The sequence below is a fragment of the Mesorhizobium sp. M0410 genome, assembly GCF_040321435.1.
Taxonomy (GTDB): domain Bacteria; phylum Pseudomonadota; class Alphaproteobacteria; order Rhizobiales; family Rhizobiaceae; genus Mesorhizobium.
This window is the reverse complement of record NZ_JAMYRN010000011.1, coordinates 57672-115342: the sequence shown is the minus strand read 5'-3', so window position 1 is coordinate 115342 and position 57671 is coordinate 57672. Positions and strand designations below refer to the sequence as shown.

Below are 57671 nucleotides of genomic sequence, written 5' to 3'. Positions count from 1 at the left end.
GCGCCGCAGCAATCCTCCAGCATCACGCATTCGAAGCCGCGATCGTTGGCCTCGCGCATCGTCGTGTGGACGCAGACATCGGTGGTGATGCCGGTCAGCACGATGTTTTCGATGCCGCGCTGGTGCAGGATCAGTTCGAGGTCGGTGGCGCAGAACGAGCCCTTGCCCGGCTTGTCGATGATCGGTTCGCCCACCGCCGGATAGAGGTCGGGGATGATGTCCCAGCCGGGTTCGCCGCGCACCAGGATGCGCCCGCATGGTCCGGGGTCGCCGATGCCGGCATTGATGCGGCGCGAGCGCCAGCGCTTGTTGGCCGGCAGGTCGGCGAGATCGGGCCGGTGGCCCTCGCGCGTGTGGATGATGGTGTAGCCCTTGGCCCGCATGGCTGCGAGCACCGACTTGATCGGCTCGATCGGCGCCCGCACCAGCGAAAGATCGTAGCCCATATGATCGACATAGCCGCCCGGCCCGCAGAAATCGGTCTGCATGTCGATGATGATCAGCGCCGTATTGTCTGGCCGCAGCTCGCCATTATAGGGCCATGGATAGGGATCGGCATCGATGTAGCGCTGGGTGATCTCGGCTCTGGCGTTCATCGGAAAAACTCCAGTTATTTGGTGATCGACAATTCGCCCGGCGCGCCGGCAAGCGAGCGGCTCGGCGACGAGGTGGCGATCATGATGATGAGCGTGAGGATGTAAGGCGCGGCGTAGAAGAGATAGTAGCCCTGCGTCACCCCGACCGATTGCAGTGCCGGGCCCAGCGCGCCCGCACCGCCGAACAATAGTGCCGCGGCAAAGCAGCCGAGCGGATTCCAGCGCGCGAAGATGACCAGCGCCACCGCCATCAGCCCCTGCCCCGACGAGATGCGTTCGGTCCAGCTGCCGGGATAGTAGAGCGACAGATAGGCGCCGCCGATGCCGGCGAGCGCACCGCCGACACCTGTCGCAAGCAGGCGCACGGTGTTGGGATTGAGGCCCATGGCGCGCGCCGCATCGGAGCTGTCGCCGACGACGCGCACGATCAGGCCGGCACGCGTGTTGCGGAAGGCCCACCACAGGAACACGGCAAGTGCCGCACCGATCAGGAACAGGATGTTGACGTTGAGCGCCGCCTGCACCTGCGGAATATCCGACCAGCCACCGAAGGCGATGGCCGGCAGGTCTGGTGCCGAGGGCTGGATGAACGGCTTGCCGAAGAAGAAGGCGAGACCGGAGCCGAACAGCATCAGCGCGATACCGATGGCGATGTCGTTCACCCCGCGGAATTTGCAGATCCAGCCGTGGAACAAGCCGAAGCAAAGACCGGCACCTGCGGCGGCCAACAGGCCGAGCCATGGCGAGCCGGTCATCACCGCGACGGCGTAGGCGGTCATGGCACCGAAGACCAGCGTGCCTTCGAGGCCGAGATTGATGCGGCCGGAGCGCTCGGTGATGGCTTCGCCAAGCGAGACGAAGACGAAGGGCGTCGAAACGCGGATGGCGCCGCCGAGAATGGCGAGCGGCACGCCCCACAGGCCGATCTCGGTCGCGTCCATCAGGAGCCCCTCTTCCACAGATCGGGATTGAAGACCTTGAAGCGGCCGTAAAAAGTTTCACTGAACAGGATGACGACGAAGAGCATGCCTTGCAGCACCAGCACGGTGGCGTCGGGCAGGTCCATGCGGCGCTGGATCAGCCCGCCGGAAGCGCCGATGCCGCCGAGCAGGAAAGCGACCGGGATGATGGCGAGCGGATTGTGGCGGGCGAGGAAGGCGACGAGGATGCCGGTATAACCATAGCCGGCGGCGAGCGAGGCGTTGGCGCTGCCTTGCGCGGCGCCGACCTCCAGCATGCCGGCCAGCCCGGCAAAGCCGCCGGCGAGCCCGGTGAAGCCGACGATCAGCGGCCCGACGGCAAGCCCCTGCACCTGGGCCGCCCTGACATTGCCGCCGGCAATGCGGGCGGCAAATCCCCAGCGCGTCTTTTCGATCAGCAGCCAGGACAGGACGCAGGCGACGATACCGAGCATAAGGCCCCAGTGCACGTCCATGCCTGGAATGTTGCCGATGCGGTAGGCATCCGCCAGCGGCTCGGTCGAGGGTTTGTTGAGCGAGGCCGGATCGCGCAGCGGCCCTTCGACCAGATGGTTCATCACCGCGATGGCGATATAGGCCATCAGCAGGCTGGAGATGGTTTCGTTGACGGCGCGGTAGTGGCGGAGTGCGCCGACGGCACCGACCCAGATGCCGCCGGCGACCACGCCCGCCGCGCCCATCAGCAGGATGACCAGAAAAGCCGGCGCGCCATTCACTGCCACGCCGATGGCGGCGGCGGCAACACCGCCCAGCACGATCGCGCCTTCGCCGCCGATGACGACAAGGCCAAGTCGTGCCGGCAGCGCCACGCAGAGCGCTGCCAATAAAAGCGGTGCTGCCCGCGACAGCGAGTTCTGGATCGAGAACCACGAGCCGAAGCCGCCACGCCACATCGTCTCGTAGAGTTGCACCGGCGATTTGCCGACCAGCGCGATGAACACGCTGAACAGCGCCATGCCGACGATCAGCGCCGCGAGCGGTATGACGAAGGCTTCCGCCCGCCGCGCCGCCCATTCGAGCGCCGCCGGATAATTCCTGGCGCCAAACAGCGCCGGTGCGCCCGCAGTGCCGACCGTGTCTGCCATGGCCCCGTCTCCGATCCGGTTCAGGCGGTCGAACCGACGACGCCCTCGACCAGGTAGTCCATGCTTTCGAGTTCGAGCGCGGTCTCGACGAAGGCTTGGCCCTCGGTCGCGACGACGACGCCCTTGTTGCTCTTCAGCGGACCCTTGATGACGGAAAATCCGCCTTTCATCATTTCGGCCAGCGTGCCGTCGAACTGCTTGCGGGCGGCATCGCCGACGGCGGGGCCGAGCGGGCTCATCTTGACGAAGCCGTCGGCCAGGCCGCCGCGCGTGAAATTGGGCAGCGGGGTGCCGGCCACCAGATCGTCGACGAACATCTTGTAGACCTTGGCCCAGTTCCATTCCGCGCCGGTCAGGTATTTCTCCGGCGCCAGCGGGCTCTGGTTGGCATGATAGCCGCAGACGAAGGCGCCACGCCCGGCCGCCGTCTCGACCACCACCTTGGGGCTGTCGACGTGACAGGTGATGACGTCGGCACCCTGGTCAACCAGCGCATTGGTGGCCTCCGCCTCCTTGACCGCCAGCGACCACTCGCCGGTGAAGATCGCCTGGCAGGTGATGGTCGGGTCGACCGAGCGCGCGCCGAGCAGGAAGGAATTGATGTTGAGCAGCACCTGCGGGATCGGCTTTGCCGCGACGAAGCCGAGCTTCTTGGTCTTGCTGGTGTGACCGGCGACGACACCGTTCAGATACTGGCCCATGCCGATATAGCCAAAATAGGAACCGGCATTCATCGGATGCTTGTCCTTGTTCCACATGCCGCCGCAATGGCGGAACTGCACGTCGGGGAATTTCGCGCACATGGCCAGCATGTGCGGATCGAAATAGCCGAACGAGGTCGGGAAGATCAGCGACGCACCGTCGAGATTGATCATCGATTCCATCGTCTTCTGGACGTCGACGGTCTCAGGCACGTTCTCCTCTTCGACCACGGAAATGCCTTCAATCCCCTTCAGCGTGGCAGCGCCTTCGGCATGCGCCTGGTTGTAGCCGTAATCGTCCTTTGGCCCGACATAGATGAAGCCGACCGTGGCCGTCGCGGCGAAGGCCCTGCTGATCGGAAACGACGCGGACGCAAGACCTAGCGCCGCTCCGACGGCGGAGGTCTTGAGCAGCTCGCGACGGCTAAGCATGAATCTCTCGGACATTGAATGCTCCCTCTATGGGGCCTTTGGGGCCGGTTAACACCTCAATGAGAGAAGTGTATGCAATCAGCGTGCCAGTTTCAGAAATTGGATTTATTCAGCAATATCAATGAGTGCGTGGATGTGGACTGCACAAAGCCAGAGCAATTGCATACACTTTTTGCCTTCAAAATCGTCAATTTGACATGAAGGCTAAAACATAGGCATAAGCTGCAGAGGAAATTGAAGCCGGTGAGTGGCTTGCGGCTCTAGCGAAAAGACTGGACGGAGGAGACGTGTCGGGAAAGCGCAATTTGATCAGGTCGGGCACGACCGTCGATCAGATGGTGAGGGCGATCAGCGACCGGATCGTCACCGGTTTCCTGCGTCCCGGCGAAAAACTCGACGAAGCCTCGCTCGCCGCCCGCTTCGACGTCTCACGCACGCCGATCAGGGAAGCGCTAAGCCGGCTCAGTGCCATGGGACTGGTCGAAAGGCGGCCGAACCGCGGCGCCACCGTCGCCGTGGTGACGCAGGAGCACCTCGCCTCGATGTTCGAGAGCATGGCCGAGCTTGAAGCGATCTGCGCGCGCTTCTCGGCCGAGCGCATGACGGCGGGCGAGCGCCGCACGCTGGAGGCCGAGCACCAGGCCTCGGCGCGCTTGGTGCAGCTCGGTGCCGAAGAAGAGTATGAGCTTTTCAACACCGAATTCCACACCCGGCTCTATTGCGGCGCCCACAGCAAGCACATTTATGAACTGACCGTCATGACCCGCGGCCGCCTGGCGCCGTTCCGGCGCGCGCAGTTCATGCTGCCCGGCCGGCTGGCCCAGTCATGGCAGGAGCATGACGCCATCGTCACCGCAATCATGCGCGGCGACAGTACGGCCGCCGGAATAGCCGCCAAGGATCATGTCTCGATCGTCAGCGAGGCGAGCGCCGTCTTTGCCCTCGGCGATCGCCCCAAAGGCAAGGCCGAGCCGGTCCCGACATCGGCTTCCTAGAGCATTTGCAGCCAAGGGAATCACTTGGCGTCGCAGAAAATGCGGCTAAACAAACAGATAGAGCGGGATGGCCGTTGAACGCATCCCGCTCTAGCCCTCAATCGACCAGCACGGCGACCACGGCAGCGCAGTCGCCGGCCTTGACCAGCCCCGGAAAATGCCGCGCCGCCAACAGACCGGACATTTTGGCCCGGATCTCCTGCGGAGCGCCGCCGGTGCGGCCTATGGAATGGATACGTGCCAGCACCTGGTTCTCTGCCACTGGCTCGCCGAGATCGATCATCGTTTCGATCATCCCGTCGTCCTCGGCGAACGAGAAGCAATCGCCGGACGGCATGTCGAGCCAGCGGGTTGGCTGCATCTCGACCGCGCCGGCGACGATGCTGGCATGGCGCAAGACGTTGAGCACGCCGCGCCGCGCGATCCGCACCGTTTCGGCGCGCGAAGTCCCACCGCCGCCGAGCTCGGTGGTGATGAACAGCTTGCCCATCTCTTCGGCGGCAGTGTCGAACATGCCGACCGCATCGATCTCCAGCATCTTCATCGACCACGGTGCGGAGAACGCTTCGACCGCAGCGAATCCTTTCTCCTCCAATATTTTGTCCGGCCGAATGTGGGCGGCGCAGAACGGCACGAAGTCGAGCGTCTTGCCGCCGGAGTGGAAATCGAGCGCGATGTCCGTACGGGGCAGAAGCTCGCGCTGGAAATAATCGGCGATCTTCTCGGTCACCGTGCCGTCGGGCCGGCCGGGAAAGCTGCGGTTGAGATTGCCCTTGTCGATAGGCGAGGTGCGCGTGCCGGCGCGGAACGCCGGATAGTTCATCGCCGGCACGATGATGACCGTGCCGCTGACTTGCTTCGGGTCGAGCGTTCGGGCGAGATCGAAGAGCGCCAGCGGCCCCTCATACTCGTCGCCATGATTGCCGCCGGTGAGCAGTGCGCTCGGCCCGTTGCCGTTGCTGATGACGCAGATCGGGATCATCACCGATCCCCAGGCGGAATCGTCGCGGCTGTAAGGCAGGCGCAGGAAACCGTGCTGAACCCCGTCGCGCTCGAAATCGACGGTCGGCGTGATCGGCGACGGGCGAAGGCTGGACATCGGGCTCAATTCTTCACCACCAGCTTGCGCGGCACATTCGCCAGGCACTCGACGCCTGTCTCGGTGATCAGGATGGATTCGGTGATTTCCAAGCCCATCGTCTCCAGCCACAGGCCGGTCATGAAATGGAAGGTCATGCCGGGCTTCAACTCGGTGCGGTCGCCTGGGCGCAGGCTCATCGTGCGTTCGCCCCAGTCAGGCGGATAGCTAAGCCCGATCGGGTAGCCGGTGCGGTTGTCCTTGACGATGCCGTATCTCTTCAGCACCGCGAAGAAGGCGTTGGCGATGTCCTCGCATGTGTTGCCGGGCTTGGCGGCGGCAAGTCCCGCCTCCATGCCTTCCAGCGTCGCCTTTTCGGCGTCGAGGAACTCCTGCGTCGGCTTGCCGAGGAAAACGGTGCGCGACAGCGGGCAGTGATAGCGGTTGTAGCAGCCGGCGATCTCGAAGAAGGTACCCTCGCCCGATTTCATCGGCCGGTCGTCCCAGGTCAGGTGCGGCGCCGATGCGTCGGCGCCCGACGGCAGCAGCGGCACGATCGCCGGATAGTCGCCGCCGACGCCGTCGACGCCGCGCGTGCCGGCATCGTAGATCTCGGCGACCAGGTCGCATTTGCGCATGCCGACTTCGATCTTGTCGACGATGCGCTGGTGCATCGCTTCGACGATGCGGGCGGCTTTGCGCATGTAGTCGATTTCGGTCGGGCTCTTCACCGCGCGCTGCCAGTTGACCAGCGCCGTGGCATCGACGAAGCGGGCATTGGGCAAGTGCTTCTGCAGCGATGCGAAGGCAGCGGCGGAGAACCAGTAATTATCCATCTCGACACCGATGCTGAGCTTCCCCCAGCCGCGATCGGAGAGCACGCCGGACAGAAAATCCATCGGATGGCGCTCGGTCGACTGCACGTAGTTGTCGGCATAGCCGACGATGTTGTCGTGCGTGAGGTAGGCGGTGCGCTTGGCGCCGTTGGCGTCCTGGCCGCGCCCGTACCACACCGGCTCGCCCGACGGCGGCACGATCACGGCCTGGTGCACATAGAACGACCAGCCGTCATAGCCGGTCAGCCAGGCCATGTTGGACGGATCGCTGACAATCAGCAGATCGACGCCCTTGGCCTCCATCGCCTTCCGCGTCTTGGCGAGGCGCTCCGCATATTCGCCGCGCGAGAATTTCAAATTTGGCTGCATTGTTCTTGGTCCTCGTTTGTTGGGCCTTGCGGCCAGCATCAGCTTTCGAAAATCGTACCGGTCTTGGCCGCACGCGCACGGTCGCGGGCGAGCGTGGCGATTGCCGTGTCCTGCACGCCTGTGCCCGTCAGATCGGCAATGGTGATGTCGCTGTCCGAGCGCCGGCCATGCCTTTCGCCGGCGATGATATGGCCAAGCTCGGTGATCTCGGCATCGGCCGCCATCACGCCCGCCGCGATGGCATGGTGCAGTTCGCCCAGGCGCCGCGTCTGCTTGGCGCTGTCAGCAACGTAGAGATCGGCCATGCGCAGGATCGCCGGCGCGATCTCGTTCTTGTGCTCGGCATCCGAGCCCATCGCAGTGATATGCTGGCCGGCGGAGACGAAGCCGGGCTTGATCAGCGGCTCGGTCGACGGCGTCGTGGTGACGATGATGTCGGCATCGGCTGCAGCCTCTGCCGCGTCGCGCTCGGCGTGAACGGCGATGCCCAGTCTTTCGGACAATGCGTCTGCCGCGGCTTCGGCCTTGGCGGCATCCCTTGCCCAGATGCGGGCTTCCGTGATTGGCCGTACCAGCATCAGCGCCTCTAGCTGCAGTCCGGCCTGAACACCGGCGCCGAAGATCGCGGCGACGGAGGAGTCCGCCCGCGACAGATGTTTGGCGGCGACCGCACCGGCGGCAGCGGTGCGGATGTCGGTGAGATAGCCATTGTCGAGCAGCAGCGCCTCGACCAATCCGGTTTTGGACGACAGCAGCACCATCATGCCGTTGACGCTGGGCAGGCCGAGCTTCGGATTGTCGAAGAAACCTGGGCTGATCTTGATCGCAAAACCGTCGATGCCCGGCACGTAGGCGGTCTTGACGTCGACCTCGCCGCGATGCTCTGGAATGTCCAGCCGCAGGATTGGCGGCATCGCCACCGGCAAGGTAGCGAGCGCCCGAAACGCGTTCTCGACGCAGGCGACGGCATCGAGATCGAGCTTCACGATCTTGCGCAATTCGGCTTCGGTGAGGATCGTCATCCGGCTCATGCTGCGCTCTCCGCAATTGCTTCGCCGCAGATGATCTTGCGGTGCAGTGTCATATCGATGTTGCGGCCGGACAGCACGAGCACCGTCGGGCCGCTCGCCCTGACCTTGCCGGCAAGCACGGCTGCGATGCCGACCGCGCCGGCGCCTTCGACGATCTCGCGCTCCTGTTCATAGGCATGGCGGATGCCGGTGGCGATCTCGTCCTCGCTGAGCAGGATCACATCGTCGAGCAGGTCGCGGCACATGGAAAAGGTCAGCCGGTTGTCGAGGCCGATGCCGCCGCCGAGCGAGTCCGCCAGCGTCGGCAGTTCCTCGACCAGCACCGGGTGCCCGGCGTCGAGGCTCGCCTTCATCGCCGCACCGCGCGCCATCGAGACGCCGACGACCTTCGTTGCCGGGCTGACGCCCTTGACGGCAGCGGCAACGCCAGCCGCCAGCCCACCGCCAGACAGCGGCACCAGCACAAGGGCGGCATCAGGAACCTGTTCGATGATCTCCAGCCCGAGCGTGCCTTGCCCGGCGACAATGGCAGGATGGTCGAAGGGCGGCAGCATGATCAGCCCCTCTTCCGCGACCAGCCGTTCGACCTCCTGCTGCGCATCGTCCTGGCTGTTGCCGACGATGCGGATCTCGGCGCCGAGCCGACGGATCTCGTCCAGCTTGTTCTGCGGCACCAGCCGCGACATGCAGATCGTCGCGCGGATGCCTTGCAGTTGTGCGGCATAGGCAAGCGCCCGGCCGTGGTTGCCGGTCGAGGCGGCGACGACGCCGCGCGCCTTCTCCTCTTCTGTCAGCGAAGCGATAGCGTTCGAGGCACCGCGCAGCTTGAAGGCGCCGGTGGTCTGCCGATGTTCGAGCTTGAGATAAACAGGAGCGTCCAAGTGCTGGGAAAGACTCCGGGAAGGAACGGTCGGCGTACGCTCGATCTTGTCTGCGATACGCTCGCGCGCGGCGCGGATATCGGGGAGGCTTATCTGGGAAGCGGTCATGGCTCATCAATCAGTTCAACGGCAGCGTCATCAGACGGCCGAATTCAGGGCGCGGCTCGTCGTCGTCGCAAAGCCGCAGGCAATTCCAGGCCGTCGCCTGGTTGCTGGTGACGACGGGGCGGCCGATAGCCTCTTCCATGCCGACAACTGCCGCCGCCGACCGCAGCGCCGTGCAGGACACGAACAGCGCGTCGGCCTGCGAGGCCATCGCATCACGGGCCAGATCGACCAAGGATTTCGGCGCAATCCGCGCCATCTCGCGATCATCCTCGAAGCCGAGGCAAGTGAAGCTGGCGATTTCGAAACCATGCTCGGTGAAATAGGCCACCATCGGTCGGCTGGTCTCGACCGTATAGGGAGTGAGGATGCTGACCGTCCTGGCGCCCAGCGCCTTCAGGCCGCGCACCCCGGCCATCGGCGGCGTGACCACCGGCACGCCGGGCTTGGCGGCCTGCACCGCCGCCTCGATTTCGGCATCGCCGATCACGACGGAGGCCGAGGTGCAGGAATAGCAGATCGCATCGAGCGGCTCGTCGGGCAGGATGAGGGCCGCCCCCGCCGTCAGTGACGGCTGCATCTTGCGCAAATTGTCCGGCGTCGTCGGATTGGCGTAGGGGATGCGCGCGACATAGACGCCGATGCGGTCGCTTGCCACCATGCGGCGAAAATCCGGTTCGCTGGTATGGTCGGTGGCAAGGATGATCAGGCCGACCCGCTTTTCCAGCGGACGCGCATCGAGCGGCGGCCGGACCGAGCGCAGGCGGATATCGGGTGCAGCGCTCATCGTTCGATCCGCCCATAACGGTGTTCCAACCAGCGCAGCAGCACCACCGAGAACAGGCTGATGGCGAGGAAGAAGGCGCCGACCAAGGTGATCGGTTCGATATACCGATAATAGGTGTTGGCGACGCTCTTGGCCTGGTTCATCAGTTCCAGCACGGTGATCGCCGACAGCAGCGGCGTCTCTTTGAACATGGCGATGAAATAATTGGCAAGCGCCGGGATCATCGGCGGGATCGCCTGCGGAATGATGATGTGCGTCCAGGTCTGCGTGGCATTCAGATTGCAGGCCTTGGCCGCTTCCCATTGGCCGCGCGGCACATTGTCGATGCCGGCGCGGTAGACCTCGGCCGTGTAAGTGCCGTAATGCAGTCCGAGACCGATGACGCCCGCCACCAACGGCGGCAACAGGACGCCGAAATCCGGCAGCACGTAGAAGATGAAATAGAGCTGCACCAACAGCGGCGTGCCACGGATGAACTCGGCAACGAAACCGACGGTGCGCGACAGGGCCCGGTTCGGCGAACGGCGCGCCAACGCAATGCCCAGCCCGACGACGGCCGCCAGCACCGAGCCGAGCAGCGTCGCCAGGATGGTGATCTTCACCCCCTCGATCAGCGTCGGCAGGATCTGCCGGACAAAATCCCAATCCCATTCCATTAGCAGGCCCGATCGATCATACGCGCACCCCGTCGAGGCCACGAGCCATGCGGCGTTCCAGCGACCGCACGCCCCAGGAGATGAGCAGCGCCAGGACGAAATAGATGACGAGGATGGTGCTGAACGGCACCAGTGTATTGCCGGTCTGCGAGCGCACCACCTGCGCCTGGAAGGTCAGGTCTGCAAGCGAGATCAACGAAACGACGGCGGTGGCCTTGAGCAGCTCGATGGCGTTGTTGCCGAAGGTCGGCAGCATCACCAAAAGCGCTTGCGGCAGGATGATATGGCGCATGGCTTGCCAGCGGCCGAGATTGAGCGCGGTGCAGGCCTCATATTGTTCGCGGCCGATCGACTTGATGGCGCCGCGCACGACTTCCGCCGCATAAGCGCCGACATTGAGGCCTAGCGCCAGCACGCCGGCCTGCAGCGGCGTCAGCGAAATGCCGGCGAAAGGCAGCACGAAATAGGCCCAGAACAGCTGCACGAAGATCGAGGTGCCGCGGAAGAACTCGATATAGGCGGTGGCCAGCGCGCGCAGCACGAAAAACCGCGACAGCCGCCCCAGCCCGGCAAGAAAGGCCATGACCAAGGCCAGCACCGACCCCATCAGCGTCAACTCGATGGTGACGAGTGCTCCTTGCAATATCAGGCCGAAATAGCCGGACCATTGGGTCATTGGGTCGAGAGTTTCCGCGTTGAATGTCCAGCGAGACGTTGGCTTCAGCCTCCTTCTCCCCGTTCACGGGAAAAAGATGCCGGCAGGCAGATGAGGGGCAGAGCCAGCTTGGCAGAACTTTGTGCTGCCCCTCATCCGGCCCTTCGGGCCTCCTTCTCTCCGTGAACGGGGAGAAGGAAGACCCGCCTATTTCGCCGAGCAGAGCTTGTCGCGGCTCGTCGACATTGCCGCCGCCGCCGAGAAGCCGTAAGGCTCGATGATCTTGGCGAACTCGCCGGACTTCTTCAGTTTCGCCAGCTCGACATCATAGGCGTCGCGCAGCGCTTCGTCGCCCTTCTTGAAGGCTGCGCCGTCGCAATAGACCGGCGCACCGACCACCGGCGCGATGACTTCGAGGTTCGGATCATTGGCTTTCTTGACCAGGTCGTTGATCGACAGCACGGGCAGTGAATAAGCATCGATGCGGCCGTCCTGCAGCATCTTCAGGCCGCTCTGGCCGTCCGGCACGACGATGACGCGCTCGCGCGGCACACCTGCGGTTAGCGCCAGCTTTTCCTCGGTGCCGCCACCCGGTGCGCCGATCGTCGCGCTGGTGTCCTTGGCGACGTCCTCGTAGCTCTTGAAGCCTTTCGGGTTGCCCTTCTTCACCAGCATCGCCTCGGCGTCGCACAGCACCGGTTCCGAATAGGCGACCGCAGCGCAACGTTCCGGCTTCATGAACAGGCCGGCGGTGACGACGTCGAAACGGCCGGCCTGCAAGCCGGGGATCATGGCGCCATATTCCGAGATCGAGGCGACGATATCGTTGACGCCAAGACGTTTGAAGATTTCACGGGCAACGTCAGGCGCCGCACCCGAAACCTTGCCGTCGGCAGCGACCGCCGTATAGGGCGGCTCGTTGGCGATAGCGACGCGGGCAAAGCCTTGCGCCTTGAGCTCTTCGAGCTTGCTGTCATCGGCCGAGCCGGACGTCGAGGCGGCCAGCACCGCCGCCAGCGCAATACCGGCGACGCCGGCCAAAATGGCAAATTTCTTCATTGTTCCCAACTCCTTGTTTGTCTGTCTTCTTGGCTTGCTTGAGGCGTCGCCGCCTCGCATGGCAGTCAGACCCGATGTCCGGCCGCAATGATCTTCTTCAGGAAACCTTGCGTACGCTCCTGTTTGGGATGGCGGAAAATCTCGTCGGGCTTGCCTTCCTCGACTATTCTGCCGCGATCGAAGAACAGCACCCGGTCGGCGAAGTCATGGGCGAAACCCATCTCGTGGGTGACCAGCAGCATGGTCATGTCGGTCTCGGCGGCGAGCTTGCGCATGACGTTGAGGACCTCGTCGACGAGCTCCGGGTCGAGCGCCGAGGTGACCTCGTCGAACAGCATGATCTTCGGCGACAGCGCCAGCGCCCGGGCAATCGCGACGCGCTGCTTCTGTCCGCCGGAAAGCTGCGCCGGCATCGCTTTGGCCTTGTCGACCATGCCGACCATGTCGAGCAGTTCCATCGCCCGCTTTTCGGCGGCGGCCCGCGGCACGCCTTTGGTCAGCATCGGTGCCAGCGTCACATTGTCGATGACGCATTTGTGCGGAAACAGATTGAACAGTTGGAAGACCATGCCGATCTTCTGGCGCATCTTTGCCAAATGCCGTTCATCGGCCGTCAGCAGCCGGCCGTTACGCTCGATGTGGTACAGCTGTTCGCCATCGACCTGGATGTGGCCGCTGTCGATGCGCTCAAGCGTCATCAGGATACGCAGGATCGTCGTCTTGCCCGAACCCGATGGGCCGATCAGCGCCAGCTTCTCGCCGGGCATGACTTGCATCGAGAGGCCGTCCAGCACCTTGAAGGTGCCGAAGCTTTTCGAAATGCCGTCGATCTTGATGATGGGCGCCGACAATGAATTTCCCGTGCTGGAGAAGCTATGCCTTTAACGATGAGGATCGCAGCAAATCATGTCAATCAAGAAAATAATATCATGACAATATTTCGAATTCCGCACAATTCCCCGCCATTTGTTGCCTAGATGGCAAGCAGGAGATGCTCGGGATCGCCGAGCAGAAGCTTTGTGACAACGCCGAGACCGGCACGCAGTTCCCCCTCCGTGGTCGAGCCCAGCGAAATCCGGACAGCTGGATGCCAAGGCATTTGCGAAATGCGAAACGACGTGCCGGGCGCAATCGCCACGCCCTGCAGGCGCGCCTGGGACACAAAGCTTTCCTCGCCGCGATCCTCGGGCAGCCGCAGCCAGACGTGAAGCCCGTCGCGATGAGCGCGATAATCCACTCCGGCAAGCACCTCGGCGGCGATGTCCAGACGCCGCCGCAAAGCCAGGCGCTGCCATCGAACGAGTTCCATCGCGGTGCCGTCGGTCACCCATTTGCTGGCGATCTCGGCCACCATCGGAGTCGCCATCCAGTTCGAGACCAGGTGGCGGTTGGCAACCGCGGCGACATAACGATTGGGTGCCGCGAGATAGCCGATGCGCAGGCCGGGTACCACGATCTTGGTGAAGGAGGTGACATAGAGCGTGCGCTCGGGGGCAAACGCCGCGAGCGGCGGCGGCCGGTCCTCGACCAGCGGGCCGAGCACGTCGTTCTCGATGATGGCGATGTCGTGCCTGCGCGCCACCGCTGCGATCTGCTCGCGCCGGGCGGCATCCATCAGCGTTGCCGTCGGGTTGATCACCGAGGGCTGCACGAACACGGCGCGGATGTCGGACAGCCGGCAGGCCTCGTCGAGCGCTTCCGGGATCAGCCCATTGTCGTCGATTGGCAGACCCTCGAGATTGAAGCCGAGATAGCGCGCCAGCGGGATCAGCGTGTGATGGCCGATCGCTTCCGTGGCGACGGTCGAACCGGGCGGCGCCACGCTCATCAGCGCTACCGTCATCCCGGCCGTGGCGCCGTTGGTCAGGCTGATGTTCTGCGGCGACGCGTCGAGGCCGCAGAGCCGCAGCCACTCGACGCCCACCGCGCGGTGGCGCGGGAACACCATGTTCGGCCTGAACGACAGCGCCGAGCTCGACGGCAGGTTTTCGGCGAGCCAGCCCAGTGCCTGCCTCAGCCGCTCCAGATGCATCGGTTCGCAGACCGGCTTCAGGATGGAGAGGTCGATGACCTCGCCCAGCCGCTCCGGCAGATAGGGCGGCTCCGGCTCGCGGCGCTGCGTCTGCACGAAGCTGCCGCGGCCGACCTCGCCGGAAACCAGCCCGCGGCGGATCAATTCCTCGTAGGCGCGGCTGACCGTCTGCACGGAAAGTTTCAGATCGTCGGCCAGTTGCCGGTGCGTCGGCAGGCGCGCGCCAGTGGCCAGACGCCCGTCATGGATGGCCCGCGCGAACTGGTCGGCGAGCGATTGATACGCCGGCCGCCGGATAAGAGCGGGATCTGGTCGCCAAAATGTCATGACTTATTAGAGATCGAAATCAGTGCAATTGACAATCGAAATAATGCGCCGTCATGGTGTCGGGCACTGGAAGTGGGTGATCATGGCTGCAGCGAAACTCGATCCGATCGATCTCAAGATCCTTGACGCCATCCAGCGCGACGGGCGCATCACCAAGCTGGCGCTGGCCGAGAAAGTCGGCCTGTCGCCGACGCCGTGCTGGATGCGGCTGCGCAAGCTGGAAAAGGCCGGCATCGTCTCGGGCTACCACGCCAGGATCGCCATGCGCGCCATCTCGCCGGTCGCTACCGTGCTGATGGAGGTGACGCTGGCTAGCCACCGCCAGGCCGATTTCGACCGTTTCGAGCGCGTGATCCGCGACATCCCCGAGATCGTCGCCTGCTGGTCTGTCGGCGGCGGCGTCGATTACCTGCTGAAGGTGATGGCGCGCGACATCGACGCCTATCAGCGGCTGGTCGACGCTCTGCTCGAACGCGAGATCGGCATCGACCGCTATTTCACCTACATCGTCACCAAGACGGTGAAGGAGGAGAGTGTGCTGCCAGTGGCGGATCTGTTGCCGGCATCTTCCTGATGCCGGAGAGATCGTCTGGCGGGGCAGGGCAATAGAGACAATCTCTCTACGTGCAGGCACGCAAACAGCCTCTCTGTTTGCGCGGCAGAGATAGTCTTGCGGCATCACCCGAACCGGGAGCCCGATGATGTCCGCACATTTTGCCCGCTCGCACCGCCATGAAGCACTTGATCGCCTCGCCGACCGACGGCTGCTGCGCGAACTCGCCTATGTCGCTGGCCACTGGACGGCGAGCGAGACCGCGGAGAGTTTCGAGGTAACCGATCCGGCCACCGGATCCACCGTCGCTTTTGTTGCCGCGCTCGATGCCCGGCAGACGACATTGGCGATCGATGCGGCATCGCGCGCCTTTCCTGCTTGGCGCGCATCGCTGCCGCAGGAAAGGTCGAAAATCTTGCGAAAATGGTTCGATCTGATCGTCGCCGCCAAGAATGACCTGGCTCTGCTGATGACGCTCGAACAAGGCAAGCCGCTGAAGGAATCGCTCGGCGAGATCGACTATGCCGCCTCTTTTGTCGAATGGTATGCCGAGGAGGCCAAACGTCTCAACGCCGAAAGCGTCACCAGCCATCTGCCTGATACCGAGATGATGGTGCGGCGCGAGCCGCTTGGCGTCGTCGGCGTCGTCACGCCGTGGAATTTTCCAGCGGCCATGCTGACCCGCAAGGCGGCTGCCGCCCTTGCCGCCGGTTGCACCATCGTCGCGCATCCTTCCTCGGAAACGCCGCTGTCGGCACTGGCGCTGGCCGAGCTTGGCGAACGCGCCGGCCTGCCGGCTGGCGTTTTCAACGTCCTCACCGGCAGGGCTTCGACTATCGTTGGGCGGATGTGCGAAGACCCGCGCGTTCGCGCCATGAGCTTCACCGGCTCGACCGAGATCGGCAGGCTGATCGCCGCGCAGAGTGCGCCGACGATGAAGCGTCTGGTGATGGAACTCGGCGGTCATGCGCCGCTGATCGTCTTCGCCGACGCCGATCTCGACAAGGCTGTCGCCATCGCGGTCGACGCCAAATTCGCGACCTCCGGCCAGGACTGCCTCGCCGCCAACCGCATCTATGTCCAGCGTCCGCTCTACGATCGGTTCTGTGCTGCTTTCGCCAAACGCGTCGAGGCATTGCGGACCGGCAATGGCCTGGCTGACGACACCGAAATCGGACCCTTGATGCACGAACGCGCCGTCAAGAAGGTCGAGGAGCAGGTGGCCGATGCGCTCGCCAAAGGCGCGCGCTGCCTGACCGGCGGCAAGCGCCATTCCGCCGGGCCGCTGTTCTACCAGGCGACCCTGCTTGCCGACGTGGGAGACGACGCTTTGATCATGCGCGAGGAAACCTTCGGTCCGGTTGCCGCCGTGACGCCCTTCGACAGCGAAGAGGAAGTCGTCGCCCGCGCCAATGCCACCGAATACGGCCTCGTCGCCTATGTCGTCACCGAAAACGGCGGTAGGCAATTGCGCATGGGCCGCGCGCTCGACTATGGCATGGTCGCCATCAACCGCGTCAAGATCACCGGCGCGCCGATCCCTTTCGGCGGCGTCAAGCAGTCCGGCATCGGCCGCGAGGGCTCGCGTCACGGGCTCGAAGCCTTTACCGATCTCAAATATCTCTGCCTCGACGTGGCGTGAGCCGCGCCCGACACTTTCCCTCAGGAGTAGAAAAATGCTCGACCAGTCAAACGAACTCGCCGCCTGGGACCGCGATCACTTCTTCCATCCCTCGACCCATATGGGCACCCACGCGCGTGGCGAGAGCCCGACCCGTGTGATCGCCGGCGGCGAAGGCGTCACCATCTGGGACAACAACGGGCGCAAAAGCATCGATGCCTTCGCCGGGCTCTACTGCGTCAATGTCGGTTATGGCCGCCAGAAGATCGCCGACGCCATCGCCGCGCAGGCCAAGAATCTCGCTTATTACCATGCCTATGTCGGGCACGGCACCGAGGCGTCGATCACGCTGTCCAAGATGATCATCGATCGCGCGCCGCAAGGCATGTCGAGGGTCTATTTCGGGCTCTCTGGTTCAGACGCCAATGAAACCAACATCAAGCTGATCTGGTACTACAACAACGTGCTCGGCCGGTCCGAGAAGAAGAAGATCATCTCGCGCTGGCGCGGTTATCACGGCTCCGGCATCATGACCGGATCGCTGACCGGCCTCGACCTGTTCCACAACGCCTTCGACCTGCCGCGTGCGCCGGTCCTGCACACCGAGGCGCCCTACTATTTCCGCCGCGCCGACCGCTCGCTGAGTGAAGAGCAGTTTTCGCAATACTGCGCCGACAAGCTCGAGGAGATGATCCTCGCCGAAGGGCCGGAAACGGTCGCCGCCTTCATCGGCGAGCCGATCCTCGGCACCGGCGGCATCGTGCCGCCGCCAGCCGGCTATTGGGAAAAGATCCAGGCGGTGCTGAAGAAATACGACGTGCTTTTGATCGCCGATGAAGTAGTCACCGGCTTCGGCCGATTGGGTACCATGTTCGGCTCCGACCATTACGGCATCAAGCCCGACCTGATCACCATCGCCAAGGGCCTGACCTCGGCCTATGCGCCGCTCTCCGGCGTCATCGTCTCCGACAAGGTGTGGCAGGTGCTCGTCCAAGGCTCCGACAAGCTCGGCTCGCTCGGCCATGGCTGGACCTATTCGGCGCATCCGATCTGCGTGGCCGCCGGCGTCGCCAACCTGGAACTGATCGACGAGATGGACCTGGTGCGGAACGCCGGCGAGACCGGCGCCTATTTCCGCGCCGAGCTGACGAAAGCCGTCGGTGGCCACAAAAACGTCGGCGAGGTGCGCGGCGACGGCATGCTGGCGGCAATCGAGTTCGTCGCCGACCTGGACGACCGCGTGTTCTTCGACGCCTCGCAAAAGATCGGACCGCAGGTCGCGACCACCCTTGCGGCAAGCGGCGTCATCGGCCGCGCCATGCCGCAGGGCGACATTCTCGGTTTCGCGCCGCCGCTCTGCCTGACTCGGCAAGAGGCCGACATCGTCGTCTCCAAGACGGCCGACGCGGTGAAGAGCGTGTTTGCCAACATCTGAAGAACCGACATGAATGCCATGACCAAGACCCTCCCCGCCACCATGGCCGCCGTGCAGCTGATCGGGCACGGCGGACCGGAAAAGCTCGTCTACCGCACCGACGTCAAAGTGCCCTCGCCCGCTCCGGGCGAGGTGCTGATCAAGGTCACCGCTTGCGGCATGAACAACACCGATGTCTGGGTGCGCCAGGGCGCCTATGGCACTGAGGAGGATGCAGCCGCCGTCTCGACATGGCGGCGGCAAGGCAACACACTGACCTTCCCGCGCATCCAGGGCACCGACACGGTCGGCAACATCGTTGCCGTCGGCGACGGCGTGTCGCCGGCCCGCATCGGCGAGCGGGTGATGGTCGATTTCTCCATCTACAATCGCGACGACGATTCACTCGCCGACATCGACTATATGGGCCACGGCCGCGACGGCGGCTATGCCGAGTACCAGACAGTGCCGGCCGAGAACGCCCATGTCGTCAGCACCGATCTGAGCGACGTCGAACTTGCCACTTTCTGCTGCGCCTATCTCACCGGCGAGCAGATGCTGGAACGCGCCGCATTGAAAGCCGGCGAGCGCGTGCTGGTCACCGGCGCCTCGGGCGGCGTCGGCTCAGGCATCGTGCAGCTGGCGCGGGCACGCGGCGCCATTCCCTATGCGGTTGCCGGCAAGGGCAAGGAACAGGCCGTGCGTGACATCGGCGCCGAGGCGGTGATCACCCGCGGCGTTGCCGATCTGCCGGCCGCCGTCAACGAGGCGACCGGCGGCCGGCCGATCGACGTGGTGGCCGACCTCGTCGGCGGCGCGATCTTCAACGACCTGCTGCGCATCCTCAGGCCCGAAGGCCGCTACACGACGGCGGGCGCGATTGCCGGCCCGGTCGTGCAGCTCGATCTGCGCACCATGTATCTGAAACAGCTCCAACTGCATGGCTCGAGCCAGGGCACACGGGCGGATTTCCGCCGCATCGTGCGCTACATCGAGGAGAAGAAGATCCGGCCGCTGGTCGGCGGCGTCTACAAGCTCTCCGATTTCCATCGCGCCCAGGCCGATTTCATCGCCAAGGATTTCGTCGGCAAGCTGGTGGTCGTACCGGATGCCATCGGCCGCTGAATAGCCTGATCAGCTTTGTGGTCGCACCTGCTTGGCGGCGGCCTCGAGCGACCGTTCAAACGCGTCGATCACCTGGTCGACCTGCGGCTCGGTGATGATCAGCGGCGGGCAGAAAGCCAGCGCATCGCCCATATTGCGCGAGATGACGCCGTTCTGCTGCATGAAGCCGTTGACGAGCCCGCCCAGTTCACCGGTCTTCCCCCACGGCGCCTTGTTCGCCTTGTCGCCGACCAGTTCGACCGCCGCGATCAGGCCGATGCCACGCACCTCGCCGACAAGCGGGTGCGAAGCGAGCGTGCGCAGCCGCTTCTGCATATGCGCGCCGACCGCACGCGCATTGCCGACAAGGTCGCGCTCCTCGATCAGCTTCAGGTTCTCGAGCGCGACCGCTGCCGCAACAGGATGGCCGCCGCCGGTGAAGCCGTGGCCGAAGGTGCCGATACGATTGCTTTCGTCGGCAATCGGCTCGAACACCTTGTCGTTGATCAGCAGGGCTGAGATCGGCAGATAGGACGAAGAGATCTGCTTCGACAGCACCATGATGTCGGGCCTGATGCCGAAGGTCTGCGAGCCGAACATCTCACCTGTTCTGCCGAAGCCGCAGATCACCTCGTCGGCGACCAGCAGGATGTCGTATCTCGACAGCACCGCCTGTATCTTCTCCCAGTAGCCGGAAGGCGGAACGATGACGCCGCCGGCGCCCATGATCGGTTCGCCGAAAAAGGCGGCGATGGTTTCCGGTCCTTCGGCGAGGATCAGCGTTTCCAGCTCGTCGGCAAGCCGCGTCGAAAACAGCTCTTCGCTTTCACCCGGCAGCGCCTCGCGCCAATGGTGCGGCGTCGAGGTATGCAGCACATTGGCAATCGGCAGGTCAAAGGAGGTGTGGTTGTTGGGCAGTCCGGTCAGGCTTGCCGAGGCGATGGTGACGCCGTGATAGCCCTTCTTGCGGCTGATGATCTTCTTGCGCGCCGCCTGGCCGAGCGCATTCGACCGGTACCAGATCATCTTCATGGCCGTATCGTTGGCCTCGGAACCGGAATTGGTGAAATACGCCTTGCTCATCGGCACCGGCGCCATCTGCACCAGTCTCTCGGCGAGATCGATCAGCGGCGAATGCGATTTGGAGCCGAAATCGTGATAGTAAGGCAGCTTCGACATTTGCCGTACTGCCGCATCGACCAGCCGCTTCTCCGAAAAACCGACCGCGACGCTCCAGAGCCCCGCCATCGCCTCGATATAGCGGTTGCCGGCAAGGTCCTCGACATAGATGCCGTCGCCCTTCTCGATGACGAGCGGCCCCGACTCCTGATGCTTGCGCGCATTCGTATAGCCATGCATGTGAAAGCTTATGTCGCGGGCTTCGGGTGAATTCGGTCGTGCGTCCATGACGGCTCCTGTGCTGCACGCGGAACAGTCCTGCCCCCGGTCCGGCTCGGCAGGTCCCCGTGCGTTATGCCGTTTGATGCATCTTTCTCGAACGGTATAGTGTCAAGCGCTTTCGACAGGGCCAGCGGATGGGTGGACGCATGCAGAACTTCGGCTTGACCTAACCGTGGACCATGTCGACTGCATTGTCGCCGGCGCCGGTGTTGTAGGCCTGGCGATCGCGCGAGAGATGGCGCAGCGCGGCATCGATACGCTGGTCCTGGAAGCCGAGAACGCTATCGGCACCGGGACAAGTTCGCGCAACTCCGAGGTCATCCATGCCGGCCTCCACTATCCGGTTGGATCGCTGAAAGCCCTGTTCTGCGTGGCCGGCCGGGAAAGACTCTATCGCTATTGCGAGGAGCGGGCGATCCCGCACGCGCGCTGCGGCAAGCTCATCGTTGCCACAAATGCCGAACAGGAGCCGGTGCTCGCCTCAATCCGGGCCAATGCACGCGCTTGCGGCGCCGGCGACCTGGTGCCGTTGCGCGAAGCCGAGGCGCATGCGCTGGAGCCCAGCCTTAGGTGTACGGCAGCGTTGCTGTCGCCGGCCACCGGGATCATCGACAGCCATGCCCTGATGCTCGCCTTGCTGGCTGATGCCGAAGCGCACGGGGGGGCACTTAGTCTCAACACGCGCATCGCCTCCGGCCGCATCGAAGCGGGCCGCGTCGTGCTCGAGACGGTGGACGCTGCAGGCGGCGAGCGCTTCGAAATCACCACTCCGCGTTTCGTCAATGCCGCCGGGCTTGGCGCGGCAGCACTTGCAGGTTCGCTAGAAGGGCTCAATCAGCAATTCGTGCCAAAGCTCCATTATGCCAAGGGCAATTATTTTTCGGTGATCGGCCGGGCACCGTTCTCGCGATTGGTCTATCCGGTGCCCGAACCCGGCGGGCTCGGTGTTCATCTGACGGTCGATCTCGACGGCGTCACCCGCTTCGGGCCGGACGTCGAATGGATCGATCAACTCGACTATCGCGTCGACCCGGCTCGTGGCGAGCGCTTCTACAGCGAGATCCGCAAATACTGGCCGGACCTGGCCGATGACAGCCTGCAGCCCGCTTACAGCGGCATCCGGCCAAAACTGTCCGGTCCCGGTGAGGCCAATGCCGACTTCTTCATCCAGGACGTGGCGGTGCACGGCGTGGATAGCCTGGTCAACCTGTTCGGCATCGAAAGCCCCGGCCTGACCTCCTGCCTGGCGATTGCCGACCATGTCGCGCAGTGCCTCGCGCCGAACTTGTAGCGTGCGGCGCCCGCGCAACGATCTGCACTGTATCAAGGCGCATTGCGTGAACTTTCAGGCGCAAGTCGCCTATGAGGCACATCGCGCACTTGCAGCCCGCTCCGCGCTCTGATTCCCTGCATTCTGGGCTGTCCTGATTCGCACTGCCCGGTTCAAAGTTTTCGCAGTGCGCCCGGAACAAGCTTCCAGCGACCACTCGGCGTATCCAGGGAGAACGGCAATGAACACCGCGACGAGGCCGGTAATCTCGGAGATGAGGCCCAAGATCACCGTCGTCGGGGTCGGCGGCGGCGGCGGCAACGCCGTCAACAACATGATCGCCGAAGGCCTGCAGGGCGCGGAGTTCATCGTCGCCAACACCGATGCCCAGGCCCTTGCCATGTCGAAGGCAACGAGGCTGATCCAGTTGGGCGCTCATATCACCGAAGGTCTCGGCGCCGGGTCCCTGCCCGAGGTCGGCCGTGCCGCGGCCGTGGAATCCATCGACGAGATCATGGATCACCTTGCTGGAACGCATATGTGCTTCGTGACCGCCGGCATGGGAGGCGGAACCGGCACCGGTGCCGCGCCTGTCATAGCGCAGGCAGCACGGGCAGCCGGAATACTGACCGTCGCCGTCGTTACCAAGCCATTTGTCTTCGAAGGCAGGCGCCGCATGTACGCTGCCGACGAGGGCATCGAGCGCCTGCGCGAAAGCGCCGATACCGTCATCGTCATCCCCAACCAGAACCTGTTCAGGATCGCCGACGCCAGAACCACGTTCGCCGACGCCTTCGCCATGGCCGACCGGGTTCTTTATGCGGGTGTCGGCTGCATCACCGATCTGATCGTCAAGGAAGGCCTGATCAATCTCGACTTCGCCGATGTAAAGTCGGTGATGCGCGACATGGGCCGCGCCATGATGGGAACCGGAGAAGCCGCAGGAGAAGGCCGCGCCAAGAAGGCGGCGGAAGCGGCAATCGCCAACCCGCTGCTCGACGAAGCTTCGATGATGGGCGCCAAGGGCGTCCTTGTCTCGATATCGGGCGGCATGGACATGACGCTGTTCGAGGTCGACGAAGCCGCTACCCGCATCCGCGAGGAGGTCGACAACGATGCCGACATCATCGTCGGCGCCATCTTCGACAAGGCACTCGCCGGAAAATTCAGGGTATCGGTCGTAGCGACCGGCTTGCGGCGTGGCCTGGAGATTCCGCTGCTGGCCGAACCGGAAGTTCGCATGAACTGAACGCGTATCGCGTGCAACTCGCTCAGCCGACTGCCAGCCTCGCGTCACCAGGGCCGCGCGCCGTCGATGACTTCCTATCAGCCGACGGTTGCTCGCGAGCTGTATCCGATACTCAGGCCGCCCGAACGCTGCGCGCTCCACGCGCCCAGGCCGGCAGCCAATTGCCATGCGCAACCAGCAAATCATCGACCAGCGACCATATCTGGTCGAGGTCGAGCTCGGCCGCCGTGTGCGGGTCCATCATCGCCGCGTGATAGATGTGCTCGCGATTCTCGGTCATCAGCGCCTGGACCGTCAGCTCCTGGACGTTGATATTGGTGCGGATCAGCGCGGTGAGCTGCACCGGTAGGTCGCCGATGAGGGTGGGTTGAATGCCGGAGGCGTCGACGAGGCATGGCACCTCGGCCGCGCAATTATATGGCAATGACGTGATGCAGCCGTTGTTGCGGACGTTGCCGTAGATCACCGACGGCTCGCCGGTCCAGACCGAGTTCATGATCGAGGACGCATATTCCTTCGACTGCTCCACTTCGATCTTGTCAGCCGAGCGATAGGCTTCCGCTTGCCCCTTCCAGCGTTCGATCTGCTCGATGCAGCGCTTCGGGTATTCGTCGAGCGGGATACCGAATTTCTCGATCAGGTCGTCGCGCCCGTCCTTGATGAAATAGGGCGTGTATTCCGCGAAATGTTCGGAGCTCTCGGTGACGAAGTAACCGAGGCGCTTCAGCATCTCGTAGCGCACTCTGTTCGGGCAGCGCGGATTCCATCCCGGCTTCGGCGCCCGCCCTTCGCTGTAGGCGCGCAGCAGATCCGGGTAGAGGTTGCGATAGGAGCCATCCAGCTGGCGGTGCTCGAACTTCAGGTAGAAGGCCATGTGATTGATGCCGGCCGAGCGGTAGCGAATCTCCTCGTAGGGAATGTCGAGGTCATGCGCCAGTTCCATCGCCGTGCCTTGCACCGAATGGCAGAGGCCCACCTGCTTGATGTCAGGGTATTTCTCAGCGATCGCCCAGGTGTTGATCGCCATCGGGTTGACATATTGCAGCATGATCGCCTGCGGGCAGACTGCAAGCATGTCCTCGCAGATCTTCCAGAGATGCGGCACGGTTCTCAAGCCGCGCATGATGCCGCCGACACCGAGCGTATCGGCGATGGTCTGGCGCAGACCGTATTTCTTCGGAACTTCGAAGTCGGTGACGGTGCAGGGCTCGTAGCCGCCGATCTGGAAGGCGACGACGACGAAATCGGCGCCCGCCAGCGCCTTGCGCTGGTCCGAATAGGTTTCGGCTTTGGCCCTCACGCCGAGCGTCGAGATCAGCTTGCCGACCACGATTGCGCTTTCCTCGAGCCGTTGCGGATTGATGTCCATCAGTGCGATCGTCGCGCCGGATAAGGCCGGACGCTGCAATATGTCGCCGACGATGTTCCTCATGAACACCGTCGAGCCAGCTCCGATGAAAGCGACCTTGGGATTTCTTGCCACAACGACCTCCGGCTTAAGCAATCAGGCTACCTCGAAAGCGGCCTTGACCAGCCGTTCGGTGTAAGCGGTTTTGGGATGGGACAGGACTTCGTCGACCGGCCCCTCTTCGACGATCTTGCCGTGCTGCATGACGATGACGCGGTGGCACAGCGCCCGAACGACCTTGAGGTCGTGCGAGATGAAGATGTAGCTCAGGCCCCGTTCGCGCTGCAGCTTGCGCAGCAATTCGATGATCTGCGCCTGGACGGAGAGATCCAGTGCCGATGTCGGCTCGTCGAGTACGATGAATTCCGGTTCGAGCGCGACGGCGCGGGCAATCGCAATACGCTGGCGCTGGCCGCCGGAAAACTCGTGCGGGAAGCGCGACAGGATATCGCCGGGCATGCCGGCGCTGATCAGCGCCTCGCGCACCCGCTCTATCCGATCGTTCCTGGTGGCGCCGATTCGGTTGACGACCAGCCCTTCCTCGATGATCTGGCCGATCGTCATGCGTGGGTTGAGCGACGAGAACGGATCCTGGAAGACGACCTGCATGCGCGACCGCAACGGCCGCATCTGCGAACGTGAACAGCCATGGATCGGCTGGCCATCGAAATAGATCTCGCCGCTGTCCGTGGTGTTGAGCCTGAGCAACGCCTCGCCGAAGGTGGTCTTGCCCGATCCGGATTCGCCGACGAGACCCAGCGTCTCGTGCCGCCGAAGGGTCAGGCTGAGACTGTCGACGGCGACGAGTTCGCGCAGATCCGGCCTCATGAACGTGCCATGCCGCAGCATGAACGAGACGCGCACATCCTTGGCTTCAAGAATGACGTCGGCGCCTTCCGGCAACGGATTTGCCTGGCCGCGCGGCTCGGAGGCAAGCAGGTGACAGGTGTAGGGATGCTGCGGATCGGCAAACAGCCTCTCCGTCACATTGTGCTCGCGCATCTCCCCATGCTGCATGACGTAGACATAGTCGGAGAACTGCCGCACCACGGTCAGGTCGTGCGTGATCAGGATCACCGCCATGCGCAGTTTCTTCTGCAGGTTTCGGATGAGATTGAGGATCTGCGCCTGAACCGTGACGTCGAGCGCCGTCGTCGGCTCATCGGCGATCAGCACATCGGGATCGTTGGCCAGCGCCATCGCGATCATCACACGCTGGCGCTGGCCTCCGGAAAGCTGGTGCGGGTACTGCTTCAGCCGCGCCTGGGGCTCAGGAATCTGTACCTGCTGCAGCAGCTCGAGCGCTCTTGCTTCGGCCTGCCTGCGGCTCATCTTGCGATGCACCCGTATCGCCTCGACGATCTGGCTGCCGATCGTGTAGATCGGGTTGAGCGAACTCATCGGCTCCTGAAAGATCATCGAGATGCGGTCGCCGCGCAGTTTGCGCCGCGCACGCTCGGAAAATTTCAGGATGTTCGCCCCGTTGTATTCGACAGTCGATTTCGGCGACACGACCGCGCGTTTCGACAACAGTCCCATGACGGTGCGCGCCGTCACCGACTTGCCCGATCCTGATTCGCCGACTATGGCGATCGTCTCGCCGCGATAGAGCTGGAAGGAGATGTCCTTGACGGCTTCGACCATGCCGTGCTCGACCTTGAAATCGACGGCGATGTTGCGGGCATCGATGACCGGTTTTTCCGAACGGCCGTCATGGTCGAGCCGGACAGGAGGTGCGAAGGATTTGACGAGCGCGTGTTGCATCATGTCACGCTCAATACGGATCGACCGCATCGCGCAATCCATCGCCAAGCGCGTTGAACGCGAAGACGGTGATAAGCACGAAGCCGACCGGCGAGAGGATCCAGGGATAGGTGCCGATGACCGAATAGGTCGCGGTGTCCTGCAGCATCAGGCCCCAGGAGATCAGCGGCGGTTTCACCGCGAAGCCGAGAAAACCGAGGAAGGATTCGAGCAGGACGACGCTGGGGATCGCCAATGTGACGGCAACGATGACGTGGCTCATCACGTTTGGGAAAATGTGCTGCATGATGATGCGGCCGTCGGTGGCGCCGACCGCCATCGCCGCACGGACGTAGTCGATCCGCGCCAGCGCCAAGGTCTTGCCGCGCACCTCGCGCGACATCTGCGCCCAGCCGAGAGCCGACATGACGACGATCACGAAGGCCAGGAAGACATTCGTCGGCGCCGTCACCGGAACAAGCGACGTCAGCGCCAGATAAAGCGGCAATTGCGGAAATGCGAGCACCAGTTCGACGAAGCGCTGGACCCAGACATCGAATGTGCCGCCGAAATAGCCCGACACCATGCCGACTGTCGTACCGATCACGGTGACGATGAAGACCACCGTCAATGCGATCATCAACGAGATGCGCGAACCATAGATCGCACGAGCCAGCACATCGCGGCCGAATTTGTCGGTGCCAAGGAAATGCACCGGCTGGCCGTCGGTCGAGCCGAAAAAGTGCCGGTTTGCGGGAAGCAGGCCGAGCAGTCTGTACTCCGCTCCCTTGACGAAGAAGCCGAGCAGCCGCGGATGGTCGTAGTCCGGCCCGACGACGGGTTGGAAGGTAACCGGGTCGAGGTCTTCCGAATCCGCCAGGGCATAGACGCGTGGCTGGAAGACGAAGTTGCCATCCTTGTCATGGAAGCTCATCATCTGCGGCGGGGCAAAGCCGACATCGGTCACCTTGGGATCCATCGGTGCGAAGAAGTCGGCAAACACCGCCAGCAGCACCAGAAACGCGACCAGGATGAGCCCGGCCATGCCGGTCCAGGACCGTTTCAGGCGGCGCCAGACGAGCGCGATGTAGCTCTCATTGCCGCGCGGCTTGATCTTGGCCGGTTCCTCGGCAAGTGGCGGCAGCGAGGGCTCGAAGGCAAGCATCTCAGGACCCTGCATATTGGCGCACACGCGGGTCGAGCATAACGAGCAGCATGTCGGCGATGATGTTGCCAACGATCAGCGTCGCCGACAGCACCATCATGAAGGTCGCCGTGACATAGACGTCGCCGACCGCCATCGAGCCGACGATCGCCGGGCCAACGGTCGGCAGGGCAAAGATGATCGCCGTCTCGATCTCGCCGGTCAGCATATAGGGCAGCACCACGCCCTGATACATAACCAGCGGATGCAGCGCATTGGGCACCGCATGGCGCATGACGACCGCACCGCCGCTGAGGCCCTTGGCGCGAGCGGTCTCGACATATTGCGCGTTCAGCGTGTCGAGCAGATTGCCGCGCATCACCCGCATGTTGTAGGCGAGCCCGCCGAAGGTCGCGATGGCGACCACCGGCCAGACATGCCGGACGAGATCGACGAACTTCGCCCAGGACCACGGCGCCCCGCCAAATTGCGGCGAAAAGAAGCTGCCGATCTCGGAGACGTTAAACTGGAAGACCAGCAGATAGACGATGATCAGCGCCATCAGGAAGCGCGGTACCGTCATTCCGAGGAAGGAAATCGCTGACAGCGTACTGTCGATCCAGCTGTACTGCCTGGTCGCCGCCCAGATGCCGAAGCCGATGCCCAGCACCGATGCCAACAGGTGGCAGACAAGCGCAAGCAGCAGCGTGCGCGGCAGCCGCTCGCCAACCACGTCGGCGACGGGCTTGTTGTAATACAGGCTGTGGCCGAAATCGCCGCGGGTGATGATGCCGCCGATCCAGTTCAGGTATTGGAGCGGAACCGGCTTATCGAGGCCGTGCTCCACGCTGTAAGCCTTCGCCTGAGCATCGGCCTCGGCAAAGGAGGCTCCACCCTGGTTGATGAGCTGCAAGCGGATATAGTCGGCATAGTTACCCGGCGGTGCCTGGATGATCGCGAAGGTAACCACGCTCAAAATGGCGAGAACCGGTATTGCGCATGCTATGCGCATAAGCAGAAATCGCAGCATCGACCGTTTTGCTCCTCGCTCAGATTCTCAGTTATCCCTCACCGCTGGCTTTGTCCCGGCCGCGCCAGCAGCGCGGCCGGGAATTTTCAAGTCAGGGGAGGAAACTCAGTTCGTCGGACCCTTGTCCCCGGGCTTTCCGGGAAGCTGTTCGGGAAACAGCTCATATTTCTGCTGCTTGTCGGCGGCCACCCAGACCCGCTCGCGGACGATCGAGTCCTCGGCCCAGTTGAACATGAAGATTGGCGTTCCCTGCGGGATATTGGAGAAACGTTTGTTGATGATCAGCGCGCCGGGATATTCGGTGAGCCCGACGGTATAGACGTGTTCCGTCGAGATCTTCTGGAACTGCTTCATCAGGCTGGCCCTCTGGTCATTGTCCTGCGCCGAGACAAACTTGTTGACGATATCGACAAGGTCCTTCTCGAAGGGCATCAGATCTACCTGGCCGTTTTCCGGAGCGCGGTGGTTCCAGCTGGTGCGTGGGCCGACCGGCGCCAGTTGCTCGGTGTTCTGCACGACCGAGGTGAGTTCCGTTTCGTTGCGCCTTATCAGCCAGTCGAAGCGACCGGAGTAATTGGCCTGATCGCGCTGGGTACCGTTCAACCCGTTCAGGACAACGCGAATACCTAACTTCTCCATCTGACCGACGACGCCCTCCGCGAGGCTCTTGTCGGTGGTGTAATCGTTGTTGACGAGCATCACGATCTCGACATTCTTGCCGCCGGCGGTGCCGGCAGGAAAATTGACGAAGCCGTCGCCGTCCGTGTCCTTTAGGCCTGCCTTGGCGAGTTCCGCCTTGGCGCCTTCGAGATCGAAGGGGTAGTAGACCGTCGACTTCCGGTCGTAGAAGCTCGTGCCCGAGGAGAAGCCGCCGGGATAGATGGCAGTGAACGGACCCTTGACCAGCGAGTCGCCGAGCGCCTTGCGGTCGAGCGCCATGGTGACGCCCTTGCGGAAATCCTCGTTGCGGTTCAGCTCGCGTATCGCCTGTCCGCGCTCGTCGGGGTTACCCCAGCCATTGGCTGAGAAATTCATGCGCAGATTATAGCCGATCAGCCGCGGACCGAACGCAAGCCGTGCCGGCGCGTCCTTTTGTGCCGCGCGCTTCAGCGAGGCGACGAAGTTCTCCGGCTGCTCCAGATTGGAGAAGTCTCCCGCCCCCGATACCGCCTGAACGTCGCGGTCGGCCCAGGTCGACAATTTGTAGTGCAACTCGTTGAGATACGGCAGCTGGTTGCCCTTCTCGTCGACCTTCCAATAGTACGGATTGCGACGCATGACGATGATGTCGTCGGGGCGGTATGCCACCGGCACCCAGGCACCCATCACCGGCATGTTCATATATTCCGGCGGGAAGGCGTTCTTGAACTGCTCGTAGGTGTTCTTCGAATATTTCGGATGCTGCGGCTTGAGGATATGCGACGGGCCCGGACAGAAGGTGCCGTAAGCCATGGCGTAAAGGTATTGTTTCGGAAAGGCGTCCTTGAACGTCCACTCGACGGTGTAGTCGTCGATTTTCTTCAGCGTCGTGCCGGCGCCGAAGGTCTCCTGCGTGGCACCGTTCAGCGGCGACACATTAGGGTCGATCACCTCGTCGTCCCAGTAGAACATCACATCGTCGGCGTTGAACGGAACGCCGTCCGACCATTTCGCGCCCTCGACCAGATGCATCGTCAGCGTGTGGCCGTCCTTGGACCAGTCCCAGCTCCTGGCGAGGTTCGGCAGCGGCTCCGTGTCCTTGGCCTCGACCTGGAACAGCGGCGCGGTGCGCGTCAGGCATTCGGAAAGGCCGATGTCGATGCCGCCCCAGCCCTGCGTCTGGCCGGCACCATAGTTCCAGCCCTCCGGCCGGCCGCCGATGACATGACGCATCGTATCACCGTAGACACCGACGCCGTCCGGCATATTGCCGGTCTTGAAGACCAGCGGCTCCTTCGGTAACCGGTCCTTGACCGGCGGCAGCTTGCCTGCCTTGACGTATTTGTCGGTGACCCAATCGGGTTCGTGGTATTCCGGAAGTGCCTTGAACTCCAGGATGGAGTCGCGCGCGACGTACTTGATCTTTCCCTCGGCCGGAAATTGCGCGGGCACCGGCGGCACGGTCGGCTCGGATGCATACGCGTTCAGGGCCGAGGCCGAGACGCTAAGCGCCAGCCCGGCGAGAATGCCAATGTTTCGGAAATTCCTCATCGTCTCTCCTCTCTGTTGTTCAGGAGCGCGTTGACGCCGCTCCATTTCTCCTCGAACGAATGTACTTCCGGGTGCGGTGCCGAAAATTCCTCCCGAAAGCTTGCCGCGATCCGTCCTGGCGAAATTCAGACGGCCTGCTTGAGAGCTGTTTTTTCCGCACGTAGTTCCTCGATCGAACGGACGTCGCGCCGTGCCGCTCCGGCCCATTCACGGGTCTTGATCCTGGATTTGGAAAGCCGCTCCTTCGCGGCCGGCACCGCATCGGCATATTGAGGCAGCCAGCGGGCCTGGGCGACGACCATTTCGTCCACCATCTGCCAAACCTCTTCCGGCGTCGAAACCGCGCCGACCAGCGGATCGTGCAGGACGGCGAGCTTCAGCAGGTCGATATCGCCTGAGATCGCCGCATGAACCGACATGCGCTGGACGTTGATCGAGGAAGTGCAAGTGGCGGCGCAGGCCTCCGGCAGCGTGATGCCTGCAGCCATGTTGATGCCGAAGCGATCGACGAAGCCGGGCGACTCGATGATGGCGTCCTGCGGCAGGTTGGTGACGATGCCGTTGTTCTTGACGTTGAAATGGCCGCGATAAACGCGGTTCGTCTCCAGCGCCTCGAGAATGTGGCTGGCATGCTCGTTGGAGCGCTTGGCGGGGTCTATCGGCCTGGCGGCGGATTCCAGAAATTGCGGGAACTCCGTTTCGAACCAGTTGCGTGTTTCGGTCGAATAACGAAGGTAGCCGCCGGTCTCGCCGTGGATCCAGTCGGACATGTCTATCCAGCGGGTGATTTCGTCCGGCCGCTTGCGATACCAGGGCAGGTATTCGGAAAGATGGCCGTTGCTTTCGGTCGAATAGACGCCGAAGCGCTTCAGGACATCGATGCGCAGCTTTTCCTGCTGCGAATAGACCGGATGCGCCTCGAAGGCGGCAACCAGTTCGTCCTTACCGATCTTGCGGCCGTTGAGACGCAGGTCGATGAACCAGGTCTGATGATTGATGCCGGAGCAGATGTAGTCGAGCTCGGTGCGCGACTTGGCGCCGAGCACTTCGGCGATCTGGTCGGCGCCATGCTGGACGCCGTGGCAAAGGCCGACGGTATCGACCTTGCCATATTCGATCGCCGCCCAGGTGTTCATGGCCATCGGATTGGCGTAGTTTAGGAATTTCGCCCCAGGCTCGGCGACTTCGAGGATATCCTTGCAGAAATCGAGGATTACCGGAATGTTGCGCTGGCCATAGAGGATGCCGCCGGCGCAGATCGTGTCGCCGACGCACTGGTCGATGCCATACTTCAAGGGAATGCGGATGTCGTCCGCATAGGCTTCGAGACCGCCGACGCGAACGCAGCTGATAATGTAGCGGGCACCCTCGAGGGCGGCACGGCGGTCGGTCGTTGCCGTAACCTTGGTCGGCAGCCTGTTGAATTCGACGACCCTGTCGAGGATCGACCTGATCATCTGGAGGTTGCGTTCGCTGAGATCGGTCAGTGCGAATTCGACATCCCTGAATTCAGGAACGCACAAAATGTCGGTGAAGAGCTTCTTGGTGAACCCGACGCTTCCCGCACCGATAATAGCGATCTTGAAACTCATCAGCCTCACCTCGACCTGATCGAACGCTAGGGCAAAGGCGGCGAAAAGAGGCCTGGCCCGCCTGCCCCATTATGCAGGCTGGAATCCGGCACTTCCTCCCATCCGCTCGTTGACCGCGGTTTCTTTTGCTTTTCTCGAGGGATTATGCGCCTAATTCGGCACGCGACCAGAGAAGGATTATGCTTTTAGGGGTAATTTTGTGCTGCGGAACTTGATCGACATCGGGCCGGCGGGCAGGACGGTATCGCTGCCGCGCGGGCGCCAGCGCCTACACACCATGCCGACAAGCACCGGCTATGAAGTGCGCGAGAACGAGGTCTACGACTGGGATGGGCGCAAGCGCGGCCAGACGCGGTTTACCGTGCTCCAGCATACGATCAGCGGCACCGGCCGATTGCGCTACGAGAACCGGAACTACCGTCTGCAAAAGGGCGATACGTTGCTGGTTCTCGTGCCGCACAACCACCGTTACTGGCTGGCCAAGGGCGAACGCTGGGAGTTCTTCTGGATATCGATGAACGGCGAGGAGGCACTGCGCATCCACAAGTCGATCCTTGCCGCCGTCGGTCCGGTGCTGCGGCTGCAGCCCTCGACGATCGATCATCTCGCGGATTGCAGCGTACGCCTGATCACGGGCGCGGTCTCGCCGGGAGCCGCCTCGGCCGTCGCCTATGAAGCCGCCATGGCGCTCTACGACGATGTCTTCGGCTCGCATGCCGTCACCGACGACAAGAGCGCCATGCAGCCGGTCATCGACCACGTCAGGGCCAATCTCGACGGGCCGCTCCGCGTTGCCGATCTCGCCGAGATCAGCGGCCTGAGCCGCGCGCATTTCTCGCGCTGCTTCGCCGAGAGCGAGGGACTTCCGCCCGCCGAATTCGTGCTGCAGCAGCGACTGCAGCGCGCGGCGAAGTTGCTGACCAAGGCCGATTTCCTGCCGGTCAAGGAGGTCGCCATCATGTGCGGCTTCGAGGATGCCAATTATTTTTCCAAGGTCTTCCGCCGCCTCTACGGCATCAACCCGACGCAATTCCGCACCAACGGAATGTATGCCAGCCTGGGAACCGCCCGATAGATTGGCCCCGCTTGGCACCAGGTGAGGGAACGCTTTTGCTTCCCCTCGGTTTAGGACAAGAGAGCCCGCTCGCCGCGGCCGCACTCCGCTCTGGCGGAGATCAGGCCACAGATGTCAGGGGAGTGATCGATGAACAACCCCGATCCGAATAACCCGAATCCACTGCCGGACAATCCCAATCCGGAGCCGGCCCGGCCGCCTGCCCCGCCGGAGACTCCGCCGGGAGAACCTCCAGGCGTACCCCCGCCCTCGCCGGATCCAATTCCGACGCCGGACCAGGAGCCACTTGGAGTTCCTCCTGGCACGCCTTCCGAAATTCCTTCGGAGCCGACCTTTCCCGGGCCGACCGCCTGAAGGCGGTCGGAGTGGGGGATGGCAAGGGTGATTTGGCGGAGCGCTCGAAACGGGTCTTGCCATGGAACGTTTTGCGCTGGCGCTCATTCACCCTTCCATCACGCAATTCGGCGGCGGGCCCTGCAACCAACGGAGGTTAAAATGAAAGTTGGCAACTGCATGACAAAGGACGTCGAGATCGCCAGTCCGCAGCAAACCCTGCGCGATGCGGCAGAAATGATGGGTCGCCTCGACGCCGGCGCGATGCCGGTGGGCGAGAACGATCGGCTTGTCGGCATGGTAACCGATCGCGACATCGCAATCCGCGGCGTCGCCCAAGGCAAGACACCTGACGCCAAGGTACGGGAAGTGATGAGCACCGAGGTCAGGTATTGCTTCGAAGACGAAGACGCGGAGGATGTTCTGCGCAACATGGCTGACCTGAAAGTGCGCCGCTTGCCAGTGCTAAACCGTGACAAGCGCCTGGTCGGCATCGTTTCGCTGGGCGACCTCGCCACCAACAGCGAGACCGCGACAGCAGGTGAAGCGCTGAGCGGCATCTCGCAACCCGGCGGCGAGCATTCGCAAACGATACACTGACGGCGCGCCACCGGCCGGCCTTTGCCACGACCGAACCGCCGGCTTGATAGACGCCGGCCTGCCGGCGAAACAGTTCAGAGGCGAATTGGACTCAACCCGACGAGGAGCAAGCCATGATTACTATGAAGGCCGTCCGTATCCACGATTTTGGTGGACCGGAGGTTCTTTCGCTGGACGCGGTTCCGTTGCCTCAGCCCCATGACGACGAGGTCACGCTCAAGGTCTACGCGGCAAGCGTCAATCCCGTCGACTACAAGGTTCGCAAGGGCTCTTCGGGCGCGGATCTGCCCGTCACGCTCGGCCGCGACGTGTCCGGCGTGGTGGAACTGTGCGGCACGCGGGCCCATACGCTGAAGAAGGGCGATCCGCTATATGCCATGCTGGGCAACGACCGCGGCGGCAACGCCGAATATGTCGTCGTCAAGGCAACGGAGGCGGCGGCGAAGCCGCAACGCTTAAGCCACGCCGAAGCCGCCGCGGTGCCACTTGCGGGCCTTACCGCGTGGCAAGGCCTTTTCGATCACGGCGGCCTCAAATCCGGGCAGCGGGTCCTTATCCATGGCGGCGCCGGCGGCGTCGGTCACCTGGCGGTGCAGTTCGCAAAGGCCGCGGGCGCGTTTGTCGCGACGACCGTGTCCGCGCAGGATTTTGATTTCGTCCGCGCGCTTGGCGCCGACCAGGCGGTCGACTACAAGAACCAGCGCTTCGAGGAGGTTGTCGAGGACGTCGACCTCGTCTTCGACTTGGTAGCGGGTGAAACACAGGACCGCTCGTGGGACGTGCTCAAGCCCGACGGGACGCTCGTCTCAACGCTTTCCGAACCGTCGGCGGAGAAGGCCCGCCTGCATCGGGCTCGCGGCGTTTCCTATTTTACCAAGCCTAACGCGGCGCAGCTTGCCGAGATCAGCCGCCTCATCGACGCCGGGAAGGTCAGGCCATTCGTGCAGGCAATCTATCCTCTTGAGGAAGTCGCCAGGGCAGAGGAACAGCTCGAGAAGCAGCACACGCGCGGCAAGATTGTGCTTCAGGTAGCTGCCTGAGCACTCGCCGAACAACAGGCCGCAGGCCAGTTTGCGGAGCGCTCGGACACAGGCCGTTTTCTGCTGTCCAGAAGCCCGGCGGCCGAGAGTTTGACACAGGACGGCCCGCCGGGCCTGGCCGGCTTAGGTAGATGCCGGCTGAAGCAGCATGCGCCGGGTTTGCCGGGATGCGCAAATCAAACAAATCAAGGAGATGCAACGGATTGTGAGGCACGTCGCGACGACACCGTCGCACGGCCGCCGTCAGTGAACTGCGAAGCGAAGGGCACAGCGTTTACCGACAGGCGGGCTAGGTTCCTACCGGCCGCAAGCCGCAAAAAACCGCTTCAAACTGTCGGAAACCGGCGATAGGTTCGAACCATGTCTCAACCCGCCAATCCGATCTCCATTGCCCGTCGCGATCAGATGTTTCCAGCGCTGGCTGAGGCGGACCTGGACCGCATCGGCCGTTTCGGCGAAGCCGTGTCCTATGCCGCAGGCGAACAGATCGTTAAAGCCGGCGAGCTGGCGCCCGGTCTGATCGTGGTCCTGTCCGGCAAGGTGGATATCATCCAGGGGGGCAGCTTCGGCCGGCGCGAAACAATCGTCACGCACGGTGCAGGCAATTTCGTTGGCGAGTTGGCGCAGCTTTCAGCCCGGCCCTCACTGGTGGATGTGGAGGCGATCGAGCCGGTCGAGGCGCTCGTCATCCCCTCGCAAAGGCTGAGGGACCTGATGGTGCAGGAAGCAAACCTTCGGCGAGCGCATCATGCGGGCGCTGATCCTGCGCCGTATCGGCCTGCTCGAGAGCGGCACAGCCGGCCCGATCATTGTCGGACCGGTCGACAGCGGCGACGTATTGCGGCTGCAAGGTTTTCTGGCTCGCAGCGGTCAGCCGCATCGCGTTCTCGATTCGGCTGCCGATCCCTGCGCCAGGACCCTGATCGAACGCTTCCATGTCGATATCCACCATTTGCCGATCGTGCTTTGTCCAAACGGCAAGCTGCTGCTCAACCCCGGAGAGAACGAGCTTGCCCGCTGCATCGGCCTGGTGAGGCCGATCGACGCCGGCAAGCTGTACGACGTGGCCATTGTCGGCGCCGGACCGGCCGGCCTCGCTGCGGCCGTCTACGCGGCTTCCGAAGGGTTGTCGACGATCGTGCTCGATTGCCGTGCCTTCGGCGGACAGGCGGGTGCCTCCTCGCGCATCGAGAACTACCTCGGTTTTCCGACCGGCATTTCGGGAATGGCGCTGATGGCGCGCGCTTACAACCAGGCGCAGAAATTCGGCGTCGAGATGGTGATACCGGACGAGGCGAAGCTGCTGGGCAGCGCAAGCGACACGTCCGGTGCCCACTACACGCTCGCCGTCGGCGGCGGGGAGACCGTGCGGGCACGGTCAGTGGTGATCGCCAGCGGAGCGCGCTATCGCCGCCTCGACATGGCAAACCTGGCGCAATTCGAGGGAACCTCCGTGCATTACTGGGCTTCGCCGATCGAAGCGCGGCTTTGCGCCGGGCAAGAGGTAGCCCTGGTCGGCGCCGGCAATTCGGCTGGACAGGCTGCTGTCTATTTGGCGGCGCATGTGAAGAAGGTATGGCTGCTGGCGCGCGGCAGCAGCCTCGATGCGAGCATGTCGCGCTATCTGGTGGAGCGCGTCAGGGCACAGCCGAACATCGAAGTGCTGGCTGAGACGCAGATTGCGGCACTGGAAGGCGACGACGGCAATCTTGGCAAAGTGCGCTGGCGCAACCGCGACACCGAGACAGCACGTCCGATCCGCCACCTCTTCCTGTTCATCGGCGCCGATCCGAACACCGACTGGCTGGCGCAATGCGGCGTGGCGTTGGACGCGAAGGGCTTCGTTCGCACCGGGCCTGACATTGGCCAGGAACGTGGTGCGCTGGAGACGAACCGCGGCGGGGTGTTCGCCATCGGCGACGTGCGCTCCGGCTCGATCAAGCGCGTCGCCGCTGCCGTCGGCGAAGGCGCCCAGGTGGTTGCAGCGCTGCATGCATATCTCGCGCGAAACGGCAGTCTCGCCGTGGCGCAACAACTGGTCAGGAGCGTATGATGGCAGACGAATGCAGGCACGCCGGGAACATTCGCGACGTGACACCGAGCGCGCTCGGCTGCGAGGAATGCCTGAAGAGCGGTTCGCAGTGGGTGCATCTGCGGCTCTGCCGCACATGCGGCCATGTCGGCTGCTGCGACGACTCACCCAACCGTCATGCCACCAAGCATTTTCGGGCAACCGGCCATCCTGTCATCGAAGGCTACGATCCGCCGGAAGGTTGGGGATGGTGCTACATCGACGAAATCTTCCTCGACCTCGGCGACCGCACCACGCCGCAAAACGGTCCGATACCGCGCTTCATTTGAGCTTTTTGCGAGCGGGCCGCTACAGCAATTCCAGAAAAAGTGTGAACGGTTTTCGTCCGGAATTGCGTCAAAACAAAAGATGGAGCTGTTCGGCGATTCCGTGAAACGATGAACCCTTCTAAAGCATGTCGCGCAAAAGTGTGCAGCGGTTTTGCGATAACGACATGCATACAACGAGAATCTAAAGCGCGTTGCATGAGGCCGATCGAACGCGACGCGCTTTAGTCCAAGGCTGCTTCGGCTTGAGCGGGCGCATCGCGTCCCTCTGGTGGTGCCGATGACCGCTCGCGCATATGCCTGACCGTCTGGAGGACACGATCGGCAAGAAATGCAAGCGCGCCCTGTGCCGTGCGCGTCCCGATGACGGATTCCAGCGTAACCGCCTGCGTTGAGAATTTGTGTTTGAACGACTCTGCGCCACAGAGGAAATCGACCATGCTCAAACCGTGATCGATCGACCACTGCACGTAATCCATCAACAGGATCACACCCGGCGACGCCCGGCCGAAATCCGGATCGAACGTCGTCACGAAGGCCATCATCACGTCGTGCTGGACGAAATTGATCGACACCGCGACCATCACGCCATTGCATTCGAGGACGAAGATATGCAGCACGCCGGCGCGCGCCAACGCATCGACGAGCGCGGCGAGTACCGGCACGCCCTCTTCGAACAGATCTGATTCACGCATGCGCTCGGTCAGCCATTTCCGCTTCAAGGCCGCGAGGCGCTCCAGTACCGGTTGCAGCGGCTCGTCGGGGGCAAGCAGGCGAAATCTCACCTCTCCGGTTTCTTCCAGCGCTTTGATGCCGCGCCGATAGTTCTGGCGCGTCTTTTTCGACTGGTCCGCGAACCATGCCGCTCCGCTTTCCCATTGTCCGGCAACGCGATAGCTGACTTCCGTTCGGTGAAAGTGACGAAGCCTGATGCCGCCGAAAGCTCCCGGCGTGAAAATTTTGCGGGCCGCCGCATCCGGCGAGAGACGACTGATCAAGGCAAGATCGAAGCCACCTGCATCGCAGAGTTGCGTCCATAGCTCCTGCAGCGCCGATAACGAGCATTCCGGAGCAACGAGAATATCCCCATAGTCGGTATAGCTGCCGGCCGCCCATTCGAGAAACCGCAGCCCCCTGCGCCTGCCGATCGCCAGCGGAACGACAGCAACGAGTTTCTCGCCCTTCCAGACCAGGCCGATCCGCAACGCGCGCTGGTCACGGCGTTGTACGGTACTCCACCATGCCGAAATCCAGGCATGGCTTTGAAAGATCAGCCCGTCGGTACGATGCCAAAGGTCCATCCAAGCGGCTTCGACCGCAGCCAGACGATCCGCCGAACGGACGATTTCCAGGCGCTCCGCGCCTAGGACGTCGATGGAAACAACAGTGTTCATGAAGGAGAACTGTCCTGTGGCTGCGCGACTACATTGGGCCGCCTGTGAAACAGTCGCATGACATGCCTTGCCATCTTCTTGAGCGGCAGGATGTAGAGCCCAAAGAGCGACTGATAATCGCGCACATCGCGATCGATCAGGCCAAATTTCAGGTCTTCATCCGGTTCCGGGACAAATTGCGTTCCGAACAGACGATCCCAGAACGAAAAAAGCAGGCCGAAATTCTTGTCATAATGACGAGGGTCGATGCTGTGATGCACCTGGTGCCAGTGCGGACACAGGATGATGTTGTTCAACGGGCCGAACGAGATCTTGAGATGCGTATGACGAACAAAGTCCATCATCAGGATGTTACGGATGACGTAGACGTTGATGCCGAAGATAGCGACCTCTACCGGATCGAGTGCGATCAGGCTCCAGATACCGAAGCAGATGCCCGGAATGACGCCATCCCACATGCGGTTCATCAGATCGTCCAGCGGATGAACCCGGTCCTTGGTGATCCCCACCATCACTTCGGCCGAATGATGTACCTTGTGCAATTCCCACAGGAACGGGAAACGGTGCTGGGCGACGTGGTAGAGGTAGTATGAGATATCATAGGCGACCAGCATGGTTGCGGTGAAGATGACGATCGTCACTGGTCCCGCCGGGCCGCCGAGAAGCGGCGCGTGGATGTTAAGGAGCCAGCCAATTGCCTCGCGTGTGCCATAGCCCACCGCGACGACGAAGGTGACGCCGGCGGGAATAAGCAGGAAAGGCATCATCGCCCGTTTCGTGATCCAGAACAGGGCGTCAGCTCGCGCCGACGGGTGCAGGATGACTTCCTGGGGGAAGGCGAAGTCGAAAAAATCCCTGAGGGACTTATGTTCGGCAGTTCGCCAGTAGGCGATCACCGCGCTGCCCAGTGCGGTGAGGAGAAGCAGGCCGAGCGTGGTCAGATTGACGTTCGAAAGCTTTTCCACAATCGCTCTGGCAAATTCGGAAAACATCGTTGCAGCGGCTCCTGGTCGTAAGAAGGCAGTCTGGGGTCGTACGAAGGCGATCTGGCGAATAGCAAAGCACAAAATTCCCGGCAAACCCGCTACGCCGCCTGCAACCAGTGGCTGTTGCGGACGCAGCGGGCAAAGCAGGCTGGATGGTGCGAGACTAGCAGATCAACGGTAACGAAACCGCTAAATGTCCAAACGTAATTAATGTCGAATACGGCTGGAACTCGCCCGGCAACTCTACGTTGGCGCTTTTTTTTGCCGTTGTGGCGGGTGAATTGGGGCAAGATGGATATGGATTCCGGCTTCACCCACTTCACCGTGCCAGGCGAGGCGTTCGGCTTGCTGCCTGGTGCCAAAGCGCAGTGAAACCCAACCGCCCTGCCCAGGCATGTCACCGCCAGCGCCGACGTCGAGCGCAGCGTCAGGAAAGCGGATGGCCAACAGCGCCTCGTCGCCGCGCAATACCGTGACCGTATCTTCGTGCCGGTCGGCATGGAGGCCGGCGGCCAGTTGGAAGACGATCTCGGACTGACGCCCGCCGCCGAGCAGTTGGTCGGTGATGAGGATGCCATCGGCCTGGCGCGCCAAAGTGCGCTGATGCACGACGCCGAAGCGGCTTCTATAGCCATCATGCCGGGCGCTCAGCCTCCAGTGCGGTCCCGGCTCGCTCTCCACCAGCGCTGCGACTGCCTTGTGCGACCAGTTGAAATTTCCAGCGATGGTACTTTGGCTCTTGCCCTCGATGTTCAGCGTGTTGTGCGCCGGTGTGGAGCGGAGCCAGTCGCGCCATGCGCCTCCCGAGCCGTAGAGCCAGGTGCCTGGATCGACCAGCACCGGCTCACCGTCGATGCACAGGGTGAGCGACAGCGCGTCGGCATGGCCGTGCGCCGCTATCGAGAGATATCCGAGCGGTCCATGGTCGAACGTCAGTTCGACATTGCGGCCATTCATTGCTCCGCGCCAGACTGAGAGCCCGCCTTGCGGGAATGTCTGCAAGCCCTGCACCGCGGGCGCCGGACCCGACGGCGCACCAAAGAAAAGCGAACGAAAGTCGTCGGGCTCCGGCGCGTTGCCCGGCGTCCCCAGTAAGCCTTGGATGGCGGACGCGACGGATCGGATATAGTTCGGCTCATCCCCCAGCTTCAGCACGTGGCCCTCATCGTCGTCGCCGAAGCGGGCGGCTTTCTGTGGCAGCCAGCCGACGAAATTAGCGAAGGCGCCCAGACGCGCTTCGACAGCCGAGGGAAACGGCGTTCCCGCCTGGCGTGCCGCGGCGGCGCAGAGCAAGATGAGTTCGGCGCTGAAGGCTGCATAGGTCGGTGTTTGCTCGGCACCTGCGCCATCGGCAAGTATCTGCTTGTGCGTCTCATTCAGGAGGGCGCCGCGGGCGATTTCGGATCCGGCCCCGAGCGCCAGGCCGACCAGATATTCGCCGGCCAACTCTGCGACCAGATGGTTGTTGGCGGAGGAATATCGCGACGGAAACCGCGGCAGCCAATAGGCGCTTGCCGCTAGTATCTCACCAGCTTTCCGCAGCGTCGCTGGGTCAAGCTGGTCGCCGACGAGGTCCAGGGTGACGATCAGACTGATGGCCCGCAGCGCTACTTCGATGCCGGACGCCCAGCCGATGCCTCGGAACGGTGGATTGGCGGAGTGCCAACTACCGATTGCCGCCTCGATGGCACTCCGGGATCGATCGTCCTCGCCGAGGAGCAGGTGTGCAGCCAGTGGCGGCAATTGCTGCAGCCGGTTGATCTCCCAGACATATTTTATATCGCCAAGGTCGCCGCCGTGGCGAAAATCGATGTCGAAAGTATGAGCCTCGGGGCCAGGCCAAAGCCTGCCGGTCACTGGATCAAGACGCCAAAGCTCGGCAGGAAACAACAGTTCGGGCTCACGCTTTGGCCATGTCCGCCCGAGTGCAGAAAACCGGCCCTGAAGCATCTCTTGCGCGGCCGCCGCTATGGCTTGCCGTTGGGCGTCGGTCGCTGCCAGCGCAGCATGGCGAAATCCGGGCAGCACTGGGTGCAACCGCGGCGATGGATAGCGCTCCCACCCATCATCGCGGCGGCGCGACGCGATCCTTCGACGTTGCTCGCCCAGCCGGTGCAGCACCTCGGCCGGTCCCATGCTGCGCAATCGGTTGATGTACCAGCCGATTCTCATGCACGCCCCGTCAACGTTTCGGTCGTTGTATACCATGCCGTCGAAAAGCTGCGCGCCGGCAATCTTCTTTCCCGTTCGTTGCGGTTAATATCTCCGGCGACCATACGGAGAGAGCGATGCGAAAAGCGGCGTGTGTTGTTGCCTGGGTGCTCGCCTTGCTTGTGGCTGCCGACGCAGCGCCCATCGCTCTCAAACGCGGCGTTGGCGTGCATCAGTGGCTCAACTGGTCGCCGGTGGAAAAAGACGGAACCTACGTTTGGCCGCCCTATCGCCGCGAAAAGGAGTGGCTTGCGGAAAGCAGGCCGCTCACCGACTGGCCGTCCGGGGAGGTGTTCGCCCACATCCGATCGATGGGCTTCGACTTCGTCCGGCTGAGCGTCGATCCCGGCCCGCTGCTTGCCAGCGAGGGCGCCAAGCGGCAACAGGCGCTGGACATACTTGCCGCCGCCGTCGAGCGGATCACGTCGACCGGCCTCAAGGTGGTTTTCGACCTGCATGGCGTCACTCAGGTTCCCGACTACAGCATGGAGATGATCTATGGCGGCGCCGACAGCGAGGGCGTTGCCCGCTATCGTCAAATGGTTGTGGCGGTCGCCGCCATGCTGGTCAAGATAGGCACCGACAAAGTCGCCCTCGAACCTTACAACGAGCCCGCATACTACCCTTGCGATGCGAGCGGCAGCGATGACTGGCAGCGGATCATGGCAGGGACCGTCCACGACATTCGAGCGGTCAGCAGTGAACTTACCATCGTTGCAACCGGCGCCTGCGGCGGCAGCATTGCCGGATTGGTCAACCTCAGCCCCGGCTTTGATGACCCAAACCTCTATTACAGCTTCCATATGTATGAGCCGCACAGCTTCACCCACCAGCGGCCCGATGACACAATCAGCTTTGCTTCGGGACTTCCCTGGCCGGCCGACAGCAGTACACCCGAAGTGGTGACCGAAACCCTTAGAGCGCGGATGGAGGCTGCCGGCTTGAGCAGGGTCGAGCAGGTCATGAACATGGCCACCGCGCGCCAAGCAATCGCGAGGTATTTCGAGCAGAACTGGGGCCAGAGCCAACTGGAGGCGAGCTTTCGCCAGGCTGTCGACTGGGCTGAAGGCCATGGCATCCCCAGTCGGCGGCTCTTCATGGGCGAATTCGGCGCTATCCTCATGTCCGCCGACGGCCGCATGGGCGCCTTTGAGGCCGACCGTTCGCGCTATCTTAAGGCAGTGCGCGGAGAGGCCGAACGCTTTGCGATCCCATGGTCTGTCTGGGAGTTCTCCAATCCCTATGGGATGAGCCTCATCCTGCCCGATGGCCCCCCGGTACCCGACCCGGAGATGCTGCAGGCATTGGGCCTGCCATAGGTGCCGTCACTCGCCCTCACCAGCGAACAACCGGTGGCAACCCCTGACCGCCAGGCTCCATCGAGGATGGCCCGTGGCAGCTTTCTCCCGGTCGGGTTGTGTCGGCACGAAGTGTTTAACACATTTGTTGTACTGAAGTGAGGAATGCGCGCGCCTAGGGGGAACAATGTGTGGAATTGCCGGATGGATCGGTCGAAGGGCTAAAAATCCACAAGAGCGGGCCGCCAGAATGTCAAACGCATTGCGGCATCGCGGTCCCGATGCCGAAGGCACCGAGATATTGGACCTGAATACCGGCGAGCAACAATTGGCATTGGTCCATCGCCGCCTGGCGATCATTGACTTGGCGCCTGAGTCAAATCAGCCGATGCAGATTGAGGACGGCCGTCTCAAAATAATTTTCAACGGAGAGATATATAACTACATCGAGTTGCGCCAGGAACTGATCGGCCTTGGCCATCAATTTCGAACGCGCTCCGATACCGAGGTGCTGCTCCGAGCCTACGATCAGTGGCGCTTGTCAATGTTCGACCGGCTGAGCGGCATGTTCGCCTTTGCACTCTGGGATGCTCAGAGGCAGGAATTGATCCTCGCCCGGGATCCCTTCGGGGAAAAGCCGCTTTACCTCATGCAAAGCGAAAAATTGCTGCTGTTTGCCTCGGAGATCAACGCATTGCTGTCATCGCAGCAAGATGCTCAGGAACTGGATCTGGATGCCGTGCACGAGTATCTGAACTGGCGTTATGTGCCCGGACCGCGCACGCTTTTCAAACAGATCCGCAAGCTCAATCCCGGAAGCTATGCTGTCTGGTCGCAAGGGGTAGTCAAGGAAACGCGCTACTATACGCCTCCGGACCAGGCGGCCCTGACCGAGCGGATCGACGGAAAAACCGCCAAGCGGCGATTTCTGGAACTGCTCGACCATTCCGTCGAGATCAGGATGCGCAGCGATGCACCTTTTGGGGCCTTTCTCTCCGGAGGGCTCGACTCCTCGGCTATCGTCGCGCTGATGGCCAGGCACAGCGCCACGCCCATTCGCACATTTTCTGTCGGGTTCGACGACGCAGCCTATAGCGAATTTGCATTCGCCCGGCGCGTTGCCGATCATTTCAAGACCGATCATTGCGAACTTGTAATCCAGCCAGGCGATCTGATGGATCACCTGCCGGCGATGGTTCGCCAACGCGGGGCACCTGTTTCGCAAAGCAGCGATATTCCAATTTACCTGATGTCGGAGCGAGCCTCGCAAGACGTCAAGATGGTGCTCACCGGCGAAGGAGCCGACGAGATTCTCGGCGGCTATCCCAAGCATCGCGCGGAATCACTGGCCGGGATCTACCAGTCGCTTGTCCCAGCCTCGCTGCACGATAACGTCCTTTCCCCTGTGGTACGCGCGATGCCGGGCGCGTCGGCCAAGGTCGATACGTTTGCCCGCACCGCGGGCGAAAGGGACTTTGCCGCCCGGATGGTCTCCTGGTTTGGAGCCGTTTCCGCGCAGCAGCGCGCTTGCCTGATCGGTGCATCCGCAAGTCGCCGTTATGAGCACAATGAGTTTCCGTTCTCGTCAAGCGCTGCGGCCTCCCATCTTCGCCGCGTGCTGTTTTTTGATCAGACGTCGTGGCTGCCTGACAATCTCCTGGAACGAGGCGACCACATGATGATGGCCGGTTCAATCGAAGGAAGAATGCCGTTCCTCGATCGCGACCTGGTTTCGTTCGTCAGCAAATTGCCCGATCGCTACAGGCTGGGTTGGTTGCATAGCAAGCAGATCCTGCGCGACAGCATGGCCAATATCCTCCCGGAGGAAATTCTCAGCCGCCGCAAGGTCGGGTTCAAGGTACCGGTCGCCGAATGGTTTCGCGGATCGATGAGGAACTACGTGCATGACCATCTTTGCTCGCCTCACTCCGTCATTCGCAGCTATCTGAGTCCGAAACAGCTTGATCAAATCGTCTCCGAACACACCACGCGTGCCGCCGACCACGAAAAGCTGATATGGGCGCTGTTGAATTTGGAGATATTCCACCGCGAATTCAGGCTCGAAGCACCGCCGCGATCGTCGGCCTCAGCCCTTGACCGGTTGACGGCTTGACGCGGCCGACCGCCAGACGTCGCAGATTGCGCCGACAAACGGGGCGAGCTCAAGCCGTTCCCGATGCACGGCCATGGCACCGGCACCAAGCCTTGCCCTCAGTGCCGGGTCCTCCACGAGGCAGCTCAACGCGTCGGTCAACGCTGTAACATCGCCTGGCGGCACCAGCAGCCCGGATTGCCCGTCGGTGATTATGTCTTCGACCGCGCCAACCGGGGTCGCCACCACCGCCAAACCGGCTGCCATGCCTTCGATCACCGACATCGGCAGATTTTCGGCGAAGGAGGGAAGAACCAGAATATCGGCCGAAGAAATCAGCGATGCGACATCGTCAGGTCCCACCCAACCTGGAAAGGCGATCCGGTCTGCAATCCGCAGCGCGGCTGACTTTGTCCGTGCCGCCTCGACTTCGCCATCGCCGGCAATCGTGGCGCGCCAATTCTTGACAGGGCTCATGCGGTGCAGTGCCTCCAGCAATTGCGGTACGCCCTTGCGGTCGCCGATGCGGCCCAGGAACAGGATATGCACATGGTCGCCGCCGCCGACATGCGCCAGCGGCGGGACTTCGGTCGCATTGGGCACGATCACGATATTACCGGCTGCGCCCGGCGCCCGGCTGGCGACGAAATCGCGCCAAAGCCGACCCAAAACGATCACCCGATCGGCATGCTCGAACAAAGCTTTGATACGGCGGCTTATGAAACCGCGGTCGGCTTTCCAGAATGTCTGATACTGCGCCCCGTGCAAATGCAGGACATAGGGTATCGACAGCAGCCGTGCCCAGGCGGCGATCACCATCTTTCGGTAGGTGCTGCCGGAAACTGAGATATTGATGTGAATGACATCGGCACGTCCAGCCACACGCGCTTTAAGCATCCGTAAGCAAAAGCCGAGCATATAGAAGATCGAAAGTCCGACATGCCCCGGGCCACGGCTGGCAAGGAAGCACACATCGATGTCGGCGATTTCTTGCCGTTCGAACTCCTGCTTCAGCGCCCCCATGATGCGGTCGATGCCGCCCTGCCCCGAAACGCCCGACGGCGTCGCGACCAGGACATGTATTTTTCGATCGGATATGAGGCGCTGCAACATGATGGTACCCTAAATAACACAGACTGGGTAACTGCAAAGCAAACGTTCCCAATAAGGTTTACGGCAAATCTTTTAGTTCAAACTGAATCTGTTCACCCTTCGCCGTCATCGCGCTGGATTTTCCGCCAGTCGGCGGCTAGTCGAAGGTGAGTTTTCCAGGGACACGCCCTTGCTGCTCCGTTCCACGCTCATTTATGCTCCGGCGATCCTGCTGACGCGAATTTCGGCGCTGCTCCTGCTGGTCGTCGTGACGCGTTTGATCGACCAGACCGAGTATGGCCTGCTCACTCTGGTGGTGACCGTCGGTGAAATGACCGACATTGCCGTCACCAACTGGCTGCGCATCGCCTTGCTCAGGCTTGGCGGCAAGGGCGAGGTCAGCCGCGGCAGCCTGATGCTGGCGGGGCAGGTGTTGCTTGCGACCACGGCCCTGGCGCTGGTCATATCGGTAGGCGCGTCGGCGGTGATCGTGCCTGAACGCTGGGTCGAGTTCGCGATCGCGGTCTGCGGCTATCTGGTCGCTGGGTCCATCAGCCGCTTCGCCTTGACGGTGCTGCAGATGCAGCAGCGCCATTCGGTCTATTCGATGCTAGAAGCCCTGCGTGCCTTGCTGCAACTCGCGTTACCGATCGGCGCTATCCTTGTCTTTCAGGACAGCTTTCTGACGGTGTCGCTCGGTTCGAGCCTCGGCGCCTTGATTGCCGGCATCGTGGCGGGGATCATGGCATCCCGACGCGTCGTTACCGGTCCGCCGCGTTTCACCCACAGAGACTTCTTTGCGCTCGGTGTGCCGCTGATCATCATGGCGCTGGTTGGGTTCGGGCTCAACAGCGCGGAGCGTCTGTTCCTCAAGTTCTATTACGATGCCAGCGCCGTGGCGATTTTCGCCGCGGCCTATGCGCTGGCCCGCCAACCGATCGATATGGTCGCCAACGCCATCAACATGGGCGCCTTTCCCGAGGTGGTTAGCCGCTTCGACGAGGACGGGCCCGCGGCATCGGGTCGGTTGCTGTCGCAGTTGATGGCCTTGATGATGCGGCTTTGCCTGCCTATTGCAGCGATGCTGGTCGCGCTCAGCGGCAATATCACCGAGCTCATGCTGCCCTCGCAATATCACGGCCGCTTCGGCCTGCTGTTTCCAATCATTGCCTTCAGCGTGCTGTGCGCCAACCTCACCAGCTTCGTCTATGGCGTCGTGGTGCACGCGCACAAGCGGCCGTGGCTGCTGATCATCGCCAACCTCTTCGGCTCGGTGGCAACAATCGCATTGTCCCTGCTGTTGATCCCCCCGATGGCCGAGATCGGCGCGGCTTTGGCGCTTGCGGGCGGCTCGGTAGTGGGCTCCATAACCTGCATTGTCATCAGCGAGCGGCTCACGCCGGTGCCGGTGCCGTGGCGCGACATCGGTGTCTCGGTAATCATCTCGCTCAGCACGGGGGTGGCCGCCAAGCTTGCCAGCATGGTGGCCGGCGACGTGCCGGCGATCTTCTCGCTTGTCGCCGGCGGCACCGCCGGCGCTGCGGTCTTCTTCGGGCTGACCTCGTTGTTCCATCCTGTAGCAGCGACGCAATTCGTCGCCCAGCTGCGGGCGCGGCTGCGGATCGCGTAAGGGGAAGTCCAGGGCCGAGGCCTGTTTGTGAGGGAACGCGAATCTATAAACCGGCGTTTCGGCGCCAGCGACGCTCCCAGAACTCCCGGCAGAGCAGCCCGGCATAGGCAGTGTTGGTATCGTAGTAGCGGCGCCACAAGCGTCGCGGCTCCTGGACGACGCGGAACAGCCACTCCAGGCCGGCCGCTTGTATCAGCCTCGGCGCACGGGCAACCTTGCCGCCATAGACGTCGAAACTGCCGCCCACGCCCATCACGAAGCTTGGGGCGAGTTCATCGCGGTAGCGTTTGAGAAAGCGTTCCTTCCGCGGTGTCGGCATGGCCACCAACAGGCAGTCGGCATCCGAGGCGTTGATCGCCGCGACGATCCCGGCCTCGTCCTCCGGCTTGAAATAGCCGTTGCGCGTTCCCGCTATGCTGAGGCTCGGATGGTCATTGGCAAGTCTCGCTACGACCGCATCGAGAACGTGCTGTTCGGCCCCCAGCAGATACGGCCTGAATCCACGCATCGCGCAGAGGCTCAGCAGATTGATCATGATGTCGACGCCCGCCACCCGCTCGGGCAACGCGACGCCGCACAAACGCGCTCCCCAAAGCACGCCGATGCCATCGACATTGACCACGTCCGCCCCGGCCACGTCGTCGCGCAGTTCGGCATTCTGGCGCATGGTCACCAGCTTGGCGACGTTCACCACCACATGATGCAGCGGCCGCCGCAGGGTCATCGCCTCTTCGGCGATGGCCAGCGTCTCTGCCATGGTCAGCGCATGGATAGGTGCGCCAAGGAACTCCCGGCGCCGTGATGCCAAAAGGGAATGCTGCGCCCATGCCGGGGCGTGCGCGTTCATGCGGCCTGCTCCCTTGCAAGCGGCACTTGTGCGATCTCTGGTTTCTTGCCTTCGATGCGGGCGTCCGGCTTGCGCGCCTTGCGCCACGTCCACAGGCCCCTCGTATCGACGAGCTTCTTGTCCTTGAGCGCTTCGGGGTCGACCAGATTGAATTGCCGATGGTCGACCAGGAGGACGACGATATCGGATTTGTCGATGGCCGAAAGTGCATCGGTGAACACGATGCCCCTGCCCTCGAGCTCGTGCGGCAGCGCATTTGTGTTAGGTTCAGCCGCAATGATCTTCACATTGGGGATATCGGACAGAAGCTTCACCACTTCGACGGCCGGGCTCTCGCGCAAATCGTCGATGTTGGCTTTGAAGCTGAGGCCAAGACAGGCGATCGTCTGTTTGCGGGAGGGATCGAGCAAGGCCTCGATATCCCTGACCACCGACATGGGCCGCTCGGAATTGATCCGGCGTGCCGAAGCCATCAGCCGCGTGCTGTTGGGTGCGGCATCGATGATAAAATATGGATCGACCGCAATGCAGTGACCGCCAACGCCCGGGCTCGGCTGGAGGATGTTCACGCGAGGGTGCCGATTGGCGAGATCGATCACTTCCCATACATTGAGCGACAGATCCTGACACACTGCGGCAAGCTCGTTGGCAAAGGCGATGTTGACGTCGCGGAATGCGTTCTCCGTCAGTTTCACCAGCTCAGCACTTTCGGCCGTTGTCATGAACAGGTCGCCGGTGACGAAGGTCGAATAGAGTGCCGCGGTCCGTTCCGACGATTTGCGGGACAATCCACCGATCGAGCGATCATTGTTGATAAGCTCGGTCAGCACCTTTCCCGGCAGCACGCGCTCGGGCGAATAGGCGACCAGCACATCGGCGTCTTCGCCATGCTGGACAGGAAATTTGAGATCGGGCCGCAATTCGGCAAGCAGCCCGGTCATGATCCGCGTGGTTCCGACCGGCGATGTCGACTCCAATACCACAAGGTCTCCCCGCTTCAGCACTGGGGCGATGCTTCGTGCCGCCGCGAGCACGTAGGTCACGTCCGGCTTATGGTCGTGGGTCATCGGGGTCGGCACAGCGATGATATAGGCGTCCGCCGGCTGCGGCGTGCTGTAGGCCATGAGCTTGCCGTTCGCCACGACCTTCTGGATCAGACCGTCAAGGTCTGGCTCGACGATGTGGATTTCGCCGCGGTTGACCTTCTCGACCACCGCTCCGTTGACATCGACGCCAATGACGTTGAGCCCGCGGCTGGCGAAAATGGCGCAGGTCGGCAGGCCGATATAGCCCATGCCGATTACGGAAACGGTTTTGATTTCAGCCATGATGCAGCAGTTCCTCAACAATCCGGTTACTGGCCCGGCCATCGCCATATGGGTTGTGTCGTTCCGCCATGCCGCGATAGGCAGTCTGATCGTCGAGCAGGCGATTGGCGTTGAACAGGATTTTCTCGACATCGGTGCCGACAAGACGGGCGGTGCCGGCCACGATCCCCTCGGGTCGCTCGGTATTTTCGCGCATTACCAGCACCGGCTTGCCGAGTGAAGGCGCTTCTTCCTGCACGCCACCGCTATCGGTAAGCACCAGATAGCTCTGCTTCTGCAGGTACAGGAACGGCAGATAGTCCTGCGGCTCGACCAGGTGGATGTTCGGCACGCCTTCCAGCTCTGCGTTGACCACTGAGCGCACATTGGGGTTTGGATGGACAGGGTAGACGATCTGCACGTCTCCGCGCGCCGCCAATCCCTTCAACGCCGTACAGATGCGCTGGATGCCGCCGTCGAAATTCTCGCGGCGATGGCCGGTGACGAGGATCATCTTCTTGGAAGGGTCGAGGAAAGGGAAGCGGGCAGCGAGCTTCGCGTTCATCAGCCTGTCGGCATCGATCGCGCTTGAAAAATGCAACAGTGTATCGATCACCGTGTTACCGGTCACAAAGATGGTGCTTTCGGCTTTTCCTTCGGCGATGAGGTTGTCGCGCGCCTGAACGGTCGGCGCAAAATGCCAGGTGGCGATGTCGCCGGCAATCTTGCGGTTCAGTTCTTCAGGAAACGGCGAGTTGACGTTGTGGCTGCGCAATCCTGCTTCGACATGAGCGACCGGGATACGCTTGTAGAAGGCAGCCAGAGCCGCGGCCATCGCCGTGGTGGTGTCGCCCTGCACCATGACGATATCGGGCTTGGCCTTGTCCAGCACCTCGGCCATGCCAAGGAGCACGCGCGAGGTCACGTCGAACAGCGACTGGCCGGGTTGCATGATGTTGAGATCGTGATGCACAGGCAGGCCGGTCAGCTCGACAACCTGGTCGACCATTTCGCGATGCTGGGCGGTTATGCATATTTCGGTGATGAAGCCTGGATGAGCAAGGGCGGCGCGCGCCACTGGAAAGCATTTGAGTGCCTCCGGCCTCGTGCCGAACACGATCAGCAGTTTCTGCCTCGATGGCAGTTTTGGACGTGAAAGGACGTTCATCGCTGATCCTGGTCGCCTGCAGCCTTCGGGACATGCCGACTATTGCCCGCACGAGCTATAATAGCGTCGAGAAGCGCCTTCGTGATCTCAATTCTTAATATATGATTAACAACCAAGGCCGCGTTCTCCCGGCTTAACTCTTGTGAAAGGTTGGGCTGACAAGTAGTCTACGGTAGTAGTCTTGAAAAAGAATATATTGGATTGACTAATATTTTAATCATCGGCCACGCCGACGCATCCCGGCGCTGGGAAAATGAGCTTCTGGCGCGGTTGAGTGCGGCTGGACATGCGGTTTCGAGTAGCCGCGCGCCGACGCCTGAACCCAATGCGCGCGGAATGGATAATGTGCTGGCGCTCGAGGGCCGGCGCTTCGGCCCCTCATTGGCAAGCCGTTCCGAGCCGTTGCGATCCGGCGATACCGGCCCAGTCGATCTTGTAGTCGATCTTACCGCTATCGCCGCCCGACGGGGCACGCCTGTCCTGACGCTCGAATTTTGCGGCCACAGCAGCTTTGCCGCGGGCATGACCGAGATGCTGGCGAGCGGGCGGTTGCCCGAACTCACCGCGCGCCTCGACGGCGTTGCCGTCGCCAGGGCGCGGCCGATGATCAGCGATCGGCTATGGCTCTCCCGGACCAGCAACGACCTGCTCGCCGGCGCCATCTCCCTGATCGCCCAATGTGTCGCCCGCTTTTCCGCGGGCAAACTTGCGCCGATTATTGAGAGCCCGGCGCCGCCCCTGCAGAAAGGCGGATTTATCAGGCACTATCTGCCCTTTTTCGGCAGGGGAATGGTCGACCGCGCGGTGCAAAAACTGCGACGTGGTCGGCGCCCCTTCTATTGGCAGGTTGCTTACCGGCTGATCGACGGTCCAGGCGTCGCCGAGACCGGACGACTCGACGGTAAGCCGTTCACCGTGCTTGCCGATGACGGGCAGCGCTTCTACGCCGATCCGTTCGTTCTCGAGCGCGACGGCCGCCATTTTCTGTTTGTCGAGGAATTTCCCTATGCCACGGGCCGCGGCGTGATTTCGGTAGCCGAACTCGACACCGACGGCACTTTCGGCGTGCCGAAGGTGGTGCTGGAGGAAGCACACCACCTGTCATATCCGCAGGTGTTCGCTCGCTCCGGCGAGATTTTCATGATCCCGGAAAGCGCTACGGCGCGCGAACTGGTGCTCTACCGTGCCGTGCAGTTTCCGGATCGCTGGGTACGCGATACGGTGCTGATGACGAACAGGGATTTCAACGACGCCACGCTGCTCGAATCCGACGGCCGCTTCTGGCTGTTGGGGACTGAGCGGTTCGGTCACGGTAGCGCGTCTGACACGATGGCGGTCTATTCCGCCCCGGCGCTGCGTGGGCCGTGGGCTGCGCACGCGCTCAATGCCGTCGCGGTCGACCACTCCGCCACTCGGCCGGGCGGCGCCTTTATCCGCCAGGAGGGCTCGCTGCTGCTGCCGGTGCAAAACGGCTCAAGAGCCTATGGTGGCGGCCTGGGGTTAATGCGACTGGATCGGCTTGATGATTTCGATATCCGTTTCGAACTGCCCCGCCCAATCGATCCGGGGCCGGCATGGGCCCGCGCGGGCATTCACACGCTCAACCGCGCGGGACGTGTCGAGGTCGTGGACAGCGCCGGCTGACCGGATTTGAGGCCCGTGCTTAACGAGATCCAGCCGGCTTCAATGCCGCGACCGAAGACTGGTCCCTGTAGGCAAGCAGCAACACCACGATGATCGTCATGTCCGGCGTTTTTGACGAAAGCGCGTTGTTCGACAGCGCAGCAAGCAAGAACGTTATGGTGCCGATCCATGCCGGCAGCGGCGCCCCTCGCAGCAGCCGGAAGACAAACCAGAATATCAGCGCTGTAAACAGCAGGGCTATGGGCAGGCCGAAGAGCAAGATGATTACCACAGGCGCGCTTTCGATGTAGGGCAGATGCAGCTTCTGCCTGACGATCGCCAGCAGGTCGTCAACGTTCATGCCGAACAGGATGTCGTTCCAGCTGACTAGTCCGAACACCTGGTAAATGGTCACCCGGGCCATGAAGTTTTCGTCGAAGATGGTGTTGCTGAACCGATTCAGCAGACCGCCCGCAAACAGTACAGCTACGAGCACCGCACCACCGGCGACGGTGAACATCAGTACGACAAATTTGGCCTGCCGCTCGTATTTGAGCGATAGGCCCGGCCAGGGCACGAACAGCAGCAGAATGAGGATTTCCGCCGTCGCGAGCATCAGCGCAGCGCGAGCGCCTGACGCAGCGCAACCGATGAATAACAGCAAGATCGCCATCACCCGCGCCCAAATGCGCCAGTGCGTCAGCGGCACAAATCCGATGGTCGTGGCGCAGAGCGCGCCCAGTGCCAGCGGATGAGCCGACAGGCCAGTTGGCCTGAATTGCAGTTCGTTCAAGCCATAGGGCAACAACCGATGTTGAGTCACCGCCTCGATGGTGCCGATGACAGCGCTCAGGACCGCCATTCCAAGCACGACGTCTCCCAACGCCCGCCGCACCTCTGCATTCAATGCCAGCATCAGCAGGCCTGTGGCGCCGGCCACCAGATAGGTATCGATGATGAAGCCGGAGGAGCCCGCACGGCCGGTAACGAACAAATAAGGCACCAGCGCGAACATCAGCACCGAATAGCGGATCAACGCCTTGAATATTCCAATTTCATCGCCGTGCAGCAAAAACGGCCGGCTGAAAAGAACGATAGGAAGCAGTAGGATGATCGCATAGGTGCCGAAATGCAGCTTTTCGTAGAACGAGCCTCCCTGGGCCGTATAGTCGACGACCATGTTCATCACTTGCGGCGACACCGTAAAGCGAAGCAGGAGCGCGAACGCTGCACATAGGAAAAACAGCAGCGACAGCGCGTTCTGACGGCGCGCTCGACTGGACAACACTCGTTCCGAAGTGGCAGCGGGATAGCTCATGGCCCATCCAAATGGCGATATTCGAACGGCATTCTGGGCAACGAATCCCTTCAGCGTCCGCCAAGCGGACCGTGTGAACGGCAAAATGGGCCAACTTGGAAAATAAGATGTTAACGATATTTCTGTAGAGCAGGCCAAGCGTAATGATTTAACAAGGGTTGTCACCATGTCTGCCGGTTCCGGCACCCCCCCTATCTCCGCGACGGCTTCCAACAACAGTGCATTCGAGCGTATTGCCAATGCACGGCGCAGGGCATTGCTGCAACAGCATGGCCCAGTCGCGGCGTTAAGCTCCGCACCGGTGACGCCGCAACCTCCAGAGCCTGTCGCCACGGTGACCCTGGACAAGATCGGCGATTTCCTCGAGCTCGATTTTCGACGCCTGTTCGTCTGGCTGCGGGCCGGCCTCGCCCTGGCGTTCATGCTGGCGGTAATCGGCGGCATTGTCGGCGGCGCCTATGCATTGCTGAGCAAGCAGCGTTACACCGTCACGACGGAGGTCCTCATCAACCCTTCCAATTTGCAGGTTGTGGAAAACGACCTCTACTCGCAACCGGGCCAGGTCGATAGCCAGCTGCTCAGCACACGCAGCAAGCAGCGTATCCTGACCTCGGGCAACGTGCTTTCCCGTGTGGTGGACGAACTGAATCTGACTCACGATCCAGAATTCTTCGATCCGGACCGGAGCACATCCTCGTCTGGCGCTGTGGCGAAGCCCGACCCGAGGCTCATCGCCTTGAAGAATCTGGCGGACCGGGTAGACGCCATCGCGGACCCGACATCGTTCGTCACAACCCTCTCGGTATCTGCGGAAACCACCGCCAAGGCGATCCTGATCTCGCAGGCCCTAGTCAAAAACTTCCAGGAAGAACTGGCCAAGGCAGAAGCTGCCGGCGCCAGCCGTGCCGCGGCAGCCCTCGACAGCCGGCTTGGCCAACTCAAGAGCGACGTGCAGGCAGCCGAAGAGAAGGTCGAGAGCTACAGGCGTAGCCACAATCTGTCCACCAGCAATGGCCAGCTTGTCAGTTCGCAGACGCTGACGCAGCTCAATGGCGAAATCGTCGATGCGCAATCGGGCGTCATTGCCGCGCAGGCAAGCTACGACGCCCTGGTTGCCTCCGGCATCAATGGGGCAAATCCCGACCCCACGGTTTCGGAAGCGCTCGCAGCGCTGCGCGACAGGTCAAACAGCCTGCGGCAGCAGATCGATTCACAGTCGATGACCTTCGGCCCGCGTCACCCGACGATTGTCAGGCTCAGGACGGAGCTCGAGACCGTCAACTCGCAACTCCGGGCCGAGTTCTCCCGCACCGTCGGCACGGCAAAGGCCAGCCTGGACAAGGCCAGGGCCTCGTTGGCTTCTCTCAACGCCAGGATGAACGATCTGAAGAGCAATGTATTCACCGACAGCGAGTCCGAAGTCGCCCTGCGTGAACTTGAACGCGATGCCGCCTCGAAGAGAGCCGTCTATGAGAGCTTCCTGTCACGTGCACGCCAAATCAGCGAGCGCGAGCAGATCGACACGACAAACGTACAGGTGATTTCGACCGCGGTGCCCCCGCCCGCGCGCTCATGGCCCCCGCGCACTGCCCTGGTAGCAGGCGCAGGAGCGTTCGCAGGCTTTGCCCTGGGCATGCTGCTGGCCATCGGCATGGGCATCATCCGCGACATGCGTCGGCCGCCGAACCGATCAGGCCTTGCCGCCAGCCGAGCCTGAAGCAAGGCATGGTGAAGCGCATCGTTTTCCACATCGCCAGCCTGAGGGGCGGCGGCGCCGAACGTGTCTTCGTCCTGATGGCAAATGAACTGGCGTCGCGTGGCCACGAGGTCACGCTTTTTACCTGGAACGCGGAAGGCCCTAACGCCGCGCTGCGTTCCGCTGCCGTGCATCTGGTCGACTTCGGCCTTCTCTTGCGCGGCGAGGGTTACGCCAAGTCGGCGACGCTGAAAGGCATCGTGCGAAGCGCAAATTTGTTCCGCCGCCTTGATCCTGATGCGGTCTATAGCGCCCCGGAATTCGCCAATCTGGTGATGGCGCTGTCACTCATGTTGGCCAGAAGCCGGGCAAAATTCTTTCCAAGTTTCCATGCCGCCGCCTCGCTGCCTGCCAGCGGCCTCGGCGCGAGGCTGGCGATCTGGCTTTCCGCGCTGGTTGCAGCGCGTGCAACCAAAGCCATCGCCGTTTCAGCGGGTGTCGGCCGTGACATCATCGCCCGCGGCTTTCCCGAATCCAAGGTCGTCGTCATTAACAACCCGCTGCCGCCGGCTGAAGCACCGCAGGGGAATTCTTATGCCTGGCAGGCAGCATTGGCGGCGATGGGCGATGGCCCGGTCATCGCCACCGCCGGACGCCTGGTGCCGGTCAAGGACCACCGGACTTTGCTGCGGGCCTTCGCTGCCCTGCGCGCCGGCCGCCCTGCCCGGCTTGTCATCTTCGGCGAAGGTCCGCTGGCTGCCGAATTGCACGCCTATGCCGAAGAGACCGGCATCGGCGCGCACGTGCTCTTTGCCGGCTACGTCAACGACCCCGCAGCTTGCTATGCCGCAGCCGATCTGTTCGTCCTTACATCCACGAGCGAAGGCTTTGGCAACGTGTTGGTCGAGGCCATGGCTGCAGGTGTCCCCGTAATTTCTACCGATGCTCCGCATGGCCCGCGCGAAATACTCGGTGACGGCCGCTTCGGCACCTTGGTACCGGTCGGTGATGCCGCAGCCCTGGCAAAGGCGATGGCCGAAATGCTGGATCACCCCATCCCTGCTGCCGTGCTGAGAAACAGGGCGCTGGATTTCACAGTCGACAAGATCGGCGATCGCTACGAAGCGTTGCTCTAGTTGTCGCGCACGGCCAGCAGATCGCTGTTGGATGCGATCGACGCGGTCGGGTTTTGATTGCCGTAATCTCTTCACAAGCTGAAGCGCAACGATTCATGGTGAGGCGTCCCGTCGTTCCTTGAGTTGCTGGGCGAGGAAGTCCT

The 57671-nt window shown here is 62.5% G+C and carries 47 protein-coding genes and 1 pseudogene (2 of these 48 cut by a window edge); 18 read left to right on the top strand and 30 right to left on the bottom strand.

Translation table 11 applies throughout. The features are described from left to right. The 4 genes in view from biuH to NKI63_RS18245 are tightly spaced (at most 20 nt apart) and all read right to left on the bottom strand, a layout consistent with a single transcriptional unit that may run on beyond the window. On the bottom strand, positions 1-596 hold the 5' portion of the coding sequence (gene biuH, locus NKI63_RS18260) for a biuret amidohydrolase (protein WP_254819471.1). It extends 106 nt beyond the left edge of the window; 596 of the gene's 702 nt are visible here — the first part of the coding sequence; the start codon lies at positions 594-596; the stop codon falls past the left edge of the window. Between the two features lie 14 nt (positions 597-610). After that, entirely contained in the window at positions 611-1537 is a 927-nt protein-coding gene (locus NKI63_RS18255) for an ABC transporter permease (RefSeq protein WP_352507100.1), read from the bottom strand. Then, complete coding sequence (locus tag NKI63_RS18250) at positions 1537-2661, bottom strand: ABC transporter permease (protein ID WP_352822664.1); 1125 nt, start codon at positions 2659-2661, stop codon at positions 1537-1539. The genes NKI63_RS18255 and NKI63_RS18250 overlap by 1 nt, the downstream gene beginning before the upstream one ends. A 20-nt stretch (positions 2662-2681) precedes the next feature. Then, on the bottom strand, positions 2682-3809 hold the full coding sequence (locus tag NKI63_RS18245; RefSeq protein WP_352822661.1) for a BMP family ABC transporter substrate-binding protein: 1128 nt from the start codon (positions 3807-3809) through the stop codon (positions 2682-2684). A 320-nt stretch (positions 3810-4129) separates the two neighbouring features. Here NKI63_RS18245 and NKI63_RS18240 point away from each other — a divergent pair, with 320 nt between their 5' ends. Further along, positions 4130-4789, top strand: a complete 660-nt coding sequence (locus NKI63_RS18240) for a GntR family transcriptional regulator (protein WP_352822763.1) — start codon at positions 4130-4132, stop codon at positions 4787-4789. Positions 4790-4886: 97 nt separating this feature from the next. On the opposite strand, the gene doeB is transcribed toward NKI63_RS18240, so the two are convergent. From doeB to ehuR, 10 genes are all read right to left on the bottom strand, one after another. Beyond that, positions 4887-5888, bottom strand: coding sequence for a N(2)-acetyl-L-2,4-diaminobutanoate deacetylase DoeB (gene doeB / locus NKI63_RS18235; RefSeq protein WP_352822658.1), 1002 nt, complete (start codon positions 5886-5888; stop codon positions 4887-4889). A 5-nt stretch (positions 5889-5893) separates the two neighbouring features. Then, positions 5894-7072 (bottom strand): ectoine hydrolase DoeA, encoded by a 1179-nt coding sequence (gene doeA, locus NKI63_RS18230; protein ID WP_352822655.1) that lies wholly within the window; start codon positions 7070-7072, stop codon positions 5894-5896. A gap of 38 nt (positions 7073-7110) precedes the next feature. Then, positions 7111-8103 (bottom strand): cyclodeaminase, encoded by a 993-nt coding sequence (locus NKI63_RS18225; RefSeq protein WP_352822653.1) that lies wholly within the window; start codon positions 8101-8103, stop codon positions 7111-7113. Continuing rightward, a complete protein-coding gene (eutB, locus tag NKI63_RS18220; RefSeq protein WP_352822651.1) occupies positions 8100-9092 on the bottom strand; it encodes a hydroxyectoine utilization dehydratase EutB in 993 nt (330 codons plus the stop codon). The genes NKI63_RS18225 and eutB overlap by 4 nt, the downstream gene beginning before the upstream one ends. Positions 9093-9102: 10 nt before the next feature. Next, positions 9103-9876, bottom strand: a complete 774-nt coding sequence (gene eutA, locus NKI63_RS18215) for an ectoine utilization protein EutA (protein ID WP_352822648.1) — start codon at positions 9874-9876, stop codon at positions 9103-9105. After that, the gene (gene ehuD, locus NKI63_RS18210) at positions 9873-10532 is read right to left on the bottom strand and encodes an ectoine/hydroxyectoine ABC transporter permease subunit EhuD (protein WP_254819480.1); all 660 of its coding nucleotides are present in this window, start codon (positions 10530-10532) and stop codon (positions 9873-9875) included. The genes eutA and ehuD overlap by 4 nt, the downstream gene beginning before the upstream one ends. A 16-nt stretch (positions 10533-10548) precedes the next feature. Next, on the bottom strand, positions 10549-11208 hold the full coding sequence (ehuC, locus tag NKI63_RS18205) for an ectoine/hydroxyectoine ABC transporter permease subunit EhuC (protein WP_254819481.1): 660 nt from the start codon (positions 11206-11208) through the stop codon (positions 10549-10551). 186 nt (positions 11209-11394) lie between these two features. Continuing rightward, positions 11395-12246 (bottom strand): ectoine/hydroxyectoine ABC transporter substrate-binding protein EhuB, encoded by an 852-nt coding sequence (ehuB, locus tag NKI63_RS18200; protein ID WP_352752735.1) that lies wholly within the window; start codon positions 12244-12246, stop codon positions 11395-11397. A 65-nt stretch (positions 12247-12311) separates the two neighbouring features. Then, entirely contained in the window at positions 12312-13097 is a 786-nt protein-coding gene (gene ehuA, locus NKI63_RS18195) for an ectoine/hydroxyectoine ABC transporter ATP-binding protein EhuA (protein ID WP_352704809.1), read from the bottom strand. Between the two features lie 122 nt (positions 13098-13219). After that, positions 13220-14605 carry a MocR-like ectoine utilization transcription factor EhuR gene (gene ehuR, locus NKI63_RS18190; RefSeq protein WP_352822645.1) on the bottom strand — a complete coding sequence of 462 codons (1386 nt, stop codon included), beginning with the start codon at positions 14603-14605 and terminating at the stop codon, positions 13220-13222. A gap of 82 nt (positions 14606-14687) precedes the next feature. Here ehuR and NKI63_RS18185 point away from each other — a divergent pair, with 82 nt between their 5' ends. The 4 genes from NKI63_RS18185 (at position 14688) to NKI63_RS18170 (ending at position 19318) form a co-directional block, all read left to right on the top strand. Next, positions 14688-15179, top strand: coding sequence for an Lrp/AsnC family transcriptional regulator (locus tag NKI63_RS18185; RefSeq protein WP_352475676.1), 492 nt, complete (start codon positions 14688-14690; stop codon positions 15177-15179). A gap of 127 nt (positions 15180-15306) precedes the next feature. Next, positions 15307-16800: an NAD-dependent succinate-semialdehyde dehydrogenase gene (locus tag NKI63_RS18180; protein WP_352822643.1), complete on the top strand. Its 1494-nt coding sequence runs from the start codon at positions 15307-15309 to the stop codon at positions 16798-16800. A 34-nt stretch (positions 16801-16834) separates the two neighbouring features. Continuing rightward, positions 16835-18214: an aspartate aminotransferase family protein gene (locus tag NKI63_RS18175; RefSeq protein ID WP_352822640.1), complete on the top strand. Its 1380-nt coding sequence runs from the start codon at positions 16835-16837 to the stop codon at positions 18212-18214. Between the two features lie 9 nt (positions 18215-18223). Next, a complete protein-coding gene (locus tag NKI63_RS18170) occupies positions 18224-19318 on the top strand; it encodes an alcohol dehydrogenase family protein (RefSeq protein WP_352822637.1) in 1095 nt (364 codons plus the stop codon). Between the two features lie 9 nt (positions 19319-19327). On the opposite strand, the gene NKI63_RS18165 is transcribed toward NKI63_RS18170, so the two are convergent. Next, positions 19328-20704, bottom strand: a complete 1377-nt coding sequence (locus NKI63_RS18165; protein ID WP_352507186.1) for an aspartate aminotransferase family protein — start codon at positions 20702-20704, stop codon at positions 19328-19330. A gap of 166 nt (positions 20705-20870) precedes the next feature. Between NKI63_RS18165 and NKI63_RS18160 the strand changes: the two genes are divergently transcribed. Together NKI63_RS18160 and ftsZ are read left to right on the top strand one after the other, a co-directional pair. Beyond that, the gene (locus NKI63_RS18160) at positions 20871-21989 is read left to right on the top strand and encodes an NAD(P)/FAD-dependent oxidoreductase (protein WP_352507187.1); all 1119 of its coding nucleotides are present in this window, start codon (positions 20871-20873) and stop codon (positions 21987-21989) included. Positions 21990-22209: 220 nt separating this feature from the next. Continuing rightward, complete coding sequence (gene ftsZ, locus NKI63_RS18155; RefSeq protein ID WP_023677189.1) at positions 22210-23217, top strand: cell division protein FtsZ; 1008 nt, start codon at positions 22210-22212, stop codon at positions 23215-23217. Between the two features lie 112 nt (positions 23218-23329). Here ftsZ and NKI63_RS18150 read toward each other — a convergent pair whose 3' ends face one another. From NKI63_RS18150 to NKI63_RS18125, 6 genes are all read right to left on the bottom strand, one after another. After that, complete coding sequence (locus tag NKI63_RS18150) at positions 23330-24700, bottom strand: alpha-glucosidase/alpha-galactosidase (RefSeq protein WP_352507188.1); 1371 nt, start codon at positions 24698-24700, stop codon at positions 23330-23332. Between the two features lie 21 nt (positions 24701-24721). Beyond that, on the bottom strand, positions 24722-26389 hold the full coding sequence (locus tag NKI63_RS18145) for an ABC transporter ATP-binding protein (protein WP_352689631.1): 1668 nt from the start codon (positions 26387-26389) through the stop codon (positions 24722-24724). A gap of 10 nt (positions 26390-26399) precedes the next feature. After that, the gene (locus NKI63_RS18140) at positions 26400-27533 is read right to left on the bottom strand and encodes an ABC transporter permease (protein ID WP_352507189.1); all 1134 of its coding nucleotides are present in this window, start codon (positions 27531-27533) and stop codon (positions 26400-26402) included. Between the two features lies 1 nt (position 27534). Beyond that, positions 27535-28542, bottom strand: coding sequence for an ABC transporter permease (locus tag NKI63_RS18135; RefSeq protein ID WP_352507190.1), 1008 nt, complete (start codon positions 28540-28542; stop codon positions 27535-27537). Between the two features lie 105 nt (positions 28543-28647). Beyond that, entirely contained in the window at positions 28648-30732 is a 2085-nt protein-coding gene (locus tag NKI63_RS18130) for an ABC transporter substrate-binding protein (protein WP_352507191.1), read from the bottom strand. Between the two features lie 125 nt (positions 30733-30857). After that, complete coding sequence (locus NKI63_RS18125) at positions 30858-32324, bottom strand: alpha-glucosidase/alpha-galactosidase (protein ID WP_352507192.1); 1467 nt, start codon at positions 32322-32324, stop codon at positions 30858-30860. Between the two features lie 277 nt (positions 32325-32601). On the opposite strand from NKI63_RS18125, the gene NKI63_RS18120 reads away from it, so the two are divergent. The 5 genes and pseudogenes from NKI63_RS18120 to NKI63_RS18100 all read left to right on the top strand — a co-directional run bounded on the left by NKI63_RS18120 (position 32602) and on the right by NKI63_RS18100 (position 37733). Then, on the top strand, positions 32602-33399 hold the full coding sequence (locus tag NKI63_RS18120) for an AraC family transcriptional regulator (protein WP_352822759.1): 798 nt from the start codon (positions 32602-32604) through the stop codon (positions 33397-33399). A 495-nt stretch (positions 33400-33894) separates the two neighbouring features. Continuing rightward, positions 33895-34332, top strand: coding sequence for a CBS domain-containing protein (locus NKI63_RS18115; RefSeq protein ID WP_352472517.1), 438 nt, complete (start codon positions 33895-33897; stop codon positions 34330-34332). Between the two features lie 113 nt (positions 34333-34445). After that, positions 34446-35372, top strand: coding sequence for an NADP-dependent oxidoreductase (locus tag NKI63_RS18110; protein ID WP_352507193.1), 927 nt, complete (start codon positions 34446-34448; stop codon positions 35370-35372). Positions 35373-35732: 360 nt separating this feature from the next. Further along, positions 35733-37425 (top strand): annotated as a pseudogene (locus tag NKI63_RS18105) (FAD-dependent oxidoreductase). After that, a complete protein-coding gene (locus NKI63_RS18100; RefSeq protein WP_352507195.1) occupies positions 37422-37733 on the top strand; it encodes a UBP-type zinc finger domain-containing protein in 312 nt (103 codons plus the stop codon). Before NKI63_RS18105 ends, NKI63_RS18100 begins: the two are co-directional and overlap by 4 nt. A 221-nt stretch (positions 37734-37954) precedes the next feature. Here NKI63_RS18100 and NKI63_RS18095 read toward each other — a convergent pair whose 3' ends face one another. The 3 genes from NKI63_RS18095 to NKI63_RS18085 all read right to left on the bottom strand — a co-directional run bounded on the left by NKI63_RS18095 (position 37955) and on the right by NKI63_RS18085 (position 42282). Further along, a complete protein-coding gene (locus NKI63_RS18095; protein ID WP_352507196.1) occupies positions 37955-39124 on the bottom strand; it encodes a GNAT family N-acetyltransferase in 1170 nt (389 codons plus the stop codon). Next, positions 39121-40116 (bottom strand): sterol desaturase family protein, encoded by a 996-nt coding sequence (locus NKI63_RS18090; protein WP_352507198.1) that lies wholly within the window; start codon positions 40114-40116, stop codon positions 39121-39123. The genes NKI63_RS18095 and NKI63_RS18090 overlap by 4 nt, the downstream gene beginning before the upstream one ends. Positions 40117-40353: 237 nt before the next feature. Beyond that, a complete protein-coding gene (locus NKI63_RS18085) occupies positions 40354-42282 on the bottom strand; it encodes a heparinase II/III family protein (RefSeq protein WP_352507199.1) in 1929 nt (642 codons plus the stop codon). 116 nt (positions 42283-42398) lie between these two features. Here NKI63_RS18085 and NKI63_RS18080 point away from each other — a divergent pair, with 116 nt between their 5' ends. Continuing rightward, positions 42399-43640 (top strand): glycoside hydrolase family 5 protein, encoded by a 1242-nt coding sequence (locus tag NKI63_RS18080; RefSeq protein WP_352822627.1) that lies wholly within the window; start codon positions 42399-42401, stop codon positions 43638-43640. Between the two features lie 166 nt (positions 43641-43806). Further along, positions 43807-45732 (top strand): asparagine synthase (glutamine-hydrolyzing), encoded by a 1926-nt coding sequence (asnB, locus tag NKI63_RS18075; protein ID WP_352507201.1) that lies wholly within the window; start codon positions 43807-43809, stop codon positions 45730-45732. On the opposite strand, the gene NKI63_RS18070 is transcribed toward asnB, so the two are convergent. Next, entirely contained in the window at positions 45706-46824 is a 1119-nt protein-coding gene (locus NKI63_RS18070; RefSeq protein WP_352507202.1) for a glycosyltransferase family 4 protein, read from the bottom strand. The two genes, asnB and NKI63_RS18070, sit on opposite strands and share 27 nt — an antisense overlap. Before the next feature lie 169 nt (positions 46825-46993). Here NKI63_RS18070 and NKI63_RS18065 point away from each other — a divergent pair, with 169 nt between their 5' ends. Next, the gene (locus NKI63_RS18065; RefSeq protein WP_352507203.1) at positions 46994-48433 is read left to right on the top strand and encodes a lipopolysaccharide biosynthesis protein; all 1440 of its coding nucleotides are present in this window, start codon (positions 46994-46996) and stop codon (positions 48431-48433) included. Between the two features lie 43 nt (positions 48434-48476). On the opposite strand, the gene NKI63_RS18060 is transcribed toward NKI63_RS18065, so the two are convergent. From NKI63_RS18060 to wecB, 3 genes are read right to left on the bottom strand one after another with little or no spacing between them, the layout of a single operon-like run. After that, positions 48477-49280 (bottom strand): WecB/TagA/CpsF family glycosyltransferase, encoded by an 804-nt coding sequence (locus NKI63_RS18060; protein ID WP_352507204.1) that lies wholly within the window; start codon positions 49278-49280, stop codon positions 48477-48479. Then, complete coding sequence (gene wecC / locus NKI63_RS18055) at positions 49277-50608, bottom strand: UDP-N-acetyl-D-mannosamine dehydrogenase (RefSeq protein WP_352507205.1); 1332 nt, start codon at positions 50606-50608, stop codon at positions 49277-49279. Before wecC ends, NKI63_RS18060 begins: the two co-directional genes overlap by 4 nt. Further along, entirely contained in the window at positions 50601-51755 is a 1155-nt protein-coding gene (gene wecB / locus NKI63_RS18050) for a non-hydrolyzing UDP-N-acetylglucosamine 2-epimerase (protein WP_352822623.1), read from the bottom strand. Before wecB ends, wecC begins: the two co-directional genes overlap by 8 nt. 522 nt (positions 51756-52277) lie before the next feature. Between wecB and NKI63_RS18045 the strand changes: the two genes are divergently transcribed. Beyond that, on the top strand, positions 52278-53399 hold the full coding sequence (locus tag NKI63_RS18045; RefSeq protein WP_352822621.1) for a glucosamine inositolphosphorylceramide transferase family protein: 1122 nt from the start codon (positions 52278-52280) through the stop codon (positions 53397-53399). Between the two features lie 19 nt (positions 53400-53418). Here the strand turns inward: NKI63_RS18045 and NKI63_RS18040 are convergent, their stop codons facing one another. Further along, positions 53419-54696 (bottom strand): VpsF family polysaccharide biosynthesis protein, encoded by a 1278-nt coding sequence (locus NKI63_RS18040; protein ID WP_254819510.1) that lies wholly within the window; start codon positions 54694-54696, stop codon positions 53419-53421. 166 nt (positions 54697-54862) lie between these two features. On the opposite strand from NKI63_RS18040, the gene NKI63_RS18035 reads away from it, so the two are divergent. Both NKI63_RS18035 and NKI63_RS18030 read left to right on the top strand, forming a co-directional pair. After that, on the top strand, positions 54863-56413 hold the full coding sequence (locus NKI63_RS18035; protein ID WP_352822618.1) for a GumC family protein: 1551 nt from the start codon (positions 54863-54865) through the stop codon (positions 56411-56413). A gap of 8 nt (positions 56414-56421) precedes the next feature. Further along, a complete protein-coding gene (locus NKI63_RS18030) occupies positions 56422-57528 on the top strand; it encodes a glycosyltransferase (RefSeq protein ID WP_352822615.1) in 1107 nt (368 codons plus the stop codon). 93 nt (positions 57529-57621) lie between these two features. Here NKI63_RS18030 and NKI63_RS18025 read toward each other — a convergent pair whose 3' ends face one another. Continuing rightward, positions 57622-57671 carry the 3' portion of an alpha/beta hydrolase gene (locus NKI63_RS18025; protein ID WP_352507211.1) on the bottom strand. The gene runs 811 nt beyond the window's last position, so only the last 50 of its 861 coding nucleotides appear in the window; its start codon lies off the right edge, out of view; its stop codon occupies positions 57622-57624.

Excerpts from the sequence above, each read along its gene's own strand:
- NKI63_RS18255 (WP_352507100.1), bottom strand. The coding sequence starts at position 1,537 with ATGGACGCGACCGAGATCGGCCTGTGGGGCGTGCCGCTCGCCATTCTC.
- NKI63_RS18250 (WP_352822664.1), bottom strand. The coding sequence starts at position 2,661 with ATGGCAGACACGGTCGGCACTGCGGGCGCACCGGCGCTGTTTGGCGCC.
- NKI63_RS18245 (WP_352822661.1), bottom strand. The coding sequence starts at position 3,809 with ATGTCCGAGAGATTCATGCTTAGCCGTCGCGAGCTGCTCAAGACCTCC.
- NKI63_RS18240 (WP_352822763.1), top strand. The coding sequence starts at position 4,130 with ATGGTGAGGGCGATCAGCGACCGGATCGTCACCGGTTTCCTGCGTCCC.
- doeB (WP_352822658.1), bottom strand. The coding sequence starts at position 5,888 with ATGTCCAGCCTTCGCCCGTCGCCGATCACGCCGACCGTCGATTTCGAG.
- doeA (WP_352822655.1), bottom strand. The coding sequence starts at position 7,072 with ATGCAGCCAAATTTGAAATTCTCGCGCGGCGAATATGCGGAGCGCCTC.
- NKI63_RS18225 (WP_352822653.1), bottom strand. The coding sequence starts at position 8,103 with ATGAGCCGGATGACGATCCTCACCGAAGCCGAATTGCGCAAGATCGTG.
- eutB (WP_352822651.1), bottom strand. The coding sequence starts at position 9,092 with ATGACCGCTTCCCAGATAAGCCTCCCCGATATCCGCGCCGCGCGCGAG.
- eutA (WP_352822648.1), bottom strand. The coding sequence starts at position 9,876 with ATGAGCGCTGCACCCGATATCCGCCTGCGCTCGGTCCGGCCGCCGCTC.
- ehuD (WP_254819480.1), bottom strand. The coding sequence starts at position 10,532 with ATGGAATGGGATTGGGATTTTGTCCGGCAGATCCTGCCGACGCTGATC.
- ehuC (WP_254819481.1), bottom strand. The coding sequence starts at position 11,208 with ATGACCCAATGGTCCGGCTATTTCGGCCTGATATTGCAAGGAGCACTC.
- ehuB (WP_352752735.1), bottom strand. The coding sequence starts at position 12,246 with ATGAAGAAATTTGCCATTTTGGCCGGCGTCGCCGGTATTGCGCTGGCG.
- ehuR (WP_352822645.1), bottom strand. The coding sequence starts at position 14,605 with ATGACATTTTGGCGACCAGATCCCGCTCTTATCCGGCGGCCGGCGTAT.
- NKI63_RS18185 (WP_352475676.1), top strand. The coding sequence starts at position 14,688 with ATGGCTGCAGCGAAACTCGATCCGATCGATCTCAAGATCCTTGACGCC.
- NKI63_RS18180 (WP_352822643.1), top strand. The coding sequence starts at position 15,307 with ATGTCCGCACATTTTGCCCGCTCGCACCGCCATGAAGCACTTGATCGC.
- NKI63_RS18175 (WP_352822640.1), top strand. The coding sequence starts at position 16,835 with ATGCTCGACCAGTCAAACGAACTCGCCGCCTGGGACCGCGATCACTTC.
- NKI63_RS18170 (WP_352822637.1), top strand. The coding sequence starts at position 18,224 with ATGAATGCCATGACCAAGACCCTCCCCGCCACCATGGCCGCCGTGCAG.
- NKI63_RS18165 (WP_352507186.1), bottom strand. The coding sequence starts at position 20,704 with ATGGACGCACGACCGAATTCACCCGAAGCCCGCGACATAAGCTTTCAC.
- ftsZ (WP_023677189.1), top strand. The coding sequence starts at position 22,210 with ATGAACACCGCGACGAGGCCGGTAATCTCGGAGATGAGGCCCAAGATC.
- NKI63_RS18145 (WP_352689631.1), bottom strand. The coding sequence starts at position 26,389 with ATGCAACACGCGCTCGTCAAATCCTTCGCACCTCCTGTCCGGCTCGAC.
- NKI63_RS18140 (WP_352507189.1), bottom strand. The coding sequence starts at position 27,533 with ATGCTTGCCTTCGAGCCCTCGCTGCCGCCACTTGCCGAGGAACCGGCC.
- NKI63_RS18135 (WP_352507190.1), bottom strand. The coding sequence starts at position 28,542 with ATGCTGCGATTTCTGCTTATGCGCATAGCATGCGCAATACCGGTTCTC.
- NKI63_RS18130 (WP_352507191.1), bottom strand. The coding sequence starts at position 30,732 with ATGAGGAATTTCCGAAACATTGGCATTCTCGCCGGGCTGGCGCTTAGC.
- NKI63_RS18125 (WP_352507192.1), bottom strand. The coding sequence starts at position 32,324 with ATGAGTTTCAAGATCGCTATTATCGGTGCGGGAAGCGTCGGGTTCACC.
- NKI63_RS18120 (WP_352822759.1), top strand. The coding sequence starts at position 32,602 with ATGCCGACAAGCACCGGCTATGAAGTGCGCGAGAACGAGGTCTACGAC.
- NKI63_RS18115 (WP_352472517.1), top strand. The coding sequence starts at position 33,895 with ATGAAAGTTGGCAACTGCATGACAAAGGACGTCGAGATCGCCAGTCCG.
- NKI63_RS18110 (WP_352507193.1), top strand. The coding sequence starts at position 34,446 with ATGATTACTATGAAGGCCGTCCGTATCCACGATTTTGGTGGACCGGAG.
- NKI63_RS18100 (WP_352507195.1), top strand. The coding sequence starts at position 37,422 with ATGATGGCAGACGAATGCAGGCACGCCGGGAACATTCGCGACGTGACA.
- NKI63_RS18095 (WP_352507196.1), bottom strand. The coding sequence starts at position 39,124 with ATGAACACTGTTGTTTCCATCGACGTCCTAGGCGCGGAGCGCCTGGAA.
- NKI63_RS18090 (WP_352507198.1), bottom strand. The coding sequence starts at position 40,116 with ATGTTTTCCGAATTTGCCAGAGCGATTGTGGAAAAGCTTTCGAACGTC.
- NKI63_RS18085 (WP_352507199.1), bottom strand. The coding sequence starts at position 42,282 with ATGAGAATCGGCTGGTACATCAACCGATTGCGCAGCATGGGACCGGCC.
- NKI63_RS18080 (WP_352822627.1), top strand. The coding sequence starts at position 42,399 with ATGCGAAAAGCGGCGTGTGTTGTTGCCTGGGTGCTCGCCTTGCTTGTG.
- asnB (WP_352507201.1), top strand. The coding sequence starts at position 43,807 with ATGTGTGGAATTGCCGGATGGATCGGTCGAAGGGCTAAAAATCCACAA.
- NKI63_RS18070 (WP_352507202.1), bottom strand. The coding sequence starts at position 46,824 with ATGTTGCAGCGCCTCATATCCGATCGAAAAATACATGTCCTGGTCGCG.
- NKI63_RS18060 (WP_352507204.1), bottom strand. The coding sequence starts at position 49,280 with ATGAACGCGCACGCCCCGGCATGGGCGCAGCATTCCCTTTTGGCATCA.
- wecC (WP_352507205.1), bottom strand. The coding sequence starts at position 50,608 with ATGGCTGAAATCAAAACCGTTTCCGTAATCGGCATGGGCTATATCGGC.
- wecB (WP_352822623.1), bottom strand. The coding sequence starts at position 51,755 with ATGAACGTCCTTTCACGTCCAAAACTGCCATCGAGGCAGAAACTGCTG.
- NKI63_RS18045 (WP_352822621.1), top strand. The coding sequence starts at position 52,278 with ATGACCGAGATGCTGGCGAGCGGGCGGTTGCCCGAACTCACCGCGCGC.
- NKI63_RS18040 (WP_254819510.1), bottom strand. The coding sequence starts at position 54,696 with ATGAGCTATCCCGCTGCCACTTCGGAACGAGTGTTGTCCAGTCGAGCG.
- NKI63_RS18035 (WP_352822618.1), top strand. The coding sequence starts at position 54,863 with ATGTCTGCCGGTTCCGGCACCCCCCCTATCTCCGCGACGGCTTCCAAC.
- NKI63_RS18030 (WP_352822615.1), top strand. The coding sequence starts at position 56,422 with ATGGTGAAGCGCATCGTTTTCCACATCGCCAGCCTGAGGGGCGGCGGC.